Origin of the sequence: Paracoccus sp. SY (assembly GCF_002901215.1) — a bacterium.
Lineage (GTDB): Bacteria > Pseudomonadota > Alphaproteobacteria > Rhodobacterales > Rhodobacteraceae > Paracoccus > Paracoccus acridae.
In genome coordinates, this window is the sequence record NZ_NWMQ01000010.1 from 1 (window position 1) to 55,718 (window position 55,718).

The 55,718-nt window shown below is 65.6% G+C and carries 55 protein-coding genes, 1 tRNA gene and 1 riboswitch (1 of these 57 running past the window's edge); of the genes, 27 read left to right on the forward strand and 29 right to left on the reverse strand.

The genetic code is table 11. The features are described from left to right. Positions 1-138 precede the first annotated feature (138 nt). On the forward strand, positions 139-801 hold the full coding sequence (locus CK944_RS09980; protein WP_229665151.1) for a transposase: 663 nt from the start codon (positions 139-141) through the stop codon (positions 799-801). Here CK944_RS09980 and CK944_RS09985 read toward each other — a convergent pair. The 5 genes from CK944_RS09985 to CK944_RS10005 all read right to left on the reverse strand — a co-directional run bounded on the left by CK944_RS09985 (position 798) and on the right by CK944_RS10005 (position 5,916). Continuing rightward, positions 798-2,075: an ATP-dependent endonuclease gene (locus tag CK944_RS09985; RefSeq protein WP_103172922.1), complete on the reverse strand. Its 1,278-nt coding sequence runs from the start codon at positions 2,073-2,075 to the stop codon at positions 798-800. The two genes, CK944_RS09980 and CK944_RS09985, sit on opposite strands and share 4 nt — an antisense overlap. 126 nt (positions 2,076-2,201) lie before the next feature. Then, positions 2,202-2,477, reverse strand: a complete 276-nt coding sequence (locus CK944_RS09990) for an AAA family ATPase (RefSeq protein ID WP_103172923.1) — start codon at positions 2,475-2,477, stop codon at positions 2,202-2,204. Positions 2,478-2,480: 3 nt separating this feature from the next. Continuing rightward, complete coding sequence (lepA, locus tag CK944_RS09995; RefSeq protein WP_103172924.1) at positions 2,481-4,280, reverse strand: translation elongation factor 4; 1,800 nt, start codon at positions 4,278-4,280, stop codon at positions 2,481-2,483. Positions 4,281-4,331: 51 nt separating this feature from the next. Beyond that, on the reverse strand, positions 4,332-5,213 hold the full coding sequence (locus CK944_RS10000; protein ID WP_103172925.1) for a DMT family transporter: 882 nt from the start codon (positions 5,211-5,213) through the stop codon (positions 4,332-4,334). Next, positions 5,206-5,916, reverse strand: coding sequence for an HAD family hydrolase (locus tag CK944_RS10005; RefSeq protein ID WP_239986031.1), 711 nt, complete (start codon positions 5,914-5,916; stop codon positions 5,206-5,208). Before CK944_RS10005 ends, CK944_RS10000 begins: the two co-directional genes overlap by 8 nt. 77 nt (positions 5,917-5,993) lie before the next feature. Here CK944_RS10005 and CK944_RS10010 point away from each other — a divergent pair, with 77 nt between their 5' ends. The 7 genes from CK944_RS10010 (at position 5,994) to CK944_RS10040 (ending at position 12,041) form a co-directional block, all read left to right on the forward strand. After that, positions 5,994-6,185, forward strand: a complete 192-nt coding sequence (locus CK944_RS10010; protein ID WP_103172926.1) for a heavy-metal-associated domain-containing protein — start codon at positions 5,994-5,996, stop codon at positions 6,183-6,185. Between the two features lie 134 nt (positions 6,186-6,319). Then, positions 6,320-6,622 carry a hypothetical protein gene (locus tag CK944_RS10015; RefSeq protein WP_103172927.1) on the forward strand — a complete coding sequence of 101 codons (303 nt, stop codon included), beginning with the start codon at positions 6,320-6,322 and terminating at the stop codon, positions 6,620-6,622. Positions 6,623-6,628: 6 nt separating this feature from the next. Then, entirely contained in the window at positions 6,629-7,306 is a 678-nt protein-coding gene (locus CK944_RS10020) for an NAD-dependent deacylase (protein WP_103172928.1), read from the forward strand. A 30-nt stretch (positions 7,307-7,336) separates the two neighbouring features. Further along, positions 7,337-7,531, forward strand: a riboswitch (cobalamin riboswitch). A 134-nt stretch (positions 7,532-7,665) separates the two neighbouring features. Then, positions 7,666-9,525 (forward strand): TonB-dependent siderophore receptor, encoded by a 1,860-nt coding sequence (locus CK944_RS10025; protein ID WP_146038637.1) that lies wholly within the window; start codon positions 7,666-7,668, stop codon positions 9,523-9,525. After that, the gene (locus CK944_RS10030; protein ID WP_229665150.1) at positions 9,512-10,321 is read left to right on the forward strand and encodes an ABC transporter substrate-binding protein; all 810 of its coding nucleotides are present in this window, start codon (positions 9,512-9,514) and stop codon (positions 10,319-10,321) included. The genes CK944_RS10025 and CK944_RS10030 overlap by 14 nt, the downstream gene beginning before the upstream one ends. After that, the gene (locus CK944_RS10035) at positions 10,318-11,304 is read left to right on the forward strand and encodes an iron ABC transporter permease (RefSeq protein WP_103172931.1); all 987 of its coding nucleotides are present in this window, start codon (positions 10,318-10,320) and stop codon (positions 11,302-11,304) included. The genes CK944_RS10030 and CK944_RS10035 overlap by 4 nt, the downstream gene beginning before the upstream one ends. Further along, complete coding sequence (locus CK944_RS10040) at positions 11,301-12,041, forward strand: ABC transporter ATP-binding protein (RefSeq protein ID WP_188715310.1); 741 nt, start codon at positions 11,301-11,303, stop codon at positions 12,039-12,041. The genes CK944_RS10035 and CK944_RS10040 overlap by 4 nt, the downstream gene beginning before the upstream one ends. Here the strand turns inward: CK944_RS10040 and parA are convergent. Next, a complete protein-coding gene (parA, locus tag CK944_RS10045; protein WP_103172933.1) occupies positions 12,038-12,673 on the reverse strand; it encodes a ParA family partition ATPase in 636 nt (211 codons plus the stop codon). The two genes, CK944_RS10040 and parA, sit on opposite strands and share 4 nt — an antisense overlap. A gap of 61 nt (positions 12,674-12,734) precedes the next feature. Next, the gene (locus CK944_RS10050; protein WP_103172934.1) at positions 12,735-13,076 is read right to left on the reverse strand and encodes an antibiotic biosynthesis monooxygenase; all 342 of its coding nucleotides are present in this window, start codon (positions 13,074-13,076) and stop codon (positions 12,735-12,737) included. 122 nt (positions 13,077-13,198) lie between these two features. Here CK944_RS10050 and CK944_RS10055 point away from each other — a divergent pair, with 122 nt between their 5' ends. Continuing rightward, a complete protein-coding gene (locus CK944_RS10055; protein WP_103172935.1) occupies positions 13,199-14,239 on the forward strand; it encodes a dipeptidase in 1,041 nt (346 codons plus the stop codon). 76 nt (positions 14,240-14,315) lie between these two features. On the opposite strand, the gene CK944_RS10060 is transcribed toward CK944_RS10055, so the two are convergent. Both CK944_RS10060 and hemA read right to left on the reverse strand, forming a co-directional pair. After that, positions 14,316-15,578 carry a RodZ domain-containing protein gene (locus tag CK944_RS10060; protein ID WP_103172936.1) on the reverse strand — a complete coding sequence of 421 codons (1,263 nt, stop codon included), beginning with the start codon at positions 15,576-15,578 and terminating at the stop codon, positions 14,316-14,318. A 113-nt stretch (positions 15,579-15,691) separates the two neighbouring features. Then, entirely contained in the window at positions 15,692-16,921 is a 1,230-nt protein-coding gene (gene hemA / locus CK944_RS10065) for a 5-aminolevulinate synthase (protein WP_103172937.1), read from the reverse strand. Positions 16,922-17,088: 167 nt separating this feature from the next. Here hemA and CK944_RS10070 point away from each other — a divergent pair, with 167 nt between their 5' ends. After that, positions 17,089-18,474: a M20/M25/M40 family metallo-hydrolase gene (locus CK944_RS10070; protein WP_103172938.1), complete on the forward strand. Its 1,386-nt coding sequence runs from the start codon at positions 17,089-17,091 to the stop codon at positions 18,472-18,474. A 91-nt stretch (positions 18,475-18,565) separates the two neighbouring features. On the opposite strand, the gene CK944_RS10075 is transcribed toward CK944_RS10070, so the two are convergent. Continuing rightward, positions 18,566-19,126 (reverse strand): transglycosylase SLT domain-containing protein, encoded by a 561-nt coding sequence (locus CK944_RS10075; RefSeq protein ID WP_229665149.1) that lies wholly within the window; start codon positions 19,124-19,126, stop codon positions 18,566-18,568. Between CK944_RS10075 and CK944_RS22880 the strand changes: the two genes are divergently transcribed. From CK944_RS22880 to CK944_RS10085, 3 genes are all read left to right on the forward strand, one after another. Then, entirely contained in the window at positions 19,125-19,442 is a 318-nt protein-coding gene (locus CK944_RS22880; RefSeq protein ID WP_188715316.1) for a hypothetical protein, read from the forward strand. The genes CK944_RS10075 and CK944_RS22880 overlap by 2 nt on opposite strands. A gap of 44 nt (positions 19,443-19,486) precedes the next feature. After that, the gene (gatB, locus tag CK944_RS10080) at positions 19,487-21,001 is read left to right on the forward strand and encodes an Asp-tRNA(Asn)/Glu-tRNA(Gln) amidotransferase subunit GatB (RefSeq protein ID WP_103172939.1); all 1,515 of its coding nucleotides are present in this window, start codon (positions 19,487-19,489) and stop codon (positions 20,999-21,001) included. A gap of 84 nt (positions 21,002-21,085) precedes the next feature. Further along, entirely contained in the window at positions 21,086-21,523 is a 438-nt protein-coding gene (locus CK944_RS10085) for a DUF4177 domain-containing protein (RefSeq protein ID WP_103172940.1), read from the forward strand. Here CK944_RS10085 and CK944_RS10090 read toward each other — a convergent pair whose 3' ends face one another. From CK944_RS10090 to CK944_RS10125, 8 genes are all read right to left on the reverse strand, one after another. Next, positions 21,524-22,318: a class II glutamine amidotransferase gene (locus CK944_RS10090; RefSeq protein ID WP_103172941.1), complete on the reverse strand. Its 795-nt coding sequence runs from the start codon at positions 22,316-22,318 to the stop codon at positions 21,524-21,526. It abuts the gene before it with no gap. Positions 22,319-22,382: 64 nt separating this feature from the next. Further along, entirely contained in the window at positions 22,383-22,682 is a 300-nt protein-coding gene (locus CK944_RS10095; RefSeq protein WP_103172942.1) for a DUF1330 domain-containing protein, read from the reverse strand. Then, the gene (gene alaS, locus CK944_RS10100) at positions 22,679-25,336 is read right to left on the reverse strand and encodes an alanine--tRNA ligase (RefSeq protein ID WP_103172943.1); all 2,658 of its coding nucleotides are present in this window, start codon (positions 25,334-25,336) and stop codon (positions 22,679-22,681) included. The genes CK944_RS10095 and alaS overlap by 4 nt, the downstream gene beginning before the upstream one ends. Before the next feature lie 176 nt (positions 25,337-25,512). Then, positions 25,513-26,583: a recombinase RecA gene (gene recA / locus CK944_RS10105; protein ID WP_103172944.1), complete on the reverse strand. Its 1,071-nt coding sequence runs from the start codon at positions 26,581-26,583 to the stop codon at positions 25,513-25,515. A 180-nt stretch (positions 26,584-26,763) separates the two neighbouring features. Next, on the reverse strand, positions 26,764-28,848 hold the full coding sequence (locus tag CK944_RS10110; protein WP_239986032.1) for an ATP-binding protein: 2,085 nt from the start codon (positions 28,846-28,848) through the stop codon (positions 26,764-26,766). A gap of 80 nt (positions 28,849-28,928) precedes the next feature. Then, positions 28,929-30,071 (reverse strand): RsmB/NOP family class I SAM-dependent RNA methyltransferase, encoded by a 1,143-nt coding sequence (locus tag CK944_RS10115; protein ID WP_103172946.1) that lies wholly within the window; start codon positions 30,069-30,071, stop codon positions 28,929-28,931. Beyond that, positions 30,068-31,237 carry a nucleotide sugar dehydrogenase gene (locus tag CK944_RS10120; protein ID WP_103172947.1) on the reverse strand — a complete coding sequence of 390 codons (1,170 nt, stop codon included), beginning with the start codon at positions 31,235-31,237 and terminating at the stop codon, positions 30,068-30,070. Before CK944_RS10120 ends, CK944_RS10115 begins: the two co-directional genes overlap by 4 nt. A gap of 61 nt (positions 31,238-31,298) precedes the next feature. Then, a tRNA-Leu gene (locus CK944_RS10125) sits at positions 31,299-31,385 on the reverse strand. Between the two features lie 102 nt (positions 31,386-31,487). Here CK944_RS10125 and lipB point away from each other — a divergent pair. From lipB to CK944_RS10150, 5 genes are all read left to right on the forward strand, one after another. Continuing rightward, positions 31,488-32,159: a lipoyl(octanoyl) transferase LipB gene (gene lipB, locus CK944_RS10130; protein ID WP_103172948.1), complete on the forward strand. Its 672-nt coding sequence runs from the start codon at positions 31,488-31,490 to the stop codon at positions 32,157-32,159. Between the two features lie 75 nt (positions 32,160-32,234). Continuing rightward, positions 32,235-32,663 (forward strand): cytochrome c family protein, encoded by a 429-nt coding sequence (locus tag CK944_RS10135; RefSeq protein ID WP_103172949.1) that lies wholly within the window; start codon positions 32,235-32,237, stop codon positions 32,661-32,663. Positions 32,664-32,807: 144 nt separating this feature from the next. Further along, positions 32,808-33,245 carry a universal stress protein gene (locus CK944_RS10140; RefSeq protein WP_103172950.1) on the forward strand — a complete coding sequence of 146 codons (438 nt, stop codon included), beginning with the start codon at positions 32,808-32,810 and terminating at the stop codon, positions 33,243-33,245. 141 nt (positions 33,246-33,386) lie between these two features. Beyond that, positions 33,387-35,063, forward strand: a complete 1,677-nt coding sequence (locus CK944_RS10145; protein WP_103172951.1) for a cytochrome c oxidase subunit 1 — start codon at positions 33,387-33,389, stop codon at positions 35,061-35,063. Further along, complete coding sequence (locus CK944_RS10150) at positions 35,063-35,557, forward strand: DUF2244 domain-containing protein (protein ID WP_103172952.1); 495 nt, start codon at positions 35,063-35,065, stop codon at positions 35,555-35,557. The genes CK944_RS10145 and CK944_RS10150 overlap by 1 nt, the downstream gene beginning before the upstream one ends. An 87-nt stretch (positions 35,558-35,644) precedes the next feature. Here the strand turns inward: CK944_RS10150 and CK944_RS10155 are convergent, their stop codons facing one another. Beyond that, positions 35,645-36,106 (reverse strand): GatB/YqeY domain-containing protein, encoded by a 462-nt coding sequence (locus CK944_RS10155; RefSeq protein WP_103172953.1) that lies wholly within the window; start codon positions 36,104-36,106, stop codon positions 35,645-35,647. Between the two features lie 129 nt (positions 36,107-36,235). On the opposite strand from CK944_RS10155, the gene carA reads away from it, so the two are divergent. After that, positions 36,236-37,390, forward strand: coding sequence for a glutamine-hydrolyzing carbamoyl-phosphate synthase small subunit (carA, locus tag CK944_RS10160; protein ID WP_103172954.1), 1,155 nt, complete (start codon positions 36,236-36,238; stop codon positions 37,388-37,390). A gap of 55 nt (positions 37,391-37,445) precedes the next feature. Then, entirely contained in the window at positions 37,446-39,497 is a 2,052-nt protein-coding gene (locus CK944_RS10165; protein WP_103172955.1) for a glycosyltransferase, read from the forward strand. On the opposite strand, the gene CK944_RS10170 is transcribed toward CK944_RS10165, so the two are convergent. Beyond that, positions 39,494-42,298, reverse strand: coding sequence for a glutamine-synthetase adenylyltransferase (locus CK944_RS10170; RefSeq protein ID WP_103172956.1), 2,805 nt, complete (start codon positions 42,296-42,298; stop codon positions 39,494-39,496). The two genes, CK944_RS10165 and CK944_RS10170, sit on opposite strands and share 4 nt — an antisense overlap. 193 nt (positions 42,299-42,491) lie before the next feature. Between CK944_RS10170 and CK944_RS10175 the strand changes: the two genes are divergently transcribed. The 3 genes from CK944_RS10175 to ilvN all read left to right on the forward strand — a co-directional run bounded on the left by CK944_RS10175 (position 42,492) and on the right by ilvN (position 45,852). After that, positions 42,492-43,331 (forward strand): arginyltransferase, encoded by an 840-nt coding sequence (locus CK944_RS10175; protein ID WP_103172957.1) that lies wholly within the window; start codon positions 42,492-42,494, stop codon positions 43,329-43,331. A gap of 139 nt (positions 43,332-43,470) precedes the next feature. Then, on the forward strand, positions 43,471-45,225 hold the full coding sequence (locus tag CK944_RS10180; protein ID WP_370463861.1) for an acetolactate synthase 3 large subunit: 1,755 nt from the start codon (positions 43,471-43,473) through the stop codon (positions 45,223-45,225). 66 nt (positions 45,226-45,291) lie between these two features. Next, on the forward strand, positions 45,292-45,852 hold the full coding sequence (gene ilvN / locus CK944_RS10185) for an acetolactate synthase small subunit (protein ID WP_103172959.1): 561 nt from the start codon (positions 45,292-45,294) through the stop codon (positions 45,850-45,852). Positions 45,853-45,859: 7 nt separating this feature from the next. On the opposite strand, the gene CK944_RS10190 is transcribed toward ilvN, so the two are convergent. Next, positions 45,860-46,210 (reverse strand): hypothetical protein, encoded by a 351-nt coding sequence (locus CK944_RS10190; protein ID WP_103172960.1) that lies wholly within the window; start codon positions 46,208-46,210, stop codon positions 45,860-45,862. 294 nt (positions 46,211-46,504) lie between these two features. Then, complete coding sequence (locus CK944_RS10195; RefSeq protein ID WP_103172961.1) at positions 46,505-47,260, reverse strand: M48 family metallopeptidase; 756 nt, start codon at positions 47,258-47,260, stop codon at positions 46,505-46,507. Positions 47,261-47,414: 154 nt separating this feature from the next. Between CK944_RS10195 and CK944_RS10200 the strand changes: the two genes are divergently transcribed. From CK944_RS10200 to CK944_RS10210, 3 genes are read left to right on the forward strand one after another with little or no spacing between them, the layout of a single operon-like run. Beyond that, complete coding sequence (locus tag CK944_RS10200; protein WP_103172962.1) at positions 47,415-47,654, forward strand: hypothetical protein; 240 nt, start codon at positions 47,415-47,417, stop codon at positions 47,652-47,654. A gap of 50 nt (positions 47,655-47,704) precedes the next feature. Then, positions 47,705-48,277 carry a nitroreductase gene (locus CK944_RS10205; RefSeq protein WP_103172963.1) on the forward strand — a complete coding sequence of 191 codons (573 nt, stop codon included), beginning with the start codon at positions 47,705-47,707 and terminating at the stop codon, positions 48,275-48,277. Then, entirely contained in the window at positions 48,274-48,990 is a 717-nt protein-coding gene (locus tag CK944_RS10210; protein WP_103172964.1) for an EI24 domain-containing protein, read from the forward strand. The genes CK944_RS10205 and CK944_RS10210 overlap by 4 nt, the downstream gene beginning before the upstream one ends. Here the strand turns inward: CK944_RS10210 and CK944_RS10215 are convergent. After that, positions 48,947-49,216: a DUF1467 family protein gene (locus CK944_RS10215; protein ID WP_103172965.1), complete on the reverse strand. Its 270-nt coding sequence runs from the start codon at positions 49,214-49,216 to the stop codon at positions 48,947-48,949. The two genes, CK944_RS10210 and CK944_RS10215, sit on opposite strands and share 44 nt — an antisense overlap. After that, complete coding sequence (gene mce / locus CK944_RS10220) at positions 49,216-49,620, reverse strand: methylmalonyl-CoA epimerase (protein WP_103172966.1); 405 nt, start codon at positions 49,618-49,620, stop codon at positions 49,216-49,218. The genes CK944_RS10215 and mce overlap by 1 nt, the downstream gene beginning before the upstream one ends. 126 nt (positions 49,621-49,746) lie before the next feature. On the opposite strand from mce, the gene CK944_RS10225 reads away from it, so the two are divergent. Beyond that, a complete protein-coding gene (locus CK944_RS10225) occupies positions 49,747-50,481 on the forward strand; it encodes a response regulator (protein WP_370463860.1) in 735 nt (244 codons plus the stop codon). 106 nt (positions 50,482-50,587) lie between these two features. On the opposite strand, the gene CK944_RS10230 is transcribed toward CK944_RS10225, so the two are convergent. The 5 genes from CK944_RS10230 to CK944_RS10250 all read right to left on the reverse strand — a co-directional run. Next, the gene (locus CK944_RS10230) at positions 50,588-51,766 is read right to left on the reverse strand and encodes a DUF1501 domain-containing protein (protein ID WP_103172967.1); all 1,179 of its coding nucleotides are present in this window, start codon (positions 51,764-51,766) and stop codon (positions 50,588-50,590) included. Between the two features lie 4 nt (positions 51,767-51,770). After that, entirely contained in the window at positions 51,771-53,120 is a 1,350-nt protein-coding gene (locus CK944_RS10235) for a DUF1800 family protein (RefSeq protein WP_103172968.1), read from the reverse strand. A 69-nt stretch (positions 53,121-53,189) separates the two neighbouring features. After that, on the reverse strand, positions 53,190-54,965 hold the full coding sequence (gene aspS, locus CK944_RS10240; RefSeq protein ID WP_103172969.1) for an aspartate--tRNA ligase: 1,776 nt from the start codon (positions 54,963-54,965) through the stop codon (positions 53,190-53,192). A 59-nt stretch (positions 54,966-55,024) separates the two neighbouring features. Continuing rightward, positions 55,025-55,687: a type II CAAX prenyl endopeptidase Rce1 family protein gene (locus tag CK944_RS10245; RefSeq protein ID WP_103172970.1), complete on the reverse strand. Its 663-nt coding sequence runs from the start codon at positions 55,685-55,687 to the stop codon at positions 55,025-55,027. Next, on the reverse strand, positions 55,660-55,718 hold the final stretch of the coding sequence (locus CK944_RS10250; protein WP_103172971.1) for a GH25 family lysozyme. It continues 733 nt past the right edge of the window; only the last 59 of its 792 coding nucleotides appear in the window; its start codon lies off the right edge, out of view; it ends in the stop codon at positions 55,660-55,662. The genes CK944_RS10245 and CK944_RS10250 overlap by 28 nt, the downstream gene beginning before the upstream one ends.

Sequence of the window (55,718 nt, forward strand, 5' to 3'; positions counted from 1 at the left end):
TAAGGTTGTTCAGAGCCGACTCGTTAAGCGACAGGATTGCAGGCTAGCACGGCAAGGGCTGCGGGCGATGCCGGAAATGCCTCGGTTTTTATCGGTCGCCGTTAACCGACCGGAAACCGAGGCGCGCGATGATGGCGCATGTCGCGCTATCTCCGCCCCCGCCTGCCCGGCGTCCCGATCTTCTTCACCGTCGCCCTGGCGCAGCGGGGCAGTCGGCTGCTGGTCGATGAGGTTGATCGCCTGCGCGAGGCGGTCAGGGCGACGCAGGCTGAACCGCCATTCGGGATAGAGGCATGGGTCGTGCTGCCGGATCACCTGCATTGCCTCTGGCGCCTGCCCGAGGGGGATTGCGATTATTCGACCCGGTGGCGGTTGATCAAGGCGCGCTTCTCTCGGGGCTTGCCAGCGGGACCGTTACGCGGCAGCCATGTGGCGGGGCAGGAACGCGGCATCTGGCAGCGCCGGTTCTGGGAACATCATATCCGCGATGACGAGGATCATGCGGCGCATCTGCGGTATTGTTGGTTCAATCCGGTGAAACACGGCTATGTGGAACGGCCCGAGGATTGGCCGTATTCGTCATTCCACCGCGACAAGGCCGCCATAAAAGTGGCGTGGGGTGCGTGCTTGCACGCATTGTGTGTCGGTGAAGTGGGAGGGAAGGGTCATAGTATGGGCGAGCAGACCGCCCGGATGATCGTGCAACCCGTAGGGTGCGTGTTCATACGCACGGTTGGCAACGGCGGCGAGGAAGCGGTGCGTGCAAGCACGCACTACGCTTGCTTCCCCACCGCCTACTAGGCAAATGCCCTTCCAATAACCTTGAATACATTTTTAAACGATGAAAGCTCTTTTTCAGTCAGTTCTGATGACTTAAAGGCTTCTAAGTATTTCTTTTTTAACTCAGCAGACGCTTCGTTGCGAACTTTGGAGCTAGCCGACTGAAGTTTCGTAACTAGAGGGATATTACTCCCATAAACATCACCCCGAATCCGATCAGGAAGAAGCCCTTCAATGCACTGCGCACCATCAGCATCCACTCCAATCCAGCAATAATGCGTATTTTGAACCAAGCCGAGCCTTTGAAGGGATTTCTCAGCCTCATCTCTGCAGTCCAAGTCAAAGGTTATAAATATTTTTGCAAACTTTTCAGTCATGAACTTAAGAAGCTGCGTATTTTTTAGGGAATCCTTACCCCCGTAAGATACAACCTCTACATCAGGTGGAATGTGATAAATTTCAGGATATTTTTTCTTTATGAACTCAAAATACTCTTTATCAATAGCCCCTTCAACTAAGACCACGCGGGATTTAGCTGACGAAAAAACCTCGTGCCACGCAGGAAACTCGGCGCTTGCAACTCCAAGAATGCGGCTGAATGGCTGCATCCAATTACTAGCAGATACATCCACCACCTCTGCCGCACGTGCCTTTCCGCGAGTAAGCTTACGCTCAATGAGAATATTTGCCGGCGGATCACTTTGATTCAGCATATATGGACTATGAGTTGTCGCCAATATTTGTATATTGAACTCCCGTGCCAAATCAGAAAGAACACGACCAAATTCAGCTTGCGCAGAAGGATGCAGGAAACTTTCCGGTTCCTCAACAAGAACAAGCGGCGCTGATCTATTCTCTGGGCTGTCTGAATTGCTTAAGCGAACCGCCTCTAGAACGGAAATCATTATCCGCGTTCTATTTTGTGTTCCAGCGCCCCAGTCAGAGAGAGGAACCTCCACGCTCTTGTCAGTCAGTTTAACTGAGATTGGTAAACGAGAGGATGAGCGATCAATTGTTGCGAGCTCTACCTCATATTTATCTTTAAGCTTCCCCAAGAGTTCTGTTAAGTTTTCTTTATGCTTCTTTGCTGCTTGCTTTACTCGTGTCTGCAGAGACTTTTCGGCTTCCTGTATTTTTTTTCGCTCGTCTCCCGAAAGGTGCATGTCAAACATCTCTGAAAGAGTATCGCCAAAATAGTAGTAGGCGCGCCTCTCAGCGTCGGTAGAGTTATGAACAACCAAGTTATGCGAATTTTGCAATTTCTTTAGTATTTCGCTCGCCTCTTGCCCAACCACCGGCTTTCCTTGAACAGTGCACTCAAGACTGGATGTATCTTGGGTAGAAAATTTTTCACGCAGAGATATTTTAACGCTGCTTCCTAAATCAGCAGCCTTAATTATTCTTTCAACAGTAAAATAGACCTATGAGTCCCGATCTTTATCGAGGTCTAGAGTAATAGCTACCTCACAGTGATCTTCTGTCACCCACTGCGTTTTATCCTTTGCCAAGTCTATGCGTGTTGAACGAGGAGAGTAGATATCTCTATCATTTTTCTCCAAAAAATGCCTGATAATCTTAACAATGGCCGTTTTCCCAGCATTGTTTTCGCCAGATATCGTACAATATCCAGAGGAGAATTTTACTGAAAAGTCTTGGAGAGTACGGAAATTTTTTGCCTCTAACGAAACGATTTTCATTCCTTACCCATCCATCTTCAACGCCTGAATAAACGCCGTCTGCGGGATCTCCACTTTCCCGAACTGGCGCATCTTCTTCTTGCCGGCCTTCTGCTTCTCCAGCAGCTTCTTTTTCCGCGTCGCGTCGCCGCCATAGCATTTGGCGGTCACGTCCTTGCGCATCGCCGACAGCGTCTCGCGCGCGATCACGCGGGCGCCGATGGCGGCCTGGATCGGGATCTTGAACATGTGCCGGGGGATCAGTTCCTTGAGCTTTTCCACCATCACGCGGCCACGGGCCTCGGCGCGGTCGCGGTGGACCATGATGGACAGGGCGTCCACGGGCTCGTCGTTGACCAGGATCGACATCTTGACCAGGAAATCCTCGCGGTATTCGCTGATCTGATAGTCGAAGCTGGCATAGCCCTTGGTCACGGATTTCAGGCGGTCGTAGAAGTCGAAGACGACCTCGGCCAGGGGCAGGTCATAGACGACCATGGCACGGTTGCCGGCATAGGTCAGGTCGAGCTGGATGCCGCGGCGGTCCTGGCACAACTTCAGCACGTCGCCCAGGTATTCGTCGGGGACCATGATCGTGGCCTTGATGCGCGGCTCCTCGATATGGTCCACATGGGTCAGGTCGGGCATGTCGGCGGGGTTGTGCAGGTCGCGCACCTCTCCGTCGCGCATGTGCAGCTTGAAGACCACGCTGGGGGCGGTGGTGATCAGGTCCAGGTCGTATTCGCGTTCCAGTCGGTCGCGGATCACCTCGAGGTGCAGCAGGCCCAGGAAGCCGCAGCGGAAGCCGAAGCCGAGGGCGGCCGAGGTCTCCATCTCGTAGCTGAAGGAGGCGTCGTTCAGGGCCAGCTTCTCGATGGCGTCGCGCAGAGCCTCGAAGTCGTTGGCATCCACCGGGAACAGCCCGCAGAAGACCACAGGCTGGGCGGGCTTGAAGCCCGGCAGAGCCTCGGATGCGCCCTTCTTCTCATGGGTGATGGTGTCGCCCACGCGGGTGTCGCGGACCTGCTTGATGGAGGCGGTGAAGACGCCGATCTCGCCCGGACCCAGTTCGGCGATGTCCACCATCTGCGGGGTCAGCACGGCCAGCTTGTCGATGCCATAGACCGCGCCGGTCTGCATCATCTTGACCCGGTCGCCCTTGCGGATCACGCCGTCCATGACGCGGATCATCACGACGACCCCCAGATAGGCGTCATACCACGAATCCACCAGCATGGCTTTCAGCGGCGCGTCGCGGTCGCCCTTGGGGGCGGGCAGGCGCGTCACGATGGCCTCCAGCACGTCGGGGATGCCGAGGCCGGTCTTGGCGCTGATGGGAATGGCGTCCGAGGCGTCGATGCCGATCACCTCCTCGATGTTCTCCTTGACGCGGTCGGGTTCGGCCGCCGGAAGGTCGATCTTGTTCAGGACCGGCACGATCTCGTGGCCCGCGTCGATGGCCTGGTACACGTTGGCCAAGGTCTGCGCCTCGACCCCCTGGGAGGCGTCCACGACCAGCAGCGATCCTTCGACCGCGCGCATGGACCGGCTGACCTCGTAAGCGAAGTCCACATGGCCCGGCGTGTCGATCAGGTTCAGCACATAGGTCTGCCCATCACGCGCCGGATAGCTGATGCGGACGGTGTTGGCCTTGATGGTGATGCCGCGTTCCCGCTCGATATCCATGCTGTCCAGCAGCTGGGCCTTCATGTCGCGTTCGGCGACAGTGCCCGTCAGCTGGATCAGCCGGTCGGCCAGGGTGGATTTGCCGTGGTCGATATGGGCCACGATGGAGAAATTGCGGATCAGGGAAAGCTCGGTCATGGCCGGGCTATACAAGGGCTTTGGCCCTGCGGGAAGGGGATTTTGCAGCCCTTACACTGCGGCAAGACGCGCCCGCCGCAGGCGCGCCTCTCGCCACATGGAATAGATGCCGGCGCCCGCGATCAGGGCGGCCCCCAGCAGCGTCGCCGCATCGGGCCGTTCGCCGAAGATCGCGACCGCCAGCAGCATCGCGAACAGCAGCCGGGAATAGCGGAAGGGCGCGATGGCCGAAATCTCGGCCAGGCGGGTGGCGACGACCATGGTGATATAGCCCAGAAGACCGAAGCACAGGGTCGCCGCCATCAGCGCCCCCTGCCCCGGCGTGGGCAGCACGGCCTGCTGGCCGCCCAGCAGCATCAGCGCCAGGCCCGCCAGACCCATCGAGCCGAAGGCCCCCGCCGACAGCAGGCCCGACCCCACCTCGGGCGGCAGGCGGCGGGTCACAAGGTCGCGCACGGCCAGCGTCATCACGGCGATGATCGCCAGGACGGAACTGAATTCGAAGGCGGCGGTGCCGGGTTTCACGATCAGCAACACGCCCGCAAAGCCCACCGCGATGGACAGCCAGCGGCGCCAGCCGACCTGCTCGCCCAGGAAAAGCGCCGCACCCAGCGTCATCAGCAGGGGCTGCGCCTGCAGGATGGCCGAGGCGATGGACAAATCCCCCGTGGCAAGCGCGGTGACGAAGGTGACGGCGCAGATACCCTCGCACAGGTTGCGCAGGGCGACCTGGGGGCGCAGCAGGTGGCGCAGGCGCAGCCCCTCGGGACCGACGGCGATCCACAGGCCGAAGACGACCATGCCCGCAAAGCCGATCACCGCCAGAAGCTGGCCGGTGGGAATGCGGCCCGACAGGCCTTTCAACAGCGCGTCCTCGGCCGCAAAGGCGGCCATGGCCAGCACCATCAGCAGGGCCGCGCGCAGGTTATGCATGGCCTTCCTCCAGCCGGGCGACCAGGGCGGGAAGCCCGGCGATGGTTTCCAGGCGGTGCGCGCGGGGATGGTCGGGCGCATCCGCATGTTCGACGGCCCAGGTCATCGCGTGCGGGATGAAGACGCCGTGTCCGCCCAGTTCAACGACCGGCAGCACGTCGCTTTTCACCGAATTGCCGACCATCACGAAATCCTCGGGCGCGACACCTGCGCGGAACAGCACGCGGGAATAGGTTTCGGGCGACTTGTCGGCCAGGATCTCGACGGCATCGAAACGTTCAGCAAGGCCCGATGCGGCGATCTTGCGTTCCTGGTCGATCAGATCGCCCTTGGTGATCAGGATCAGCCGGTGCCCGGCCAGGGCGTCCAGCGCCTCGGGAACGCCGGGCAGCAGATCGACGGGATGGGCCAGCATCTCTTGCCCCAGTTCCAGGATGCGACCGATGGCGCGACCGTCGATGCGCCCGTCGGTCAGTTCGATCGCGGTCTGGACCATGGACAGCATGAAGCCCTTGATGCCGAAGCCGTAACGCGCAAGGTTCGCGCGCTCCACGTCCAGCAGGCGGCTGGCGATGTCGGCGCCGTCCGCGTATTCGCCCAGCAGGGCCACGAATTCGCCCTCGGTCACGCGGAAGAAGGTCTCGTTTTCCCACAGGGTGTCGTCGGCATCCAGCCCGATCGCCTCGATCATCGCATTCCCCATGCCTTGCCCTTGCCGCCTTGCAGGATCATGCTGCACCCGACTTGTCAAACCCCCACTCACCCCCAACGAGGACAGCCATGACCTTCACCGTCCCCGACATGACCTGCGGCCATTGCAAGGCCGCCGTCGAGACCGCCATCGCAGATGCAGGCGGCCGCGCCACCGTCGATCTGGCGCAGAAGACGGTCACCGTCGAAGGCCTGGACCCGGACCGCGCAGCCCAAGCGATTCGCGATGCCGGATACGAGGTTTTGCAGGCAACGTCCTGACGGCGCGCAGGAACCCTGCCGCACACCGCCTGATTGAGCGGGCGGCCCGTTCCTGATAACATCACCCCCGGACGGGCATCGCAGACCGGGACAACCGGCCCCCGCCGAACAACATGAAATCGAGGAGACAGTCCATGCTCAACCGCATCGTCATTGCGGCCGCGGCCATCATGATGACCGCCCCCCTGGCCGTGGCAGGCCCCATCGACAGCGCCTGCGTCCGGTCCGAACGCGCCCGCGGCAATGCACCCCTGTGCGGCTGCATCCAGCAGGTCGCCAACCAGACCCTGTCGCGGTCCGACCAGCGCCGCGCTGCGTCCTTTTTCCGCGACCCGCACCAGGCGCAAGAGGTGCGGATGTCGAAAAGCGATGCCGACAACGCCTTCTGGGCACGCTACAAGCGGTTCGCCTCCCAGGCCGAGGCTTACTGCCGGTAGGCCGCCTTGCGCATCACCGTCCTGACCGGCGCGGGCATTTCCGCCGAAAGCGGGCTTGCGACATTCCGCGCCGTCAACGGCTTATGGGAAAACCACCGGATCGAGGATGTGGCGACGCCCGAGGGTTTTGCCGCCGATCCGGCGCTTGTCCATCGCTTCTACAACATGCGCCGCAAGGATGGCTCCGGCGCACGCCCCAATGCCGCGCATCTGGCCCTGGCCGATCTGGCGCGGCGGCATGACGTGACGCTGGTCACGCAGAACGTGGACGACCTGCACGAACGCGCGGGCAGCACCGATGTCATCCACATGCATGGCGCGCTGTCCGGCGCGCTTTGCGCGGCTTGCGGGCATCGCTGGCGCGCGCCGATGGTGATGCAGCCTGAAGACCCCTGCCCCGCCTGCGCCCGTCCGGCGACCCGGCCCGACATCGTCTGGTTTGGGGAAATGCCCTATCACATGGAACGCATCTGGGACGCCCTGGAAGGGTCCGACCTGTTCGCGGCCATCGGCACGTCCGGCAACGTCTATCCGGCGGCGGGATTCGCCCAACACGCCCGCCGCAACGGCGTCGAATGTCTGGAACTGAACCTGGACGCCAGCGCCAATGCCCGCGACTTCCACCGGCGCATCATCGGCCCTGCCAGCCGCACGGTGCCGGACTGGGTGGCATCGCTGGGCTGATTGGCCTTGCCTCATGACAGGTTTGTGAGCTAAAGGCGGCCCTGCCTCGGTTCCGGGTTGATCCCCGGTTAAAAGGGAACGCGGTGCGAATCCGCGACTGCCCCCGCAACTGTCAGCGGAGAGCGAGGCCGGATTGACGCCACTGGTTCCGCCCGCGGGATTGGGAAGGCCCGGCCAAGCGATGACCCGCAAGTCAGGAGACCTGCCGAACGCGATCACCCTGACGGCGCGCGAGGGGCGCGCCGGATACGGAAACTTCCGTCGTGGTGGTGTCGCTGTCCGGTGGGTTCATCCCCCTGGACGAACCGCATCGCGCCCGGGCCGCACGCATCGCCCGGGTTTCTGGAAGGATGTCTTTCGTGACGCCGAAACCCTTTTTCCTGTCCCTGACCGCAGCCCTGGCGCTGACGACCGCCCTGCCCGCCGCCGCCCAGGATGCCGCGGCAAGGCCCTTCGTCCTGGACGACCTGACCCTGACCGCCAATCGCGAACCGACCGAGCTCAGCCGCTCGGGCAGTTCGGTATCCGTGCTGACCAGCAAAGACCTGCAGGACAGGGCCAGCCAGCCCCTGACCCGCAGCCTGACCAAGCTGCCAGGGGTGACGCTGCGCCAGTCGGGGCCGCTGGGCACCCTTGGAGTGGTTCAACTGCGCGGCGCGCCCGCTCAATACCTGCCTGTGGTCATCGACGGGATCGAGGTGTCGGACCCCGCTGCCGACAAGACCTACTATAATCTTGGAGGCCTGGTCAGCGCCGGCATCGACCGTGCCGAACTGCTGCGCGGAGCGCAGTCAGCGCTTTACGGGACTCGTGCCGTGGCAGGCGTCCTGTCCCTGCAATCGCTGCGCCCGACCGAGGATGGCCTGCGCCACCATTTCGGGATCGAGGCAGGCACCTATGACACGCTGACCGCAAGCTATGGCGCGACGCTGCGCCAGGACGACTTGGACCTTGCATTTCACGTCAGCCATATCCGCACCGACGGCTTTTCGGCCAAGGACGAAAACGAGGGCAACTTCGAGGAGGACGGGTTCGAGGCGACGCGCCTGTCCTTCTATTCCGAACACCGGCTGCAGAACGGGGTGACAATCGGCTTCAACGGGTTCTGGGAAGACAGCACCGCGGATTTCGACGATTTCCAAGGTGACGTGCCAGGCACGCCGGGCAACGACTATACCGAAAGCGAAAGCTATGGCCTGCGCGGTTTTGCCCGATTCACCACCGGCGCGGTCGATCATGACCTTTCCCTGACCCGTTATCGCATCCAGCGGAAATCATATCAGGATTTCGCCGCTCCTACCTTTCTGCCGGACGTCGTGGAAACCAGCGAGTTCGTCGGCACCCGCACCAAGCTGTCCTGGCAGGGCGCAACCGATATCGGCCAGGGCGTCCGCGCCGTCTTCGGTGCGGATACCGAGAAAGAGGAAGTCGCGGACAAGGGCAATGCCCGCATCAACGGGGTCTTCGTGGAAACGACCGCTGCCTTGGGGGACCGCTTCGACATCACCACCTCGCTGCGCCGCGACGACCATTCGCGCTTTGGCGGGTTCACTTCGGGGCGGGTCGCAGCCGTTTATCGCGCCGACAATAACCTGCTGTTCCGTGCGGCCCTTGGCAACGGCTTCCGCGCGCCGTCGCTTTACGAACTGTTCAGCGAATTTGGCGATGCTTCGCTTGAACGCGAAGAAAGCCGCACCTACGAGGTCGGGGTCGAAAAGCAATGGGGCGACAGCCATCTGCGGGCCACGGCTTTCTGGCTCAAGGCAGAGAACCTGATCGGGTTCGATCCTGCCGCGACGGCCTGCGGCCAACCCTTCGGCTGCTATGCCCAGGTGCCCGGCACCACCCGCCGCCGGGGGGTGGAAATCGATGGCCGTTATGCCTTCGGGACGGGCCATGCGCTGACCGCCAGCTATACCTTCATCGACAACCAGGCGAATGTCGAATGGGCCAGCGTGCCCGAACGCGTCCTGAACCTGGGGGCAGAGACGAGTTTCGCGACCGGCACCATGGCCGCGATCGAATTGCAGCATGTCGCCGGGCGGGCGGACGATCTGGACGACTTCACCACTGTCGATCTCAGCGTCAGTCATCCGGTCCGCGACAATGCCACCGCCTATCTGCGCCTGGAAAACGTCTTCGACGAGGAATACCAATGGGTGCGGGGCTATGGCACCTCGGGGCGGGCGGTTTATGCGGGGCTTCGTGCGTCGTTCTAGGACCATTCTGGCGGCGGTCCTGATCGCCGCCGCGGCCCTGCCCGCCGCCTCTGGATCGGCGGAGGCGGCCCCGCAGCGCGTGGTGTCGATGAACCTGTGCATCGACCAGTTGGCGATGATGCTGGCCGCGCCGGGGCAACTGGTCTCGGTCAGCAGTCTGGCGCAGAACCGGCGCTTGTCCCCCATGGCCGAACAGGCCGTCGCCCATGTGCCGAATACCGGGCGGGCCGAGGAGATCTATCTGCTGCGTCCCGACCTGGTGATCGCAGGGACCTATACGCCCCAGGCCACGATCGCGATGCTGCACCGCCTGGGATTGCGGGTCGAGATCCTGCCCCCGGCCGAGGATTTCGACGCCATCCGCGCCCAGATCACCCGGCTGGGCGCCCTGCTGGAAAGGCAGGCCGCCGCACGCGATCTGCTGGCCCGCTTTGACGCGGATCTGGCGGCGGCGCGTGCCCCGTCCGGGCGCGGCCGGGCGGCGCTGTATTATGCCAACGGCTTCACCTCGGGACCCGGCACCTTGGCGGGCTCAATCCTTGGCGCGGCGGGATACGACAATATCGCAGCGGATCACGGCATCTCGGCCACGACCCACCTGCCGATGGAATTGCTGGTGATGGCCCGGCCAGACCGGCTGATCACGGGCGCGACATGGCCGGGCCAGTCGCAGGGCGAGGCGATCCTCGACCATCCCGCGCTTGCCGGTATCGCCCCCACCGAAAGACAGGTCACCGATCGCGACTGGGTCTGCGGCACGCCCTTCGTCACGCGTGCCATCCGGTCGCTGAGATGAGGAAATGGTCCGTCACCCTGTCGGTGCTTGTGGGGGCATTGTTCCTGGCATCCCTGCTGACAGGACCGGCTGGCCTGCCCGCGATGGATTCGCTGCGGGCGCTGGCCTTCGGAGGCGACGGACCGATCCCCATCGTGATGCGGGAAATCCGCCTGCCCCGCGCGATCCTGGGACTGGCTATCGGCGCGGGCCTGGGCCTGACGGGGGCCGCGCTTCAAGGCTATCTGCGCAATCCCTTGGCCGAACCGGGACTGATCGGCATCTCGGGCATGGCGGCCCTGGGCGCCGTGATCGCGATCCAGACCGGGCTGTCGCTGGCCGCGATGTCGGCGCTGCCCCTTGCGGCCATGGCGGGGGCGACGGCGGGGGTGGCCCTGCTGGTGGCCCTGGCGGGTCCGCGCGGTGGGTCCGTGACGCTGATCCTGGCGGGGGTCGCGATCTCGGCCCTGGCGGGCGCGGGCACCGCCCTTGTGCTGAACCTGTCGCCCAATCCCTATGCCGCGAACGAGATCGTCTTCTGGCTGATGGGATCGCTTGCCGACAAGTCCATGCTGCATGTCTGGCTGGCGCTGCCGCCCATGGCACTGGGCGCCGGGCTGATCCTGTCGGTCCGCCGCGCGCTTGACGCGCTGACGCTTGGCGAGGCTGCCGCGCAGACCCTGGGCATATCGGGAACCGGGCTGCGCTGGCGCCTGATCGCGGGGACGGCCCTGGTCGTCGGACCGGCGACGGCCGTGGCGGGCGCCATCGGCTTCGTGGGGCTGGTGATCCCCCACATCCTGCGGCCCCTGGTAGGCGCGCGGCCATCCGCCCTGCTGCCCGCTTCGGCCCTGGGCGGGGCGGCGCTGCTGCTGGCGGCCGATGTCGCAGTGCGGCTGATCGTGCCGGATCGCGACCTGAAGCTGGGCGTGCTGACCGCCATCGTCGGCGCACCTCTGTTCCTGCACCTGATCTGGAAGACCCGCAGCGGGGGGCGCGTCTGATGGTCCTGCGGCTTTCCGGCCTTTCCGTCACCCGCCGCCGCCGTCCGGTGCTGCACGGCGTCAACCTGGCCCTTGGCAGCGGAGAGTTCGTGGGCCTGATCGGACCCAACGGCGCGGGCAAGTCATCCCTGATGGAGGCCGCGCTTGGCCTGATCCCCTTCACCGGCACCTCTAGCCTGGCCGCGATGCCAGCCGACCGGCGTGCGCGCCATGCCACCTATCTTCCGCAGTCGCGCGAGATCGCCTGGCCCGTCAGCGTCGAGGATCTGGTGGCCCTGGGACGCATCCCCTGGCCCGGCGGCGGGCGCAGCGGCGAAGACCGTGCCGCCATCGACGCCGCCATCGCCCGCATGGGGTTGGAGGCGTTTCGCAAGCGCACCGCCCTGCGGCTGTCGGGGGGCGAACAGAACCGCGCCCTGATCGCCCGTGCCCTGGCGCAGGACACGCCCATGCTGATCGCGGACGAACCCATCGCGGGCCTTGACCCGGCGCAGCAACTGGCCTGCCTGCGCCTGTTCCGCGACCTGGCGGCGGAAGGGCGGACCGTGCTTGCCTCGATCCACGACCTGGGGCTGGCGGCGCGGTTCTGCACGCGGCTGGTGCTGCTGTCGGGCGGGCATGTGCTGGCGGACGGTCCCGCCGATGCCGTGTTGGGCGACGACCTGTTGCGCCGCGCCTTCGGCATCACCGTGCGCCGGGTCGAGACCCCGGACGGTCCGGCGATCCTGCCGGTCTAGGCCATGGCGGCCAGAACCTCATCCGTCAGGGCCGCGATCTCGTCCCGCGCGGGGCCGCTGGTGGCACGTTCCAGGGCGGCTGTGCCCTGGCCCAGCGTCTCGGCGTAAAGCACCCGATTGGCGACCTGGGTTCCTGCCACATCGGCGCCCAGGTCGGCGGCCTTCTGCGCGACCTCGGCCGACAGCCGCGTGTTGGGACGCACCCGGTTCATCACCACCAGCACCGGCGCCTTTTCGCGCCGCGCCAGATCCAGCACGCCTTCGGTCGCCCAAAGATCGACATGGCTGGTGGCGACCGGCACCAGTACCAGATCGGCCACCCGCAGCGCCGGGCGCAGGTCGCTGTCGATCTTGGGCGGTGTGTCGATGATCACGAAATCGAACCGCTTCTTCAGCTTCTCGGATTCGTAGCTGGCCCCCCAGGCGGACGAGGTGGAGAAATCCATCGCCTCATCCTCGCCCCGCGTCTGCATCCGTTCGATGAACCAGCGGCCCAGGCTGCCCTGCGGGTCGGTGTCGATCAGGGCCACGGAATGGCCCCGCCCATGCAGGCTGACGGCCAGGTTGACGGCCAGCGTCGTCTTGCCCGATCCACCCTTCTGCTGCGCGACCGTGATGATCCTGCCTGCCATCGCCCTCTCCTGCCCTCGGGGTTGACGGAAGGTTAGCGGTCGGGCGCTGCCATTGCACGGGTTATTTCGCAGGCGCAGCATCCGTGTTGAAGACGGCCTGGACTTCGTACATCACCGGCTCGAAGCTCTTGCACATGCCGTTGATGTCGCGGTTCCGGCGCCGCATTTCGTCGCTGCGCAGCATGGCCTGGTAATCCTTGCGATCGCGCCATTGCGAATAGGTCGCGATGCGGGTCTGCGCATCGTTCAGGTGGATCGCCCCCGACACGAAGCCCGGCTGGCGGCGGATCACCTGGTCCCAGGCCTCGGTCAGCAGATCCAGCACGTCATGGGCGCTGCCGGGCGTCACCTCGAAGGTGGTGATGACGGTCTGTCCATCGAAATCGGGGCGGATGTCGGGCATGGCTGGCGTCTCCTGTCGCTTGCAGGGCCAGCCTAAGGCCGAATCGCGCTGCCCGCCAAGCGCCAGCCATTGCCGCCCGCGCAGGGATGTGCATGGTCGGGCCAGGATTGAAGGAGAAGCGGATGATCCCGGTATTCGACGGCCACAACGATTTCCTGCAACGCGTGGTGACAGGGGGCACCGGGGTCTGGCTGGACGGCGATGGCACGGGCCATCTGGACCTGCCGCGGGCGCGCGCAGGCGGGATGATCGGCGGGTTCTTCGCGATCTGGATCCCCTCGCCCCAGGGGCCGAACGACTCCGCCGCCGTGGCGCTGATGGAAAACCCGCCCTTCGCCATGCCGCTGCCGGAACAGATCCCCTTTGCCCAGGCCCTGCCCCATGCCTTTGCCCAGGCCGCGGCGCTGAAGGCGCTGGAACGGACCGGCACGCTGGACATCGTCACCACCGCGCGCGGCATCCGCGAAACCGTCGCTGCGGGCCGCATCGCCGCGATCATGCATATGGAGGGGGCAGAGGCGATTTCCGACATGGACGCCCTTCACCTGTGGCACGCGGCGGGCCTGCGGTCCCTGGGGCCGGTCTGGTCCCGGCCGACCGCCTATGGCCACGGCGTGCCTTTCGCCTTTCCCTCCTCGCCCGACACCGGGGACGGGCTGACGGATGCGGGCAAGACCTTGGTCCGCGAATGCAACAGCCTGCGGATCATGCTGGATCTGTCGCACCTGAACGAGGCGGGCTTCAACGATGTCGCCGCCCTGTCCGACGCGCCGCTGGTCGCCAGCCACAGCTGCGTCCACAGCGTCAGCGAAAGCAGCCGCAACCTGACCGACCGGCAGTTGCAGGTGATCGCCGACAGCCGCGGCTTGGTCGGGCTGAACTTCGCCTCCAGCTTCCTGCGGGAAGACGGGCGGCGCCTGCCGCTGGAGGGCTTCGACACGATGTTGCGCCACCTGGACCGGATGCTGGCGATGCTGGGCGAGGATGGGGTAGCCCTGGGGTCCGATTTCGACGGCGCCCTGATGCCGCGCGACCTGCCCGATGCCGCCGCCCTTCCCGCCCTTCTGGCCCAAATGGAAGCGCATGGCTATGGCGAGGCCTTGATCCGCAAGATCGCCAGCGAAAACTGGATCAACCTGCTGGAACGCACCTGGGGGGAATAACCCCCTTCATTCATTCTGGGCGAAATATCCTGCAGGGGGTCCGGGGGACGCAAAGTCCCCCGGCTGTCGCGGGACGCTATTCCGTTGTCGTCTGCGCATCCGTGACGGGCGTTGCCTGCGCCACGGCGATCAGCTGCGCCAGTTCGGGATCGGCATTCAGATCGGCAAGGGCAAAGCTGCCCGTCACCTCCTCGGGCGACAGCTTGATGTTCTTGACCACCTGCGGGCCGGGCGCCGCCGGACCAAAGGTCTGGCCGTTGACTGCGAAATAGACGGCCCCGGAATTCCCCGTGCGCAGCAAGGGCGGCTCCTCCAGGGCGGGCAGCGTGAAGCGTTCGCCCGCATCCATGATCTTTTCCAGCAGAACCGTCCCGTCGGCCGACGTCACGCGCACCCAGGCAGGCCGCGCCGCTAGCAGTTCCAGCGCGGGGGCATCGGGCGCGACGGTGATCGCGGCCGCCGCCTCCTCGGGCATGGCCGGGCCGAATTCGACCGCCCCGGCCTCGGCCAGGGCGCGCTGGATGGCGGTCGCGGTCTCGGGAACGGCCTGCGCCTCGCCCGTCGGGGCAGGGACCGACGTCAGGCCAGGGTCGATGGCCGCGATGGGACCGTCGCGCGCGGTCAGGACCGGCGCTTCCAGGATCTGCGGGCGATAAAGCCTGTCCAGCCCTTCGGGCTGCGGCAAAGCCTGCGCCAGATCGGTGGTGTCGGACAGATCCAGGGCGGGTTCGGCCATGCCGGCACCCTCGACCGGATCAAGCGCGGTCACGACGCCCGGCGCATTCTCGCCCGGGGTCAGGGTCACGCGCTGGACCTCTTGCAGGACGGCCCAGCCGCCATAGCCCAGTCCACAGACAAGCGCGATTAGCACCAGCACTGCGCCGACCGCGCGCGGCTCGATGTCGGACCAGAAGCTTTCCTGCTGGGGAATGAACAGCGCCTTGGGATTGGCCAGGGCCTCGACCGGATCCGAGGGCCGCTTCAGCGGCTTGGGGCCCGCCGCCGCCTGGGCCATGCCATGCGTGGGCTGGAAGCCGGATTCCAGGCAGAACCGCCGAAAGGTCCAGTCGGGATCCATCCCCAGATAACGGGCATAGGACCGGACATAGCCCGACACGAAGCTGGGCGCGTCAAAGGCGGTGATGTCGCAATTCTCGATCGCGGCAACGTAAGAGGCACGGATGCGCAGTTCGCGCTGCACATCCAGAAGCGACTTGCCCAAAGTCGCCCGTTCGCCCCGCATGATATCGCCAAGACGCGTATCATCGTCGAGGAAATGATGCACTTCCTCCACCTGCGAAATCTCCTCTGCCGGGTTCTCAGCCCGCAGCCTGCTCATTTTCTGTCTGCCTCATTGCCCGATTAAGGAACACCGCCACGAATCAAACGGTTCCTCGTTTTTCTTATATCGAGCTTATCACGCAGGCGAGAGCAGTTCACTCGTGGAATGCGTTACGCGCTCATTTCCTGTCGGTTGAGCGCGCAATGAGACCACAACCTGTCCATGGCCTTGACCAGATGGTCGATCTGGCGCGGCGCATGAACCGGCGAGGGGGTGAAACGCAGCCGTTCGGTACCGCGCGGAACGGTGGGGAAGTTGATCGGCTGGACATAGATGCCATAGTCGCGCAGCAGCATGTCCGACAGCATCTTGCAATGGACCGGATGGCCGACATGGACCGGAACGATGTGGCTGCCGTGGTCGATGATGGGCATTCCCAGCGACTTCAGCCGCATCTTCAGGATCCGCGCGTGCAACTGCTGCGCATCGCGCAGGTGCTGGCCCTCGGCGCCCTTCAGGAACCGGATCGAGGCCGCGGCACCCGCCGCCACAGCAGGCGGCAAGGACGTGGTGAAGATGAAGCCCGGCGCATAGGACCGGATCGCGTCCACCATCTTGGCGCTTGCCGCGATATAGCCGCCGAAGACCCCGAAGGCCTTGCCCAGCGTGCCGTTGAAGATGTCGATGCGGTCCATCAGCCCGTCGCGTTCGGCCACGCCGCCGCCGCGGGGGCCATACATGCCGACCGCATGCACCTCGTCCAGATAGGTCAGGGCGTTGAATTCGTCCGCCAGATCGCAGATCGCCGCGATGGGACCAAAGTCGCCGTCCATCGAATAGATGGATTCGAACGCGATCAGCTTGGGCAGGGTCGGATCGTCGGCTTCCAGTAACTGCCGCAGATGCGCAAGGTCGTTGTGGCGGAAGATGCGCTTGGCGCCGTCGAACCGCTTGATCCCCTCGATCATGGACGCGTGGTTCAGTTCGTCCGAATAGATGATCAGGCCGGGGAACAGCTTGCGCAGCGTGGAAAGCGTCGCGTCGTTGGCGATATAGGCGCTGGAAAAGACCAGGGCGGCTTCCTTGCCGTGCAGGTCGGCCAACTCGGCCTCGAGCCGCTTGTGATAGATGGTCGTGCCCGAGATGTTGCGCGTGCCGCCCGAACCGGCGCCGACGGCGTCCAAGGCCTCGTGCATCGCCGCCAGCACCACCGGATGCTGGCCCATGCCCAGGTAATCGTTGCCGCACCAGACGGTGATGTCCTGCTTTTCGCCATCGGGGCGCGTCCAGACGGCTTGGGGAAACTGGCCCTTCACCCGCTCGATGTCGATGAAGGTCCGGTAACGGCCTTCCTCGTGCAGCCGACCGATAGCCTGGTCCAGGGCGGCATCATAATTCATTGCGGGCGTTCCCTTGCATAGCTGGCTGGGGGCAATCATTGTCAGATCGCGCGCGGTCTGACGTTGATACATGTCAAATGACGCGAATGACAGGTTAAAATTGTCGCACGTGGACCAAAGGACCATTGTGAATACTTAGAAAACGACTCGGAAAGACAAAGGACGACATGGCACAGGATACCAGATTGGACGCGGTCTTGCACCGGCTGGATGAAGGATTGGATGCGGCCCTGGACCGGCTGGCGGCCTTTCTGCGCATTCCCTCGATCTCGACCGATCCGGCCCATGCGGGCGATGTGCGGGCCGCCGCCGCGTGGTTGCGGGACGAACTGGCCGGGATCGGGTTCCAGGCCGAAATCCGTGACACGCCGGGGCATCCCATGGTGATCGCCCGGTCGCAGCCGGGCGGCGCGCGGCCATTGCTGTTCTATGGCCATTACGACGTGCAGCCGGTCGATCCCCTGTCGCTGTGGGACCACCCGCCCTTCGACCCGGTGATCGAGGACACGCCTGCGGGCCGCGTGATCCGCGCACGGGGTGCGTCGGACGACAAGGGCCAACTGATGACCTTCGTCGAAGCCTTCCGCGCCTGGCGCGAGGTCCATGGCGAATTGCCCAGCGACCTGATCCTGCTGCTGGAGGGAGAGGAGGAATCCGGCTCGCCATCCCTGCGGCCCTTCCTGCACGAGAATGCCGATGAGCTGCGCGCCTCGCTGGCGCTGATCTGCGATACGGAACTGTTCGGCGGAACGCGCCCGGCCATCGTCACGCAGTTGCGCGGACTGGTGGGCGAGGAAGTCGTGATTCGCGGCGCCGACCGCGACTTGCATTCGGGCCTGTTCGGCGGACTTGCGGCGAACCCCATCATGGTGCTGGCCCAGGCGCTTGCGGCGCTGAAGGACGGGGATGGCCGCGTCACCCTGCCCGGCTTCTACGACGGCGCAGATGACCTGACCCCCGAGTTGCGCCGCGACTGGGAGTCGCTTGGCTTCGACGCGGGCGCGATGCTGGGCCGCGTGGGCCTGTCCCATCCCATCGGCGAGGCGGGCCGGATGCCGGTCGAGATGGCCTGGAACCGCCCCACGGCGGAAATCAACGGCATCACCGGCGGCTATACCGGCGAAGGCTTCAAGACCGTGCTTCCGGCCGAGGCGCGGGCCAAGGTCAGCTTCCGCCTGACCGGCCGCCAGGATCCCGCCCGCATCCGCGCGGCCTTCCGCGACCATGTCCGCAGCTTCCTGCCCGCCGATTGCACGGTCGAGTTCCACGAACACGGCGGCAGCCCGGCCAGCGTCATGGATACCTCGGATCCGGCTTTCGCGGCGGCACGGGCGGCCTTGGGCGATGAATGGGGGCAAGAGGCCGCCTTTATCGGCAGCGGCGGATCCATTCCCATCGCGGGGGATTTCAAGACCATCCTGGGCATGGATTCCATGCTGATCGGCTTTGCCCGCGACGACGACCGCATCCATTCCCCGAACGAGAAATACGACATCCGCAGCTTCGCCAAGGGCGCCCGGTCCTGGGCACGCATCCTGGCCGCGCTTCGCTAGACACGGCAAAGGGCGGGGAAATCCCCGCCCTCATCTTCTGTGCCCAAATATCCTGGGGTGAGGCTCGGAACGAGCCGAGGGGCGAAGCCCCTTACGCCTTCGGCCGGCAATAGCTCTGGCTGCTGGTCCAGGCCGCGATGTCGGCGCGCTTGGACGCGTTGCGCAGGGGCGCCCAGTCCCGCGCGATGCCGCGCCAGCCGTTGCCGTCATGGGCGACCGCGTTGTCCCGCGCGACCTGGCGCGACATGATCTTGACCGCGCAGGACATGTTGTCGCCGCCGTTCTTGATGTTGCCGTCGCAGCCATAATTGCGCCAGGTCGCGGGCGCGATCTGCATCAGGCCCAGCCATTTCCCGCCGCCGCCGCTGGCCTGCGGGTTGTAGGTACTTTCATGCTTGGCCACCGCCGACAGCAGGCCCGCCCAGAAAGCCTTGCGACCCGTGGTGTTCAGTTGTTCATAGTTCGGGCAGAAGCTGTCGATGTCGCCCGGCACGCGCGACAGGATCGTGACCCCTTCGCGGTCCAGGGCCGCCAGCGTCGCCTGCGTCCACTGCTCGGACCCGGTTGCCTGACCCCACCGCATCGGCGGCTTGACGGCAAGCTGCATCTGCTGCGCTTCTGCCTCGGCCTTGGATTGGGACTGCGGGGTCATGGTCGACTGGCACGCAGCCAGGAAAGCCAGGGCGGCGAGTGGAAGGAGCGCAGCGCGCATCAGGGCCTCGGGGGTTGTTTCGTTGAACAACCCCATATCCCGGTTGGAAAATCTGGCAAGACGGCAGCAAAATCATCGGCGGCAACACGCCAAGCTGCAGAATTCCGATGATCGGAAATCCGCCGACGGTCTGTTTTCAAAGCCGTTTGTTAACCATTTACGTCATTTTCGCGGCCGGATCGGCAACTTGTCGCTGACGATCACGACAGGATTTTTGGCGTTGCCGCCCCGTGACATCACCCGCGTGCTGACCTAAAAGGCTGCATCTGAAATACGCGCCAGACCTATCCGAGGTTCCCGATGCTTGACCATCTTTCCTTCACCGCACCCCAGCCCAAGACCATCGCGGGGGCAAAGGGCGACTGGGAACTGGTCATCGGGCTCGAGGTTCATGCCCAGGTCGCGTCCAAGGCCAAGCTGTTCTCGGGCGCCTCGACCGCCTTCGGTTCGGAACCCAACAGCAACGTGGCCTTCGTCGATGCGGCAATGCCCGGCATGCTGCCGGTCATCAACGAATTCTGCGTGGCCCAGGCGGTGCGGACCGGCCTTGGCCTGAGGGCCGCGATCAACCTGCGTTCGGCCTTCGACCGCAAGAACTATTTCTACCCGGACCTGCCGCAGGGCTATCAGATCAGCCAGCTTTACCACCCCATCGTGGGCGAGGGAGAGGTGATCGTGGACATGGGCCCCGGCATCGCGCGCCGTGTCCGCATCGAGCGCATCCACCTGGAACAGGACGCGGGCAAGTCGATCCACGACATGGATCCGAACATGTCCTTCGTGGATCTCAACCGCACCGGCGTGGCCCTGATGGAGATCGTCAGCCGTCCCGACATCCGGGGACCCGAGGAAGCGGCCGCCTATGTCGCCAAGCTGCGCCAGATCATGCGTTACCTGGGCACCTGCGACGGCAACATGCAGAACGGCAACCTGCGCGCCGACGTGAACGTCAGCGTCTGCCCGCCCGGCGCCTATGAACGCTATCAGGAAACCCAGGACTTCAGTCACCTGGGCACCCGCTGCGAGATCAAGAACATGAACTCGCTGCGCTTCATCCAGCAGGCCATCGAATACGAGGCCCGCCGCCAGATCGCCATCATCGAGGACGGCGGCACGGTCGTGCAGGAAACCCGCCTTTACGACCCCGACAAGGGCGAAACCCGGTCGATGCGGTCCAAGGAGGAAGCGCATGACTATCGCTATTTCCCCGATCCCGACCTGCTGCCCCTGGACATCGAACAGGCCTGGGTGGACGACATCGCCGCCGCCATGCCCGAACTGCCGGACGAAAAGAAGGCGCGCTTCGTCAAGGAACTGGGCTTGTCGGAATATGACGCGGGCGTGCTGACCGCCGAGGTCGAGAATGCCGACTTCTTCGAGGCGGTCGCCAAGGGCCGCGACGGCAAGCAGGCCGCGAACTGGGTCATCAACGAATTGTTCGGCCGCCTGAACAAGGAAGGGCTGACCATCGACACCTCGCCCGTGTCGGCCGACCAGCTTGGCGGCGTGATCGACCTGATCGCCAGGGGCGACATCTCGGGCAAGATCGCCAAGGACCTGTTCGAGATCCTGTGGACCGAAGGCGGCGACCCGGCCCAGATCGTCGAGGCACGCGGGATGCGCCAGGTGACCGACCTGGGCGCCATCGAAAAGGCCGTGGACGAGATCATCGCGGCGAACCCAGCCCAGGTCGAAAAGGCCCGCGCCAATCCCAAGCTGGCAGGCTGGTTCGTGGGCCAGGTGCTGAAGGCCACCGGCGGCAAGGCCAATCCTGCGGCGGTGAACGATCTGGTCGCGCAGAAGCTGGGGATGTGACCGGCGCGGTTCCGACGATTGGAACCGCAACCCCTGCATCAGGTTATCGCGGGATGCAGGCCGCGCACGATAGGGAGCATCGCCTTGAGCCAGTTCGAATACAGCGTCATTCCGGCCCCCCTGCGCGGAGAAAAGGCCAAGGACGCCAAGACCCCCTCGGACCGATATTCGGTCGCCCTGACGACCGAGTTGAACCGGATGGCGAAGGACGGCTGGGAATATGTCCGCGCCGACGTGCTGCCGTCCGAGGAACGCAGCGGCCTGACCGGGCGCAGCACCGTGTATCACAACCTGCTGGTCTTCCGCCGGGCGGTGGCCAGCATCGCGTCCGGGCCTGCGACACGCCAGCCGCAGCCGGAATATCCGGCCGCCGCCTCGCCCATGCGCGCGCCCGAACCCGTGCCCGCCCTGCCCCAGGCCGCGTCCCCCGCGACCAGCGACCATTCCGCAGGCGCGACGCCCGAACCGGTTGCCGGAGAGGCAACGCCCCCCGCCCCCCGCACGGCCCCTTCGCAAGGCTGATCAGGCGGCCTGGGCCTGCATCTGCGGGACAAAGGGCTGGACCGCCACGCTGTCCTGGTCGAAGACGCAGAAGCTGCCGGGCGGGATCTCGATCCAGTCGCTTTCCTCGGTTTCCAGCGGCTCGGACACGACGGCGCGGCCGCCCCGGGTCTGCGACCAGCGGTGGTAAAGGCTGGGTGCCTGATCGTCGCTGGCATAGCGTAGCGCGTAAAGCCGTCGCCCATCCGAGAATGCGCAGGCCGCGCGGACAAAGGGCGCGCAGCCCCGCCGCATCGACAGATCGGTCAGCCGCGCCATGGCGCGTTCCATCGCACCCTTGGGATCATGGTCCAGACCTTCGCCCAAGGCGATCAGGAACAGCGCCTCGCTGTCGGTGGCGCCCTTTCGGTGCGGATAAAGGTCATCGGGGATCATCACGTCGGCATCGCGGCGGAAGGCGTCATAGCCGCCGAACTGGCCGTTATGCATGAAGGACCACCGGCCCGACACGAAGGGATGGCAGTTGTTGCGGCTGGTCGCCGTTCCGGTGGAGGCGCGGACATGGGCCATGAACAGTCCGGACCGGACCTGCGCCACAAGGCTGTGCAGGTTCGGATCCGACCAGGCGGGCATCACGTCGCGGTAAAGCCCAGGCTCGGGCCGTTCGCCATACCAGGCCAGCCCGAAGCCGTCGGCATTGACAGGCGTCAGGCATCGCCGCGCGCCCTGGCTTTGCCGGATCAGCGAATGATCCGGGCGGCTGACGATGTCTTCAAGAAAGATCGGTTGGCCCACATAGGCGGCCCAACGGCACATGACCCTGCCCCTTCGCGTTTCTGTTCTTGGCACAGAGATACCACGAAAGGATGATATGCCTAGCCTATTTCGCGGGCGGCGGCGTTTCCTCGACGATCACAAGGTCGCGTTCGGACGCGCCCTTCGCATGGGCAAGCGCCGCCTGGTATTCGCTGCTGTTATAGCAAGCAACGGCGGCGTCAAAGCTGGGAAAGCGGGCGACCACGTTGCGCGGACGCTCGTTCCCCTCCATCTGCTGGTAACGCCCGCCGCGGGCCAGGAAAACCCCGCCATGCGCGGCGATGGCCGGACCCGCCGCCTGCGCGTATTTCGCATAGGCGTCGGCATCCGTGACGGTCACATGGGCGATCCAAAGGGCAGTCATGCCGTTTCCTCCAGCAGTTTCTCGACCTGGGCGATGGCATCGTCGGCCGCCGCGAGGCTGGGCGCGCCGCCCTGCGCGCGGTCGGGCCGCCCGCCGCCGCCCTTGCCCCCCAGCGCGGCGGTGGCAGTCTGCACTAGCGTCACGGCGCTGATCCGGTCCACCAGATCCGGCGTCACGCCCGCCGCGACCGTGGCCTTGCCTTCGGCTTCCGCCAGGACCAGCACCGCGCCGCTGCCAAGCTGCGACTTCATCTCATCGACCAGGGCGCCCAGTTCCTTGCCGCCAACGCCCTCGACCCGGCGGCCGATGAACTTGACGCCGCCGATGTCCTTGGCCGCCTGACCCGCGCCGCCGCCCATGGCAAGCTGGCGCTTGAGTTGCGCGACCTCGTTGGCAAGCGCCTTGCGCTCGTCGGCCAGCGACTTGACGCGGTTGACCACGTCGCCCGCTTGCGCCTTGAGGATGCCCGCGATCTCGGACAGTTGCCGGTCGGAATCGCGCAGATGCGACAAGGCGGCCTGCCCGGTCAGCGCCTCGATCCGGCGGACGCCCGCACTGGAGGCGCTGTCGCCCAACAGCGCGAAGGCGCCGATGTCGCCCGTGCGCACCACATGCGTGCCGCCGCAAAGTTCCAGCGAATAGGTCTGGCCATCCGCGCCCTTGCCACTGTCGGCAAGCTGGCCCATCGACACGACGCGCACCTCCTCGCCGTATTTCTCGCCGAACAGGGCCTGCGCGCCCAGGGCGCGGGCATCGTCGGGGGTCATGATGCGGGTTTCGACCGGGCTGTTCTGGCGGATGAACTCGTTCACCTCGGCCTCGATCCGCGACAGTTCGTCGGGGGAAACGGCACTGTTGTGGCTGAAGTCGAACCGCAACCGGTCCGGCGCGTTCAGGCTACCCCGCTGCGCGACATGGTCGCCAAGCGCGCGGCGCAGCGCCTCGTGCAGAAGATGCGTGGCCGAATGGTTGGCCCGGATCGCGCCGCGACGGTCGTGATCGACCGACAGCGTGGCGCCCTGGCCGCGGCTGATGCTGCCCATCGTCACCTCGGCCATGTGCAGGAAGACGCCCGCGACCTTCTTCGTGTCCGTCACGCGGGCCGCGCCCGTTTCCGTCTTGATCAGCCCGGTATCGCCGACCTGGCCGCCGCTTTCGGCATAGAAGGGCGACTGGTTCACGACGATGGACACGGATTGCCCTTCGGTCGCCTCGCCCACGTCCGCGCCATCGGCCACGACCGCAAGGATCTGGCCCTCGGCTTCCTCGGTGTCATAGCCCAGGAATTCGGTCGCGCCGTGCTTTTCGGCCAGTTCGAACCAGATCGCGGCGTCCGTCGCCTCGCCCGATCCCGCCCAGGCGGCCCGCGCCTTGGCCTTCTGTTCGGCCATGGCGGCATCGAAGCCTGCCGTATCGACCGCCCGGCCCTGCTCGCGCAGCGCGTCCTGGGTCAGGTCCAGCGGGAAGCCATAGGTGTCGTAAAGCTTGAAGGCAGCCTCTCCGGGCAGGTTCGCGCCCTCGGGCAGTCGGGCCAGTTCGTCGTCCAGCAGCCGCAGCCCACGATCCAGCGTCTGGCGGAAGCGGGTTTCCTCGGACCGCAGGGTTTCCTCGATCAGGGCCTGCGCGCGGGTCAGTTCGGGATAGGCCGCGCCCATCTGGCGAACCAGGGCCGGCACCAGCTTGTGCATGACCGGATCCTGCGCGCCCAGCATGTGCGCATGGCGCATCGCGCGGCGCATGATCCGGCGCAGCACATAGCCGCGCCCTTCATTGCTGGGCATCACCCCGTCCGCGATCAGGAAGCTGGTGGAGCGCAGATGGTCCGCGATCACCCGGTGATGGACCTTGCCCGGCCCGTCGGGATCGTTGCTGGTGGCATGGGCCGATGCCTCGATCAACGAGCGCATCAGGTCGGTGTCATAGTTGTCGTGCTTGCCCTGCAAAAGCGCGCCGATCCGTTCCAGCCCCATGCCGGTGTCGATCGACTGCATGTCCAGCGCGCGCATCGAGCCGTCCTCGAACTGCTCGTTCTGCATGAAGACCAGGTTCCAGATCTCGATGAAGCGGTCGCCGTCCTCATCCGCCGAGCCCGGAGGGCCGCCCCAGATATGGTCGCCGTGGTCGAAGAAGATCTCGGTGCAGGGACCGCAGGGGCCGGTCGGGCCCATCCGCCAGAAGTTGTCGTCAGTGGGGATGCGAATGATCCGGTCATCCGTCAGGCCCGCGACCTTCTTCCAGATGTTCGCGGCCTCGTCGTCGGTGTGATAGACGGTGACCAGCAGCTTGTCCTTGGGGATGCCGAAATCCTTGGTCAGCAGTTCCCATGCAAAGGGAATGGCCTGTTCCTTGAAATAATCGCCGAAGCTGAAATTGCCCAGCATCTCGAAGAAGGTGTGGTGGCGCGCGGTATAGCCCACATTGTCCAGGTCGTTGTGCTTGCCGCCCGCGCGGACGCATTTCTGCGCCGTGGTCGCGCGCTTGTAGTCGCGCGTCTCGACCCCGGTGAACAGGTTCTTGAACTGCACCATGCCCGAGTTGGTGAACATCAGCGTCGGGTCGTTGCGCGGCACCAGGGGCGAGCTTTCGACGACCCGGTGGCCGTTGCGCTCGAAAAAGCTCAGGAAGGTAGAGCGGATGTCGTTCAGTGTGGGCATGGTGGGCCTTCGCAATCTGATGGCGCGATCGGACACGCCGGGCTGGCGAATGGTCTATAACCGGCCGTCCGTCCTGTCCAGCAATCGCCGCAGAGTCTTACGTCCCGCAAGATCTGCGGACAAAGAAAAACGCGCGGACAAAGCTGCCCGCGCGTCGGATCTCCAGGGCCTGCCGATCACTCCTCGGTCAGGCTGTCGTCCTCTCCGCCCTCGACGGCGAATTCCAGGCCATGGCTGGCGCGGATCTTGTCCTCGATCGCGTTGGCCTTTTCGGGGTTGTCGCGCAGGAACTGCTTGGCGTTCTCGCGGCCCTGGCCGATGCGTTCGTCGCCATAGGAATACCAGGCGCCCGATTTCTCCACCACGCCGGCCTTCACGCCCAGGTCGATCAACTCGCCGACCTTGCTGATGCCCTCGCCATACATGATGTCGAACTCGACCTGCCGGAACGGCGGCGCGACCTTGTTCTTGACGACCTTCACGCGGGTGGTGTTGCCGATCACCTCGTCGCGGTCCTTGACGGCGCCGGTGCGGCGGATGTCGAGGCGGACCGAGGCATAGAACTTGAGCGCGTTGCCGCCGGTGGTGGTTTCCGGGTTGCCGAACATCACGCCGATCTTCATGCGGATCTGGTTGATGAAGATCACCATGCAGTTCGAACGCCCGATGCTGGCGGTCAGCTTGCGCATGGCCTGGCTCATCAGGCGGGCCTGGCTGCCCATCTGCATGTCGCCCATGTCGCCCTCGATCTCGGACTTTGGCGTCAGCGCCGCGACCGAGTCGACCACGACAAGGCTGACCGCGCCGGACCGCACCAGCGTGTCCACGATCTCCAGCGCCTGTTCGCCCGTGTCGGGCTGGGAAATCAGCAGCTCGTCCAGGTTCACGCCCAGCTTCTTGGCGTATTGCGGATCCAGCGCGTGTTCCGCGTCCACGAAGGCGCAGACGCCGCCCTTCTTCTGTTCTTCCGCGACCACATGCAGCGTCAGCGTGGTCTTGCCCGAGCTTTCCGGCCCGAAAATCTCGATGATGCGGCCCTTGGGCAGACCGCCGATTCCCAGCGCGATGTCCAGGCCCAGCGACCCGGTCGAGGTCGCCTCGATTTCCGCCACCGGGCTGTCCTTGCCCAGCTTCATGATCGAGCCCTTGCCGAATTGGCGCTCGATCTGCGCCAGGGCGCTGTCGAGCGCCTTCTGCTTGTCCGCGCTGCGCTTGTCGTTCATGTCGAAGATGCTCGCCTGTGCCATATGGTCCTTACCGTTATTTCACAGCCCGGCCGGCGCGGCAATCTGCCGGCCTTGAGGGGGTTCATGTTCACTTCTTGTTCTTGTGGATAAATGCGCGTTCGGCACGCCTTTTTCAAGGACTATCCTGCCTGGATTCGCATTTCCTTAACCAATCTGGACGATGAATGATTAACAAACCGTTCATGCATCCAGGCGGCGCGGCAGGGACTGCAACTGGCTGGCGACGGTCTGGACAAGTTCGTTCAAGGTGAAGGGCTTGGACAGGAAGGCGGCGTTGGGGATCGGGTCATGGCCTTCGCCGAAGATGTCCTCGGTATAGCCCGACATGAAGATCACCTTGGTCCCCGGCCGGTCCTGCAGGGCGGTGCGAACCCAGCTTGGCCCGTCCATGCCCGGCATGACCACATCGGTGACGAAGATATCCACCCGCAGCGCGTCGTCCAGCAGGCCCAAGGCCTCCTCGGCACTGGCGGCCTCGTGGACCTCATAGCCCTTCAGGCGCAAGGCGCGCGCGGCAAAGGCGCGGACCGGGGCCTCGTCCTCGACCAGAAGGACGCTTGCGCGTTGCGCGGGCTGGGGGATCGCTGCCGGCGAAGGCACCGGCCGGGCCACCTGCTCGACCCCTGTCTGCGCCGGGAAGTAAAGCGAGAAGCAGGTGCCCTTGCCCACATCGCTGTCGCAGAAGATATAGCCGCCGGTCTGCTTGACGATGCCATAGGCGGTGGACAGGCCCAGGCCGGTGCCCTCGCCCACGCGCTTGGTGGTGAAGAACGGCTCGAAGATCTTGTCGCGCAGCGCCGGGTCGATCCCGCAGCCCTCGTCCGTGACGCTGATGCGCAGGTAGTCGCCCTTGGGCAGCGAAACCTTGTCGCGCGACAGATCGCCGTCGATGGTCAGCACGTCGGTCCTGATCTGGATGTTGCCGCCCGCAGGCATGGCGTCGCGGGCGTTCACGACAAGGTTCATGATCACCTGTTCCAACTGCCGCTTGTCGGCGCGAATCGCGCGTTGGGCCGAATCATGGGTGATGGTCAGCGTCACCTTTTCGCCGACCAGCCGGTTGAGCAGATGCGTCAGGTCCGCTAGCACGTCGCGCGGGTCCAGCGTTTCCAGCTTGAGCTGCTGGCGGCGCGAAAAGGCCAGAAGCTGCCCGACCAGGGCCGCGGCGCGGTTGGCGTTCTGGCCGATCTGGTCCAGGTCGGCATAATCGGGGTCGCCCTTGTCGTGGCGCAGCATCAGCAGGTCGCAATGGCCCCGGATGGCGGTCAGAAGATTGTTGAAATCATGCGCGACCCCGCCCGCCAGCTGGCCGATGGCCTGCATCTTCTGGCTTTGGACGAACTGCGCCTCAAGGGTCTTCAGGGCGCTTGCATCATGCAGGACCGCGATCAGGCCGGACTGTTCGACCGGATCGAGGGCCAGCGTGACCTGGAAATGCTGCTCCTTGGCGGCGTCATCCGGGGCGCGCAGGCGCAGCACCTCGGACCGGGCGTCGTTCCGACGGGCGGCATGGGTTTCGGCGATCCATTCTCCCGCCGGGCGGCCGGGTCCGTCCAGAAGGCTGCCGATATGGACCGGCTCGACCCCTTGGGGCAGGCTGCTTCCCAGCAGGCGGCGGGCCGCCGCATTCGCCCGACGGATATAGCCGATGGGGGCGATGCGCAGCAGGGCCACGGGAATCGCCTCGAAATCGTCGGGGGCCTCGGCGTCCTCCTCGATCGCGGGGGCGGGGGGCTGCGCCCCGCGCTTGTGATAGGACCAGATTTGCAGGGGCGCGTCCTCGGCCCGGCTGAGCGTCAGCGTATCCCCCGAGGCAAGCGCCAGATCGGCGCAGCCGGCATAGCCCGCGCGACGGACCAGGCCCTTCAGATCGTCGTCCGCATCGGCCCGAAGCTGCGCGATCAGCCGCAGGATGTTCTGCCCCGCGATGTCGCCGAAACCCTGGCGCGAGGTGTCGTTCTGCATCATCACCAGCCCGTCGGAATCGCAGATCCAGACGGGATCGGCGGTATCGCCCACCTCGTGCCGGATGGCCGCCAGGGCACGCCGCGCCGCCAGCCGGTCCAGCACATAGCCCAGCGAGATCACGCCCCCCAGGATATACCAGGCCACCGCGATGGTGCCGATGACAAGCGCCAGCAGGCCATAGCCGCTTTGCGGAAGGGCCAGCGCCGCGACGGCGGCGATGACCACCGGCAGCATCAGGAACGGAAGCGCCACCGCGGCATTGCGCGACACGGCGGTCTGCGTGTCCCCCAGGTTCATCCGTCTAGCCCCCTTCCAAGCCTTCCAGACGCTCGATACCGCCAAACCGCTTAACAAGGCGTTAATGGCGCCTCGCTTCCTCATCCACGCACCATCAGCGCCAGGAAAAAGCCGTCGCCGGCATCAAGCGGGGTCCACAGATGCCGCGCCACCTGTCGGAAGTCCGGGTTGCCGCGCAGGAAGCGGTCGATCTGCGCGCCGTTTTCAGGATCAAGCAGCGAACAGGTCATATAGGCCAGATGTCCGCCCGATCCGACCAGCGCCGCGGCCTTGCGCAGGATCCGCGCCTGCAAGACGGTCAGGTCGTCCAGGCCAGACCGGGTCAGTCGCCATTTCGAATCGGGCGTGCGCCGCCATGTCCCGGATCCCGAACAGGGAACGTCCGCCATCACCAGATCGAAGCTGCCGGTCGGGCGCTCGGCGATTCGCACTCTGGCCCCTGCCCGGTCCGCGCGCTTCGGCAGATCGCGCATCCGGGCGGGGTCGGCATCATGGGCGAGCAGCGTCAGATCCGGCGCCCGCCCCGCGATGGCCAGCGTCTTGCCTCCACCACCTGCGCAGTAGTCCAGGACCCGCATCCCCGACGCCACAGGCAGGGATGCGCAGGCCAGTTGCGGGGACAGATCCTGAAGTTCGACCAGGCCTTCCCGATAGGCGCGGCTTTGCGACAGGCGGCGTTCATTCGCCGTCACCCGCAGCGCGGTGCCAAGCCGAGGATCGGGCTCTGCCGTGATGTCGTCCTGCCCCAGCGCCGCGACCGCCTGATCCGCATCGGCCCTGATCGGATTGACCCGCAGCCAGACCGGCGCCCGCTGCCGCATCAGCCGGGCCACGTTGTCGGCCCGATCCCGCAAAGAGGCATCCCAGAGCGGGCGAAGCCAGTCCGGGATATCCAGCGTCTCCTGGACCTCGACCGGGCTATCCTGTGGCCCCAAGGGGGCGGGCGCATGGCCCTGGCCGGTAAAGTACTCCGCCGGGTCCCGGCCCGTGGCGCGCAGCCCGCCGATCATCAGCCCCCTGCCCGTCAGCCCGCCGCCCAGGGCCGCGTGGCTGTCGCGGCAGCGCAGCGCGTCGAAGACCAGGTCGCGCACCGCCGCCCGGTCGCCCGACCCCGCGAACCGGCTGGCCCGCGACCACCGCAGCAGCGCCTGTTCGGCCGGCTGTCCCGCAAGGATATGGTCCAGAACCTCGATCGCGGCGGAAATGCGGGCGGCTGGGGTCATATGTCGCGCTGCAGCAGGTCGCGCGTGAACAGCTTGTCGGCCACATCGGCCAGGTCGTCGTGGCGGCGGTTGGCGATGATCAGGTCGGATTTCGCCTTGAACGCCTCCAGGTCGCGCTCGACCGGCGAATGGAAGAAGTGATCGGCCTGCAGCACCGGCTCATAGACGATGCAGGCGATACCCTTGGCCTTGATCCGCTTCATGATTCCCTGGACGGCGCTGTCGCGGAAATTGTCGGAGCCTTCCTTCATCACCAGCCGATAGATGCCCACGGTGCGCGGATTGCGGGCGATGATCTGGTCGGCGATGAAATCCTTGCGGGTACGGTTGGCCTCGACGATGGCGGTGATCAGGTTCTGCGGCACGGCCGAATAATTCGCCAGCAATTGCTTGGTATCCTTGGGCAGGCAATAGCCGCCGTAACCGAAGGACGGGTTGTTGTAGTAATCGCCCACCCGCGGATCCAGGCCCACGCCCCGGATGATGGCATGGGAATCCAGACCATTGGTCAGGGCATAGCTGTCCAGTTCGTTGAAATAGGCCACGCGCATCGCCAGGAACGTGTTGGCGAACAGCTTGATCGCCTCGGCCTCGGTCGAGTTGGTGAGCAGGAGCGGCACGTCCCGGTCGATCGCCCCCTGCGCCAGAAGCGCCGCGAAGCGCCGGCCAGCCTCGCCCGTGTCGCCCACCACGATCCGGCTGGGATGGAGGTTGTCGTGAAGCGCCAGCCCCTCGCGCAGGAACTCGGGCGAGAAGATGATGCCGTCGAACCCCGTCGCGGCCCGCATCCTTTGCGTGAAGCCCACGGGCACGGTGGATTTGACGATGACCGGGGCGGTGGGGGCGTGCTGCCGGGCCAGGGCGATCACCGCCTCGACCGACGAGGTGTCGAAGCCGTTCGTCCGGGGGTCATAGTTCGTGGGCGTCGCCACGATCACGAAATCGGCGCCCGGCAGGGCCTGCCGGGGATCGGCGGTGGCCGTCAGGTCAAGCTCGCGCTCGGCCAGGAAGCGGGTGATGTCGGCATCCTCGATGGGGCTTTGGCGGGCGTTGACGGCGGCGACGCGCCCTGCGTCGATGTCCAGGGCCACGACACTGGAATGCTGGGCCAGCAGGACCGCATTCGACAAACCGACATAACCAAGACCCACCACGGCAATCTTCATCGCATCCCTCATCGCAACGGGCTAACGCCCTGTTTTTCTACGGATGGATGTAAGGGAAAGATGGTGCGGTCGAGAAGACTCGAACTTCCACTCCGGTTAAGGAACAGCGACCTCAACGCTGCGCGTCTACCAATTCCGCCACGACCGCATCCGGGCAGTTCGCGGGTCATAGCCGAGGCGATGCGGATTGAAAAGGGGGATTCTTACGCCCGCGCTTGACGCCGTGCGTGGGCCGGGCCAGACCGGGCCTATGGTGGAATGGATCACGGCAGACGGCTTGACGGATTACGACGACGCAGTCGCCTTCATGGAGGCGCGGGTCGCGGCGATCCATGCGGGACAGGCGGACGAACTGGTCTGGCTGGTCGAACATCCGCCGCTTTATACCGCCGGGACCAGCGCGCGGCAGACCGACCTTTTGGAGGCGCGCTTCCCGGTCCATGCGACCGGGCGGGGCGGGCAATACACCTATCACGGGCCGGGGCAGCGCATCGTCTATGTGATGCTGGACCTAAACCGGCGCGGCCGCGACGTGCGGGCCTTCGTGGCCCGGCTTGAAGCCTGGGTGATCGCCGCGCTGGCGGATTTCGGGGTGACGGGCGCGATCCGCGAAGGGCGCGTGGGCGTCTGGGTGGCCCGGCCCGACAAGGCGCCCCTGCCCGATGGCGGCATCCGCGACGACAAGATCGCGGCCATTGGGGTCAAGCTGCGCCGCTGGGTCAGCTTTCACGGCATCGCTATTAATGTCGAACCCGACCTGTCGCATTATTCCGGCATCGTCCCTTGCGGAATCAGCGGACACGGCGTGACCAGCCTGGTCGATCTGGGCCTGCCGGTGGGCATGGCGGATCTGGATCTGGCCTTGCGCCGGACCTTCGATGCGGTCTTCGGCCAGGATATTTCCCCGGATGCGACCTTCTGACGGCTGGCAAATGAACCGATCGGGCTTAAGAAGGTTGGTTGGGACTTCCAATTTCTTTGGAATAGCGAGGAAAGAATGAGATTTGCGATCATCGGCGCCCTGATGGGTGCGACCCTAGCCATGCCCGCACTGGCACAGGATGCCGGCGATGCCACGGTCGGCGAAAAGGAATTCCGCAAGTGCAAGGCCTGCCACATGATCCAGTCCCCCGAGGGCGAGGACATCGTGAAGGGCGGCGCGACCGGACCGAATCTTTATGGCGTCGTGGGCCGTCCCGCCGCGGCCCAGGAAGGCTACAAGTACTCCGAGGCGCTGATCGCGCTGAAGGACGCGGGCGAGGTCTGGACGGTCGAGGATCTGGCCGCCTATATCACCGACCCGAACAAGTTCGTGCAGGAAAAGACCGGCGACAGCTCGGCCCGCACCAAGATGACCTTCAAGCTGAACAAGAACCAGGCCGACATCGCGGCCTATCTGGCAAGCGCGTCGCCTGCGACACAGTGACGCAACCGCCTGAACCGGCCGGGCCGATCCGTCCCTGGGTCGGCCCGTTTGATTCAGATCATTCTTTCAACGCCTTCTCTGTGGCAGCGTCCGATGCGCAACCCGGTCACGCAGTCGCGTGGTCGCCACCACTGGAGGAGCATCGTGTTCAAGCATATCCTGATCCCGACCGACGGATCCGAACTGGCCACGCTGGCTGTCGACAAGGGCATGGCCCTGGCCGCCAGCATCGGCGCTGCGGTAACGGTGGTCACCGTCACCGAACCCTTCCACGTCTTCAGCCCGGCCTCGGCACAGGTCGAAAGCTCGCGCGCCAGCTATGAGGGGGATGCGCGCGCCTATGCGGAGAAGGTTCTTGCGACAGCGCGCGACAAGGCCGCGGCGGCGGGGGTCAGCGTCGAGACCCATCACAAATGGCACGACAGCCCTTATCAGGCGATCATCGAGACCGCCGTGGACAAGGGCTGCGACCTGATCGCCATGGCATCCCACGGGCGGCGCGGCATGGCGGCCGTGGTGATGGGCAGCCAGGCGACAAAGCTGTTGACGCATTCCAAGATCCCGGTTCTGGTCTATCGCTGAACCGGCCCGGCACCTCTGCGACCAAAAGCTGCCGTCCCGGCGTCCTTAGGGCATTGCCGGGTCGGCACGGCTGGGCTAGAACGACCCCAAGAGAATAGCCGGTCTGCCGGACCGGATCACGATATCTGAGGGAGTTCGGGTATGGCAGACGCAGCCGTTCATGGCCACGACGACCATCACGACACACGCGGGTTCTTCACCCGCTGGTTCATGTCCACCAATCACAAGGACATTGGTATTCTTTACCTGTTCACGTCCGGGATCGTGGGGCTGATCGCGGTCAGCTTCACCGTCTACATGCGGATGGAACTGCAAAACCCCGGCGTGCAGTACATGTGCCTTGAAGGCGCGCGCTTCATCGCCGACGCGACCGCCGAATGCACCCCGAACGGGCATCTGTGGAACGTGATGATCACCTATCACGGCGTCCTGATGATGTTCTTCGTGGTGATTCCGGCGCTGTTCGGCGGCTTCGGCAACTATTTCATGCCGCTGCACATCGGCGCGCCGGACATGAGCTTTCCGCGCCTGAACAACCTGTCCTACTGGATGTATGTGGCGGGCGTCTGCCTGGGCATCGCCTCGCTTCTGGCGCCAGGCGGGTCCGACCAGCTTGGCTCGGGCGTCGGCTGGGTGCTTTACCCGCCGCTGTCCACGACCGAGGCCGGGTATTCGATGGACCTGGCGATCTTCGCGGTCCACGTCTCGGGTGCCTCGTCGATCCTGGGCGCGATCAACATCATCACCACCTTCCTGAACATGCGTGCCCCCGGCATGACGCTGTTCAAGGTGCCGCTGTTCGCCTGGTCGGTCTTCATCACCGCCTGGCTGATCCTGCTGGCCTTGCCGGTGCTGGCCGGCGCCATCACCATGCTGCTGATGGACCGCAACTTCGGCACCAACTTCTTCAACCCGGCCGGCGGCGGCGACCCGGTGCTGTACCAGCACATCCTGTGGTTCTTCGGCCACCCGGAAGTGTACATCATCATCCTGCCGGGCTTCGGCATCATCAGCCACGTCATCGCCACCTTCGCCAAGAAGCCGATCTTCGGCTATCTGCCGATGGTGCTGGCCATGGCCGCGATCGGGGTGCTGGGCTTCGTCGTCTGGGCGCACCACATGTACACGGTCGGCATGTCGCTGACCCAGCAGTCCTACTTCATGCTGGCCACCATGACGATCGCCGTGCCCACGGGCATCAAGGTGTTCTCGTGGATCGCGACGATGTGGGGCGGCTCGATCGAGTTCAAGACCCCGATGCTCTGGGCCTTCGGCTTCCTGTTCCTGTTCACCGTGGGCGGCGTGACGGGCGTCGTGCTGTCCCAGGCGCCGCTGGACCGCGTGTATCACGACACCTATTACGTCGTCGCGCACTTCCACTATGTGATGTCGCTGGGCGCGGTCTTTGCGCTGTTCGCGGGCGTCTATTACTGGATCGGCAAGATGTCGGGCCGCCAGTACCCGGAATGGGCGGGCAAGGTTCACTTCTGGGCGATGTTCATCGGCGCGAATCTGACCTTCTTCCCCCAGCACTTCCTGGGCCGTCAGGGGATGCCGCGCCGCTACATCGACTATCCGGTGGAATACGCTTACTGGAACTACATCAGCTCGCTTGGTGCCTATCTGTCCTTCGCCTCGTTCCTGTTCTTCATCGGCGTCGTGTTCTATACCCTGTTCGCAGGCAAGCGCGTGACCGAGAACAACTACTGGAACGTCCATGCGGACACGCTGGAATGGACCCTGCCCTCGCCCCCGCCGGAGCACACCTTCGAGCAGCTTCCCCGGCGCGAGGATTGGGACCACGCCCATAACCACTGATGCCCTATGAATGGCATGATACGGCCCCGGATCACACCGGGGCCGTTTCGTATCGGCTGAGGGCCTGGCCCTATCAGTCGCTGCCGCGCCGTGGCTTCGTCTGGTTCATCGGCCTGACGGCAGGCTTCATGGCGCTGCCGGTCGTGGCGATGCTGGGAACTTCGGTGCTGTGGGGGCTGCTGCCCTTCGGCCTGATGGCGATCGGCGGCGTCTGGTACGCGATCCAGCACAGCTATCGCCGTGGCGAGATGTCCGAGGAACTGGTCCTTGACCGCCAGGTGGCGCAAGTCACCCGGCACGATCCGGGCGGGGTTTTGCGGGAATGGACCACGAACAGCTATTGGCTGCGGGCCACGCTGCGGCGTGGGCCGGTCGAATCCTATCTGACACTGACCGACGGGCAGCGGGAAATCGAACTGGGCGCGTTCCTGACCCCCGATGAACGCCGCAGCCTTTACGACGACCTGGAAAGGCGGCTGGCCAGCCTGCGTTGATCAGCCGTCCGTGCCGCTTTCTGCTGGGCACTCAGCTTGGCGGGCTTGGGGTTTCCTCCTGCCCGCCGGAACGCCCCGGCGGGGCGTTCAGTTCAGCAGCCGCGCCTTGACCATCGGCCCGACGGCGCCGAAATCCATCTGCCCCGCGTGGCGGTCGCGCAGTTCCGCCATGACCCGGCCCATGTCGCGGATGCCAGTGGCGCCAAGCGCCGCAATGGCCGCGTCGATGGCGGCGTCGGTTTCCGCCCCCGACAACTGGCGGGGCAGGAATTCCTGGATGATGCCGATCTCGGCTTCTTCCTTTTCGGCCAGTTCCAGACGCCCGCCTTCCTCATAGGCCTTGGCCGATTCCTGGCGCTGCTTGACCATCTTGGACAGGATCGCGATCAGGTCCGCCTCGCTCAGCGTGCCGTCGCCGTCGCCCACGCGGGCCGCGATCTCTCGGTCCTTGATGGCGGCGCCGATCAGGCGCAGCGTGGACAGGCGCGCGCTGTCCTTGGCCTTCATGGCGTCCTTGGTGGCGGCTTGCAGGGTGGCTCGCAGGTCCATTTGCGTCTCCGGGGCACGAAAGCCTGCGATCTAGGCCAGCGGACCCGCCAAATCAAGACGGGCGTTGTTCTTGACCTTGCGCGCCATGCCCCCTATTCACCGGCAGATTTCAGACAGAGGGTGCCTGCCATGGCCAACAAGCCGACCGCCTGCCTTGCGCTTGCCGACGGGACCGTCTTCTACGGCCAGGGCTTCGGCGCCCCCGGAGAGGTCGTGGCCGAACTGGTCTTCAACACCGCGATGACCGGCTATCAGGAGATCATGACCGATCCGTCCTATGCCAGCCAGATCGTCACCTTCACCTTTCCCCATATCGGCAACACCGGCATCACGCCGGAAGACGACGAGGCCCCCGATCCCGTCGCCAGCGGCATCGTCGTCCGCTGGGACCCGACCGATCCGTCGAACTGGCGCGCGGCGGGCGACCTGCCCGACTGGATGGCCCGGCGCGGCCGCATCGGCATCGGCGGCGTCGATACCCGCCGCCTGACCCGCGCGATCCGCCAGCAGGGCGCGCCGCATGTGGTGCTGGCCCACGACCCCGACGGCAAGTTCGACATCGCCGCCATGGTCGCCAAGGCCCGCAGCTGGACCGGCCTTGTCGGCCTGGATCTGGCCCGCGACGTGACCTGCCGGCAAAGCTATCGCTGGGATCAGGGCGCCTGGGAATGGGGCAAGGGCTTCGGAACCTCGCCTGAACAGAAGCCCTTCAAGGTCGTGGCGCTGGATTACGGCGCAAAGCGCAACATCCTGCGGTCCCTGGTGGCCTTCGGCGCCGACGTCACTGTCCTGCCCGCCACCGCCACCGCCGAGGAGGTTCTGGCGCATGAGCCCGAGGGCGTGTTCCTGTCGAACGGTCCCGGCGATCCGGCGGCGACCGGCGAATACGCTGTTCCGATGATCCAAAGCCTGCTGGACCGCGACATGCCGATCTTCGGCATCTGCCTGGGTCACCAGATGCTGGCGCTCGCGCTTGGGGCGAAGACGGTAAAGATGGGCCATGGCCATCACGGGGCCAACCACCCCGTGCGCGACACCGAAACCGGCAAGGTCGAGATCACCTCGATGAACCACGGCTTCGCGGTGGACAGCCAGACCCTGCCTGCCGGCGTGATCGAGACCCATGTCAGCCTGTTCGACGGCAGCAACTGCGGCATCCGGGTCCAGGACAAGCCGGTCTTCTCGGTGCAATACCACCCCGAAGCCGCGCCGGGTCCTCAGGACAGCCTTTACCTGTTCCAGCGGTTCACGGACGCCATGCGCAACCGTCGGACCGGCGCTTAACGCCTTCTTAACCGCTTTCATGCCACCCATGGGCGATCCGAAAAGGGAATCGCCCATGGTCAGTCCGCAGTCCGTTGCCTTTGTTCCCGCCGATGCGGCTGCGCCGACCATGGCGCCCAGGCATCAGGCGCCCCTGGGCCAACTGCTTCTGGAAGACGGCGCCGTCGATCCCGGCAACCTGCTGAAGGCAAGCGTCATGCGCGGGCGGCAGGACAGCCGCCTGGGCCAGATCCTTCTGTCGCAAGGCTGGGTCACGCCCGAGGCGCTGTTGCGCGCGCTGTGCCGGCAATGGCGCACGACCGCGCTCGACCCCGCCCGGACGCCCGGCGATCCCCGGCTGATCGACGCCTTGGGGACGGAATTCTGTCTGACCAATGCCATCCTGCCCTGGCGTCGCATCGGCGGCGTGACCTGGATCGCCACGGCCCGGCCGGAGGCCTTCGCGGCGCTGATCCCGTCCTTTCCCGAAAGCTTCGGCCAAGTCCGCATGCTTCTGTGCAGCGAGGATCAGATCCAGGCCGCCATCCTGGCCGTCCGCCGCATCGCCATGATCCGCCAGGCCGAGACGCGCGTTCCCGCAGCCGAATCCTGCCGCTCCCGCAACGAGGCGCGCACCGGGCGGATCGCCATGGGGCTGATGGCGGCCCTGGCCCTGGGGCTTTGGCTCGTCCCGGTGTTCGTCCTGTCGGCGCTGACCCTGTGGGCCACCGCATCGCTGGTCGCGCAAAGCGGGTTGAAGCTTGCGGCGCTGATCGCCAGCCGCCGGACCGAGGCCGAGGGCCGCGCCCTGGCCGAAGATGTGGCCCAAGGTCGGCGTGCCAGGACGGAAATGACCGGCCCGCTGCCCGTGATCTCGGTCATGGTGCCGCTGTTTCGCGAAAGCGATGTCGCGGGGAAGCTGGTGGGCCGCCTGTCGCGGCTGGATTATCCGCGCGAACTGACCGACATCCTTCTGGTGATCGAGGCCAGCGACCAGGTGACCCGCAACGCCATCCAGGGCGCCCGTCTGCCCGGCTGGATCCGCGTGGTCGAGGTGCCGAACGGTCCCGTCCAGACCAAGCCACGGGCGCTGAACTATGCGCTGAACTTCTGCCGGGGCGCGATCATCGGCGTCTGGGACGCCGAGGACCGGCCCGATCCCGACCAGTTGCACAAGGTCGCACGCCGCTTCCATTTCGCGCCCGACGACGTGGCCTGCCTGCAGGGCGCGCTTGATTACTACAACCCGCGCACCAATTGGCTGGCGCGCTGCTTCACCATCGAATACGCGGCCTGGTTCCGGGTGATCCTGCCCGGCGTCGCGCGGCTTGGCCTGGTCGTGCCCCTGGGCGGCACGACGCTGTTCTTCCGCCGCGACGCGCTGGAACAGGTGGGCGCCTGGGATGCCTGGAACGTGACCGAGGATGCCGACCTGGGCGTGCGCCTGGCCCGCCGCGGCTGGCGGACCGAGATCATCGACACCACCACGGATGAGGAGGCCAACTGCCGCGCCCTGCCCTGGATCAAGCAGCGGTCCCGCTGGCTCAAGGGTTATGCGATGACCTGGGGCGTACACATGCGCGACCCGCGCGCGCTGTGGCGCGAGCTGGGGCCCTGGCGGTTCCTGGGCTTCCAGATCCAGTTCCTGGGCAGCCTGTCGCAATATCTTCTGGCCCCCATCCTGTGGAGCTTCTGGCTGCTGAGCCTGGGCCTGCCGCATCCCCTGCGCGAACCCATGGCCGGGGTCTGGGGCGGCTATGCGATCCCCGCCCTGTTTGGCACCTTCGTGGCGTCGGAATTGCTGTCCATCGGCGTGGGCATGTGGGCCGTGCGCGCCGACAAGCACCGCCACCTGATGGCTTGGGTGCCCAGCCTGCACCTGTATTTCCCGCTGGGCTGCCTGGCAGGCTGGAAGGCGATCTATGAGGTGGTCGTGAAGCCCTTCTATTGGGACAAGACCGCGCATGGCATCTATGACGCAGCCGATGCGGCGGTCGTGGCGGATGGCACGGTATCGGTGCCCCTGCTGGGCCAGATCGGCGAACGCCGGGATGCCGCCTTGCCGGGGGAACCGGCAGCCGCAGCCGCGCTGGAGGCCCCCGCCCTGCCGATGCGCAAAAGCGCCTAGGCCAAGGGCGCGCCCGAAGCCACCGGAAGGGCCGCGTCGATCAGGGCGGCCGCCTGGGCGCAGGAATGGCGCAGGCGGTCGGCCAGTTCGGGGACCGATCCCGCGCCGGCTTCCCGCAACAGGAATTCCTGCCCGCCCAGGCCTATGTCCTCCATGTCCAGCGGCTTGGCCGTCAGCAACCGCCCCGAGGCGTGAAGACGCCACAGGAACCGCCAGATCGACCCCAGCCGGTCGGCATCCGCAGCCGCGATCAGTCCGGCCCGCCGTCCCGCCCGCAACTGCGCCAGCGTTCCCCGTGCCGGATCCCCCGTGCGCAGCGCCAGGGATTGCGCCAGCAAGTCGATGTCCTGCAGGCGCCCGGGTCCGGTCTTCGCCTCCCACGCGCCATCCATGGGCTTGGCCGCGAAGATCCGTTCGCGCATGTCCGCGAGATCAGGCATGACCCGCGAATCGCTGCCCCGCCGCCGCAGCACCGACAGGCGCAAGGCCTCGACATCATGGTCCAGTTCCTCGGCACCCTTGCCAGCCCAGGCGACGACGCGGGCGCGGGTCAGGGCCAGGTGTTCCCAGGTCCAGGCCTCGGTCATCTGATAGCTTTCGAAGCTCTGGATTGCGGTCGCCACCGGCCCCTGCCGCCCCGAGGGGCGCAGCCGCATGTCCACCTCGTAAAGCCGCCCTTCGGCGGTCGGGGCCGAGGCGGCGGTGATCATGGCCTGCGTCAGCCGCGCGTAATAAGGACGCGCCGCCAAGGGACGCGGCCCCTCCGATGCGTCGGCGCCGTCCGCGTCATAGATCACGATCAGATCCAGGTCGGACCCGGCATTCAACGTCCGTGCGCCCAGCGACCCCATGCCCAGCACCACCGCCCCCCGGCCCGGCGGCGCGCCATGCTTGCGGGCGAAATCGGCGGCGGTGACGGGAAACAGCGCGGCGATGCAGGCATCGGCAATGTCGGCGTATTGGCCCGCCGCCTCGTCCGCGTCGACCAGGCCGCGCAGGTGATGGACGCCCACGCGGAAATGCCATTCATGCGCCCATCGGCGGGCACTGTCCAAGGCCGCCTCGTACCCGCCGCCGGGACCGTTCAGCGCCGCCTGCAGCACACGGTCCAGATCGGCGCGCAACCCCCGGGCGCCGGGCCAGGCCGAAAAGAAGCTGCCGCCCAGCACCGCATCCAGCACCGCCGAATGGCGCGTCAGATAGGCGGCAAGGCCCGGCGCGCTGCCGCAGATATCGACCAGCAGGTCGATCAACTGGGGATTGGCCTCGAACAGGGCAAAGATCTGCACCCCGGCAGGCAGGGCCGACAGGAACCCGTCGAACCGGGACAGCGCCTCGTCGGGATGGCCGGTCCTGGCCATGCGGGAAAGAAGTTCCGGCTCGACCCGCCGGAAGATCTGCTGTGCGCGGGCCGACCGCAGCGCCGGATAGGTTTGCCATCGGTCGATGATCGCCTGCGATTCGGCCGAGATGGACGGACGCTGCACAGTCTCGCCCGGTGCGAAGAAGCTTTCCGTCAGGTCATGCACATGTTCCAGCCGCCCGCGCAGCCGGACGGACCAGGCATCGGCATCCGCCTGTCCCATCATGGCGGCGATCAGGGCGATTCCGGCCCCGTCCTTGGGCAGGGAATGGGTCTGGGCGTCGTTCACCATCTGGATGCGGTGTTCGATGTCGCGATGCTGGCGATAATGATCGGTCAGGTCCCGCGCGACATCCGCCGGGATCCAGCCCTTGTCCGCAAGGGCCGCCAACCCGCCCACCGTGTCGCGGCACCGCAGGTCGGGGTCGCGCCCACCCGCGATCAACTGGCGGGTCTGGGTGAAGAATTCGATCTCGCGGATGCCGCCCCGGCCCAGCTTCATGTTGTGGCCGGGGATCTCCAGCCGTCCGCCCAGGCCCTTGTGGTCGCGGATGCGCAGGCGCATGTCATGCGCGTCCTGGATGGCGGCGAAATCCAGGTGCTTGCGCCAGACGAAGGGGCGCAGTTCGCGCAGGAAGCGTTCGCCCGCCGCGATGTCGCCTGCCGCCGCCCGCGCCTTGATGAAGGCCGCGCGTTCCCAGGTGCGGCCCTCGGCCTCGTAATAGGCAAGCGCCGCGGCGGCCGACATACAGACCGGTGTAACCGCCGCATCGGGCCGCAGCCGCAGGTCGGTGCGGAAGACATAGCCATGTTCGGTCACGTCGGACAGCATCGTCGCCATCTTGCGCGTGGCGCGGATCAGCGCCGCCCGCGCCTCCTGCTGGTCGCCGTCCGCATAGGCCGCATCGTCGAACAGCACGATCAGGTCGATGTCGGAACTGTAGTTCAGTTCGCGCGCCCCGCCCTTGCCCATCGACAGGGCAAAGACGCCGCCGGCGGGGGCGTCCGTTTCGGGCAGCTTGCCCCGGCGCCGTTCCTGGGCGACCTGGGCGCGCAGGGCCAGATCGACGGCCCGGTCGGCCAGATCGGACAAGGCGCCCGTCACCTGTTCCAGCGTCCAGACGCCGCCCAGGTCGGCCAAGGCGGCCAGAAGCGCGACCCGCCGCTTGGCCCGGCGCAGGGCCACCGCCAGATCGTCGGCCGACAGGTCGTCGAAGCCCGCCGTTTCGCGTGCGACCACATCGTCGTGATCCAGGGCGGCGGGCAGCCAGTCGGCCTCTTTCTGCAAAAGCCCCGCCAGATAGGGGCTGCACCCGGCGGCACCGCCGATCAGCGCGGTCAGGGCGGGGTCCAGCGCGGGAAGCCGGGCAAGGACATGCCGGGCACGGTCGGGATCGGCGACAAGGGGATGACGGGTGATGCGGGCGGCGAAATCCATGGGCGGCAGACTAGCCAAAGACCCTGCCCCGTCAACGCCGGCCGATGGATCACTTCAAGGTTTAACCCTTTCCCGGCTTGGCGGGTGATGCAATCGTTGTTAGGCTTTCGCGCAAATCAACTGTTGGGCATACGGATCCTTTTTGGCGCATGATCAGTTCTGCAACGACAATCCGCCATAAGGGCCTGCGCTGATGCGTCATACCCTGCCCCATGCGCCGCAATTCTATGTGACGGCACCGCAGCCTTGCCCCTATCTGCATGGCCGTGCCGAACGCAAGCTGTTCACTGCGCTGCATGGCGACAATGCGTCCGACCTGAACAACGCCCTGTCCCGCCAGGGCTTCCGCCGGTCGCAGAACGTGCTGTATCGGCCCAGCTGCGAAAGCTGCGTGGCCTGCATGTCGGCGCGCATCCGGGTGGCGGATTTCCAGCCGTCGCGCACGCAGCGCCGGCTGATGCGGCGCAATGCCGGGCTGCGCCGGCTGGCGACAAGCGCCTGGGCCACGGAAGAACAGTTCGAGCTGTTCCGCCGTTACCTGGACAGCCGCCACGCCGATGGTGGCATGGCCGACATGGACATCTTCGAATTCGCCGCCATGATCGAGGAAACGCCGGTCAAGACGCGGGTGATCGAATACCGCTGCAGCGGCGACCAGCCGGAACGGCTGGCGCCCGGCGACGACTTCCTGGCCGCCGTCTGCCTGACCGACGTCCTGGATGATGGCCTCAGCCTGGTCTACAGCTTCTATCATCCCGTCCTGCAACCGGCGAGCCTGGGGACATACCTGATCCTGGATCACATCGAGATCGCGCGGGCGGCGAAGCTGCCCTATATCTATCTGGGCTATTGGGTGCCGGGCAGCCGCAAGATGGACTACAAGGCCAAGTTCTCGGCCTTGGAGATCTACAAGGGCGGGGTCTGGCAGAACATCGGCAATCCCGAGGATCATTCGAACGAGGCCCACCCCTTGTCCGTCGATCCCATTGTGGAACAGGTCGCCCGGATCGCGCTGCCGCAATTTGATCGCTGATCCGCGAAAGAAAATTACAAATTTAGTGTGAACCGCGCCATTTTATCCGCGCCACCCCATTGACCCTGATCGCCTGCCTCCATAGTTTGCGCCGACTCGCGGGCGGGTTTGGCCGCGTGTGAACAGGATGGAGGAAGGCATGTCCCGAACGATGACGGGTGCAAGAATGGTTGTCGAGGCGCTGCGCGATCAGGGCGTCGACACGGTATTCGGCTATCCGGGCGGGGCGGTGCTACCCATCTATGACGAACTGTTCCAGCAGAACGACATCACCCATGTCCTGGTCCGCCACGAACAGGGCGCGGTCCACATGGCCGAAGGCTATGCCCGGTCCACGGGCAAGCCGGGGGTCGTGCTGGTCACCTCGGGACCGGGCGCCACGAATGCCGTCACCGGGCTGACCGACGCGCTGCTGGATTCGATCCCGCTGGTCGTGCTGTCGGGCCAGGTTCCCACCTTCATGATCGGCACCGACGGCTTCCAGGAGGCCGATACGGTCGGCATTACGCGGCCCTGCACAAAGCACAACTGGCTGGTCAAGGACACGGAAAAGCTGGCCGAGACGATCCACAAGGCCTTCCAGGTCGCGACCTCGGGTCGCCCCGGTCCGGTTCTGGTCGATATCCCCAAGGACGTGCAATTCGCCAGCGGCACCTATGTCGCGCCGAAGCAGGTCGAGCCGGGCCGTTACCAGCCGGTGCGCAAGGGCGACATCCAGGCCATTACCCGGCTGGTCGAACTGATGGAAGGCGCGGAACGCCCGATCCTTTACACCGGCGGCGGCGTCATCAATTCCGGTCCCGGCGCCAGCCAGTTGCTGCGCGAACTGGCGGATGCCACGGGCTTTCCGGTCACCTCGACCCTGATGGGGCTTGGCGCCTATCCGGCGTCGGGCAAGAACTGGCTGGGAATGCTGGGGATGCACGGGCTGTACGAGGCCAATTTGGCGATGCATGGCTGCGACCTGATGATCAACATCGGCGCGCGTTTCGACGACCGCATCACCGGACGCATCGCCGATTTCAGCCCCCATTCGATCAAGGCCCATATCGACATCGACCCTTCCAGCATCAACAAGGTGGTGCGGGTGGACATCCCCATCGTCGGCGATGTGGGCCACGTTCTGGAAGATCTGCTGAAGGTCTGGAAATCGCGCGGCCGCAAGGTCAACAGCGCGGCCCTGCGCGACTGGTGGCAGACGATCGAGGGCTGGAAGGCCAAGAACTGCCTGTCCTATCGGAACAGCGACACGCTGATCAAGCCGCAATACGCGCTTGAACGGCTGGAGGCGCTGACCAAGGGCCGCGACCGATACATCACGACCGAGGTCGGCCAGCACCAGATGTGGGCCGCGCAATACCTGCATTTCGAGGGGCCGAATCGCTGGATGACCTCGGGCGGGCTGGGGACGATGGGCTATGGCCTTCCGGCCAGCATCGGCGTGCAGATGGCCCACCCGGATGCCCTGGTCATCAACGTCGCGGGCGATGCAAGCTGGCTGATGAACATGCAGGAAATGGGCACCGCCGTTCAGTTCCGCCTGCCGGTCAAGCAGTTCATCCTGAACAATGAACGCCTTGGCATGGTCCGCCAGTGGCAGCAATTGCTGCATGGCGAACGCTACAGCCAAAGCTGGTCGGACAGCCTGCCGGACTTCGTCAAGCTGGCCGAGGCTTTCGGCTGCAAGGGCGCCGTGGTCAAGGATCCCAAGGATCTGGACGACGCGATCCAGCAGATGCTGGATTACGACGGCCCGTTCATCCTGGATGTCCTGGTCGAGAAGCACGAGAACTGCTTCCCCATGATCCCGTCCGGCAAGCCGCATAACGAGATGCTTCTGGGTGAGGCCGCGACCTTTGGCGTCATCGAATCGGAAGGCGCGGTTCTGGTCTGACCCATGCGTGGGGGCGGTGCCCCCACACCCCCCGGATATTTCTGCACAGAAGATGAAGGCAGAGCCATGAACGCTTTGAACATCCAGAAGGGCGCGTCGAGCCATTCGGCCTATGACCTGCGCGACCCGAATTCCCAGGTCGAGGAAAGCCATACCCTGGCCGTCCTGGTCGAGAACGAGCCAGGCGTGCTGGCCCGCGTGATCGGGCTGTTTTCCGGGCGCGGCTACAACATCGACAGCCTGACAGTGGCCGAGGTGGACCACACCGGACATCGGTCGCGCATCACGCTGGTGACGCGCGGCACGCCTGCGGTGATCGCCCAGGTCAAGGCGCAGTTGGGCCGGATCGTGCCGGTGCACGAGGTTCACGACCTGACGGTCGAAGGTCCGGCGGTGGAACGGGAACTGGGATTGTTCAAGGTGCGCGGCCAGGGCGAGAAGCGGGTCGAGGCGCTGCGCATCGCGGAAATCTTCCGCGCCAATGTCGTCGATTCGACGCTGGAAAGCTTTGTCTTCGAACTGGTCGGAACGCCGACCAAGCTGGATGCATTCGCGGACCTGATGCGGCCGCTTGGGCTTGTCGATCTGGCGCGCACCGGGGTCGCCGCCCTGTCGCGCGGGGTCTGAGGTCAGGTCAGCGGGCGGCTGCGACCCGAAGCTCTGGCTCGGGGATCAGCCGCTCTCTCGGCTCGGACGCCGGGGAAACGGATACGACGCGCAGATGCGATTCGGCCGGGGTGGCCGTGGCCCGCAGCATCCCGGGCAGATGCGCGAATTCCTGTTCGGAAAGCAGATCGACCTTGCGGGCGTTGCGCAGCGCGCCGACGATCTCGCTTTCCAGTTCGACCAGATCGCCGGGCTGCGGCCACCGGGCGGCATGGACAAGGTTTTCACGGCCCTGCAGATAAGCAAGGGAAGCATGATCCTCGCACCAGATCACTGCCTTCTCGCGTTCTGCGCTACTCCATACGACTACACCGATCATTCCGACACTCCAAACGCGAGTCAGTGGACAGCGCGTCAACCCGAACCAGTGATTGCACTTTATGTGCATGGTAATAACTACAAAAGCAGAAATCCGCCGGGCGCTTACCTTTTTTTGACGAATTCCCGGCAAGTTTTCGCCTTCAAGGTTGTTCGCGTGATATTTATGCAATAACGCGCTGATATTTGGCCTTGTTTTTTGCCCAATTTCTTTATGGCCAGCATGCATATCATGCAAAATTTAAATATCGGCCGTATTTCCGTGACCTTTTTGCCACTGCTGTCACAGTTTACGTCAACGTATCCGGCCACTTTGCACATCCGCAACCGCTTGGCGCACCTGGGCCAGGCGGGCGGCCCGTGACGGATGGGTGCCCAGGACGTGATCGCCCGGATCCGGAATGCGCTCGAAGAAACGCGAGCCGTTGATGGGATCAAACCCTGCATTCAGGGTCATGATCGCACCCAGATAGTCGGCTTGCAGTTCCCAGTCGCGGGAATAGTAACGCGACCCGACCGATGCCCCGATTCGCTGCGCCGCCTCGATGGCATCGGGATTGTTGCCATAGACCGAGGCGATGCTGCCGAGAATCACCGCCCCCGCCGCAGCCGCGCCCGCCTTGCGGTCCAGGTGGTTGAGGACGTGATGGGCGGCCTCATGCCCCACGACGAATGCGATCTCGTCGCCGTTACGGGTCTGGGCGATCAGTGACAGGGTAAAGCCGATGATCGGACGGCCGGTGGCGTCGATGGTCTGGAAGGCGTTGGCTTCCTGGCCCGGCCGGTCGTCCACCACGAACTGGAAGTCGCAATTGATGGGCTGCGTGCGCCTTTGCAGGCATTCGCGTTCCACCGCCGGCTCCATCCGGCGCATCACCGACACGAACATGCGGGCCGCGGATTGCGGCGTTCCGTCATTGGTCAGGACCGGCGCGGGCTGGGCCGCGCCGTAAGGCCCGGTAGCAGGCGTCGGCACCTGATCCACCGGCACCGGGGCGCAGGCCGCGATTCCCAGAACCCCCGCACACAGAGCCGCCGTGACCTGCTTCATTCTCCGCCCCTTGCCCGATGCCGCGCCTTGCCTTGGCGCGATCGTTACGCTTCGCTGGCCTGATCCTAGCGGGTCGCGAAAACCCGTGCAAACCCTGCCCGCTTGTCCAGGGCCGCACATCACGCGAATGTCGGCTTGAAACAAGGAGACGACGATGTTCACCATCGAGCATGATTTCGACGCAACCGTCATCACCCTGATCGACGAGGTCGATCCCGATACCGGCCCCTTGAACGAGGATGTGGTGATCCTGTCCTTCGACGACCGCGTCGTCCTGGAACAGATCGGCCCGGACGAGGAGGTGGTGCGCATCACCCTGTCGATGCATCAACTGACCGAATTGCGGCTGGCGCTGAACCTGCCCGAAGGCAACTATCGAATCGAACGGGGCTAGCTTGCGCCATCCGCCGCTTTGCGAAAGAACGGCCGGAAAAGGAGACTGACATGTCCTATCGCAACGATGCCGCGGTGGATTTCCTGGCGACCCGCCGGTCGCACCCACCCAAGATGCTGCGCGCCCCAGGCCCCGACCGGCCCGAGATCCTGCGCCTTCTGACGCTGGCCGCCCGCACGCCCGATCACGGCAAGCTGGAACCATGGCGCTTCGTTGTGCTGGAACGCGCGGCCCTGGACCGGCTGGCGCCGATCCTTCGAGATCGGGTGCTGGCCACGGGCCAGGATCAGGCGGTGGCGGACAAGGCCGCCTCGGCTTTCGATTCGCCGGTCATCGTGGCGGTGGTTTCGACGCCGGTGGCGAGCGAGAAGGTGCCCGGATGGGAGCAGTTCCTGTCGGCGGGCGCGGTCTGCCTGGGGCTTGTCAATGCGGCGCTCGCCTCGGGCTGGGGGGCAGCCTGGCTGACGGGTCCGGCGGTCCTGGACGAAACCTTCGGGCGCAGCCACCTGGGCCTGTCCGAGGATGAGCGCATCGTGGGCCTGGTGCATCTGGGCAGCCGGGGCGAGACCCCGCCCGAACGGCCCCGCCCCGATGTCGCGGCCAAGACGACCTGGCTCGAATGACGGTCTTTCGGGCGCTGATCCTGGCTTGGCTGGATCTGCTGCGGCCCCGCATCCTGCGGCTGGCGCTGATGGGGATCGCGCTGACGATTCTGTTGTTCGTGGCGCTGCAGTCGGCTGTCTTCTGGGCGCTTCGCAGCTTCGTGCCGGGCAACCTGACCCTGCCCTGGATCGGGTCATGGGATGTCGGGTCCGCCCTGTCCTGGGGGTCGCTGGCGCTGTTCCCCTTGATGGGGTTCTTCCTGATGGCCCCGGTCGCGGCGGGCTTTGCGGGCCTGTTTGCAGAACGCGTGGCCGAGGTGGTCGAGGAGATGCATTATCCCACCCGCCAGGGGGCGGGACTGGATTTCATGGACGGGCTGCTGGAATCAATCGCGGTCGTGCTGGCCGTGCTGGGGGTGGCGATCCTGTCGCTGTTCCTGACGCCCTTCCTGGGTCCGCTGGCGCCCTTACTGCTGTTTGGCGCAAATGGCTGGCTGCTGGGGCGGGAATTCTTCCAGATGGCGGCGCGCCGTCACCTGGACGAACCGCAGGCCACGGCCCTGCGCAAGGCCAATGCGGGCCGCGTGACGCTTGCCGGGGTGCTGGTCGCGGTGGCCCTGGCGATCCCGTTCGTGAACATCGCGGTGCCGCTGCTGGCGGCAGCGGCCTTCACGCATCTGTTCCACCTGATCAGCGGAACATCCGGTCAAGGTTCGCGATATCCCCGCGGGTGATGAAGCCCCCCAGGATGACAAAGGCGATCGCGGCCCAGATCACCGCAGAAATGGCCGTGGTCCAGATCAGCTTGCGCTTCAGGCGCAGGTCGGCCGGGGCGCCCGCGGGGGTGCCTGGCACGACTTCTCCGGCGTCCTGCTGGCTTTGCTGACCGACCAGGATCACGATGAACAGGGTCAGGAACCACAGGACGGCGTAAAGGACGATTCCCCCGGTGAGGTTCATCAGACTTGCTCCAGTTCGATCAGGCAGCCGTTGAAATCCTTGGGATGCAGGAACAGGACCGGCTTGCCATGGGCGCCGATCTTGGGCTCGCCGTTGCCAAGGACACGCGCGCCTTCGGCCTTCAGCCGGTCGCGGGCGGCCAGGATGTCATCCACCTCGAAGCACATGTGATGGATGCCCCCCGACGGGTTCTTGTCCAAAAACCCCTTGATCGGGCTGTCGTCGCCCAAGGGATACAGCAGTTCCACCTTGGTGTTGGGCAGTTCGATGAACACCACCGTCACCCCGTGGTCGGGTTCGTCCTGGGGCGCGCCGACCTTGGCCCCCAGCGTGTCGGCATACTGGGCCGAGGCCGCGGCCAGGTCGGGCACCGCGATGGCGACGTGGTTCAGGCGTCCGATCATGACTTCCTCCTGTTTTGGGTGGTTCTAGGGGTTTCGCGACCGGGGTGAAAGGAAAACCCTGCGGCCGTTAACCGCTTCTTAGCGAATCGGCGGCTAACTGGGGCAAGCACAACAGGAAAAACCGGCATGCAGAACGACATCGCCCCCGCCTCGGTCGAGGCATTGCCCATGTGGCGTCTTTCGATGCCCAACCGCCCGCTGGCCGGGCTGACCGTTCTTGTGGTCGAGGATTCGCGCTTCGCAAGCGAGGCTGTGCGCCTTTTGTGCCTGCGATCGGGCGCGCGGATCCGGCGGGCCGATTGCCTGCGGTCCGCCGCCCGGCATCTGCAGACCTATCGCCCCGCGGTGGTGATCGTCGATCTGGGCCTTCCCGATGGCGACGGCGCGGACCTGATCCGGCAGGTGGCCAGCACCGAACCCAGGGTGCCGGTGCTTCTGGGCATTTCGGGCGACCCCGATCTGGCCGATGCGGCCCTGGCGGCGGGCGCGGACGGCTTCCTGCCCAAGCCCATCGAAAGCCTGGCCGTCTTTCAGCAGACCATCCTGGCGGCCATGCCCGCTGAAATGCGCGGCCACGGCCTGCGACTTCTGCCGGACGAGGTGATCCAGCCCGACCCCTCTGGCCTGCGGGACGACCTGGCCCATGTGGCCGAGATCCTGGCCACTGCGCAGGATACGGCAGCGGTCGATTACATCGCCCATTTCCTTGCGGGCATTGCACGGTCGGCGCATGACCCCGTGCTCGAGGCTGCGGCCACGGCCCTGGCGCGCGACCATGATGCGGGACATGCACTGGCCAGCGATCTGGCGCGGATCAGCGGACTGGTGCAGGAACGCCTGGCCCAGGTCGCCAGCATGTGACGAAGCGCCGTCGCCTCGGCAGGGGTTCCCATGTCGGGTCGAGCCAGCGCCGGCCAGGCCGGATCCTTGCGGCAAGGCTATGGGTTTACAGCCGTTCCTGCCGCGATCATTCCAGGATGCGGGGATTTTCACCCATGTCGAGACCGGGAAAGACGCTGCGTTCCAGAACATCCCGCGGAATGTCGAACAGATCGCGCATCGCCCAGGCGGCATGGGCGCGGATATCGCGCAAGGGCATCAGGTCGCGCCCCGCATAAAGATCGCCTTCCGCCAGCCCCGGCCAGCCGCCGATCGCCCGGCCGCCGCGGATGTTCCCCCCCGCCACCAGCATCGCCCCGCCGGTGCCGTGATCGGTCCCCCCAGTGCCGTTTTCCCGCACGGTGCGGCCAAATTCCGTCATGGCCAGCACGGTCGTCCGTGACCAGTTCGCCCCAAGATCGGCACGCAGGGTCAGGATCGCGGTGCCAAGCCGCTGCAAGGCGCGGTCGATGACCGGTCCCTGTCGCGCATGACTGTCCCAGCCCGAAATCGAAAAGCTGGCGATCCGCGTTTCCCTGTTCAGGCGATCCGCCGTGAACCGCGCCAGCGCCTGGGCATCGCGGGCCGGCCCCTCGGCGGGTTCGATGCGGGCCAGGTCATCGTTGATGATCTCGATCGCCTGTTCGCCGGCCGGTCGGAACAAGGGGTCGTCGTGCCAGACATGGGCCAGCAACCGCTGGCCCTGCGCGCTCAGCTTGAAGCGGGTCTGGGGCGACCAGCTTTTCGCCGGGGCCGCGCCGTCCAGGATCCGCATGTCCTCAAGGCCCACGGAATAGGCGGTTTCCGATTGCACGCCCGGCATGGTCTGCAACAACCGGTTCAGCCAGCCGTCGCGCTGGCTTCTGGTCTCGACATCGGTGCCGGTCCCCGCCTCCAGCATGTCCTGGCCGTCGAAGTGGCTGCGCTTGTCGCGATAGGGCGTGGACACCGCAGGCGCGAAGGCCAGTTCCCCCGCACGCCACAGCGGCATCAAGGGCGCCAGGGACGGATGCAGCGCGAAAAACCCGTCCAGATCCTGCGCCCCCTTGTCGGGCCCCGCCGACAGCGTCTTGCGCAATTGGCGCAGCTCCGGGTCGCCATAAGGCTGGAACACGTCCAGGCCGTCCATGGCCCCGCGCAGGATGATGACGACCAGCCGGTTCTCGCCCGGCGCGGCGGCGAAGGTCATCGACGACAGCATGGGATGCGCGGCGGCCGAACAGCCGATCAGCGCCGTGGATTTCAGAAACAGGCGTCGTGACAGCATCGCGTCATCTCCGGTTGAAATCGGGCGAGGCGAGGATCAGGGCCAATCCCTCGGCCGGGCTTTCCGCGCGCGGCACCGCCCAGCGAAGCGCGTCCGACGCGGTATCCCCAAGCGCCGCCTGCAGGAAGTCGCGCGGATCGGGAAGGTCCGGGCGCAGCTTCGGCAACAGGCGCATGGCCCAGTCGATCCGCCCCGCCAGCCCCTGCGCCGTGGCCCAGGCCAAGGCATCCTCGGGCCAGCCGTCCGGCCCGCGCGGTGCGCCCCATCGTTGTCCCATGATGAACATGCCCGACAGCAACCGGTTCTGAAGCGCCTGCTGGTCCAGCGCGATGACATCCTGGTGCCGAAAGCCGCAGCCCCGCAGCGCCGCCACGACAAAGTCGAAGGGCTGGCGAACCTTCTGGCGAAAGCAGTCGCGCAGCTCCGGCGCCTCGGCCAGGGTCAGGTAAAGCGTGGGCAGATCGCCCTTCGTGCTGCGGAACACCTGCGCCAGCCGCCTGACAAGGCTGTCGGGCGGATTGTCGGACACGAAATGGACGGCAAGCTTGCGCGCGATATGGCGGGCGGTGGCGTCGTGTCTTGCCAGATCCTCGATCACCTGCCGGATGGCGCCCTGCCCCTCGCCCCGCACATAGGTCTTTCCAAGCACCTGAAAGGGGCCGGGTTCTGCCCAGTTCCCGTTGAAGGTGCTGGCCTGGTCGATAGTGGGCCTGAAGGTCAGCCCCGTCAGAAGCAGGGCAAGCTGGCGCACGTCGCGTTGGTGATAGCCCGCCCCGGCACCCAGGCTGTGAAGCTCGATCATCTCTCGCGCAAGGTTTTCGTTGACACCGCGCCCGCGCTTGCCAGCCTGCGAATTGGGCCCGGCCGAGAGGGTCTGGTCCAGATACATGATCATCCGGGGGTGGGTTTCGGCGGTGAACATCATGTCCGCGAACCCGGACATCAGATGCGGCCGGATCGCCTCGTCCACGAAGGCCGCGGCGGCCGGGGCGTCGAACAGGTTGGCGTTCGATACGGTAAAGTGATCCGCCCAGAACTGCACCAGCCTTTCGCCAAAACCCGCCACATCGCCGACGGCGCGGGCGATCCTGACCTGGGGCGCGCGCAGGCCGAGGATGCGAACCTCGTCGCGCAGGGACTTCAGTTGCGCCTCCTTGTCGGGGGCGTCCGATTGGTTCAGCTCCGCCAGGCGGATACGATAGGGCAGATGATCCCGCGCCAGCGAAAAGGCGTCGCGGTCGGGCGCGGCAGAGGCCACCGCCTCGACCAGGGCCGCGGCATCGGCCGGCGGACGGGTCAGCGGCGACAGTCCATAGCCCAGCCGGATCGCGGCAAGTTCGGGATATGCCGGCATTCGCGCCCCCTTGCAGAACGGGGGCGATCCCCCGCCCCGAACCTAGGGGCGGGTGTCGGCATTGTCAGATCACTCTTTCGGCAGGACGCGCAGGCGCAGGTCGCGCAACTGTTCGTTGGTGGGTTCCGAAGGGGCGCCCATCATCAGGTCCTCGGCCCGCTGGTTCATCGGGAACATGATGACCTGGCGGATGTTCACCTCGTCGGCCAGCAGCATCACGATCCGGTCGATGCCGGCCGCGCAGCCCCCGTGCGGCGGCGCGCCATAGCGGAAGGCCTTGACCATGCCGCCGAAGCGCTTTTCGACCTCGGATGCCGGATAGCCCGCCAGTTCGAAGGCCTTGAACATGATCTCGGGCTTGTGGTTGCGGATCGCGCCGGAAATCAGTTCATAGCCGTTGCACGCCAGGTCGTACTGATAGCCCTTCACTTGCAACGGATCGCCGTTCAGCGCGTCCAGCCCACCCTGCGGCATCGAGAACGGGTTGTGGCTGAAGTCGATCCTGCCGTCGTCGGTCTTCTCGTACATCGGGAAATCGACGATCCAGGCGAACTTGAACTGGTTTTCCTGGGTCAGGCCAAGCTCGCGCCCGATCTCGTTGCGGGCGCGGCCCGCGACGGCTTCGAACTGTTCGGGCTTGCCGCCCAGGAAGAAGACGGCGTCGCCCTCGTTCAGGCGAAGCTGCTGCCGGATCGCCTCGGTCGGCTCGGCGCCAAGCGCCTTGGCGATGGGACCTGCGGCCTCGGTCGAGCCGTCCTCGGCCTTCCGCCAGAAGATATAGCCCATGCCCGGCAACCCCTCGCGCTGCGCGAAGGCGTTCATGCGGTCGGCGAACTTGCGGCTGCCGCCGGTGGGCGCGGGGATGGCGCGGACCTCGGTCCCTTCCTGTTCAAGCAGCTTGGCGAAGATGCCGAAGCCGGAACCGCGGAAATGGTCGGAAACCACCTGCATCTCGATCGGGTTGCGCAGGTCGGGCTTGTCGCTGCCGTATTTCAGCAGGGCCTCGGCATAAGGAATGCGCGGCCAGTTGGCATCGACGGGGCGGCCGCCCCCGAATTCTTCGAACAGGCCCTGGATCACGGGCTGGATCGCGGCAAAGACATCCTCCTGGTCCACGAAGGACATCTCGAGGTCAAGCTGGTAGAAGTCGGTCGGGCTGCGGTCGGCGCGCGGATCCTCGTCGCGGAAGCAGGGGGCGATCTGGAAATACTTGTCGAAGCCCGCGACCATGATCAGCTGCTTGAACTGCTGGGGGGCCTGCGGCAGGGCATAGAACTTGCCCGGATGCAGGCGCGAGGGCACCAGGAAGTCGCGCGCCCCTTCGGGCGAGGATGCCGTGATGATCGGGGTCTGGAATTCCGTGAAGCCCTGGTCCCACATGCGGTTGCGGATCGACCGGATCACCTGCGACCGCAGCATGATGTTGTTGTGCAGCGACTCGCGCCGCAGGTCCAGGAAGCGGTATGCCAGCCGCGTTTCCTCGGGGTATTCCTGGTCGCCGAAGACCGGCAGCGGCAGTTCGTCCGAAGGGCCCAGAACCTCAAGCTCGGTCGCATAGACCTCGATCTCGCCGGTGGGCAGCTTGGGGTTGACCAGGGACGCGTCGCGCAGCTTCACGCGGCCGTCGATGCGGATCACGGTTTCGGCGCGCAGCTTGTCCATCGCAGCGAAGGCCGGGCTGTCGCTGTCGGCCAGCACCTGGGTCATCCCGTAATGGTCGCGCAGATCGACGAACAGCACGCCCCCGTGGTCGCGGACCCGATGGACCCAGCCTGACAGGCGGACGGTTTCCCCTGCATGGGCGGCGGTCAGATCGCCGCAGGTATGGCTGCGATAGGCGTGCATGGTCGTTCCCCGAATAATCCGCCCTGCATCAAGCGTGGCGGGGGCGGGAAGTCAACCGGTCAGAACGGCCGCACCACGTTGCCGCTGTAGAAATAGACGCCCATGCCCACCGCGAACAGGATGTTGCCCGCGACCGCGTGCAGCACCCAGGCCGAGGGGAAGCCGTGGCGCAGATAGGCACGGGCGAAGAACCAGCCGCCCAAGAAGGTCAGGATCGCCACGATCCAGGACCAGTACATCAGATGGGCAAAGGAAAAGACCGCGGCGTTCAGCGCGATGGCCGCCCGCCCCTGGGGAAGGATGGCGGCGTAGCGATGGAAGAACAGCGGGCGGAAGATCAGTTCCTGCGGCAGCGCCGACAGAAACGGATAGAACAGCCAGATCGCCGCCAGACGCTCGGGCCAGGCGCGGGCCATCGCGAACAACGCGCCGGGTCGGGTCTGCCACAGGATCAGCGCGCCCGCGGCCAGCGTGATCAGCGCGATGCCCAAGATTTCGGCCCAGGGAAGGCGGCGCCAGCCACGCACCAGGGACCGCCATCTGAAGCTTCCGGTCAGCCACAACAGGCCCATGCCGACCATGCTGAACACCGCAAGCGCGCGGAACAGCAGATGGGGTGGCATGAACAGCGCAATGGCCAGCGGCGCCCCGATATAGAGCGCCGCGAACTCGACCCACAGCCGCGCGCGCGGCCTTACCGCGTCAGGCGCGTCTGCAACCATCGCACCCAATCCGCGCGGCTGCCCGCAAAGG

What these genes read in the sequence shown, in the direction of transcription:
- CK944_RS09980 (WP_229665151.1), top strand. Translation starts at nt 139, where the DNA reads ATGTCGCGCTATCTCCGCCCCCGCCTGCCCGGCGTCCCGATCTTCTTC.
- CK944_RS09990 (WP_103172923.1), bottom strand. Translation starts at nt 2,477, where the DNA reads ATGAAAATCGTTTCGTTAGAGGCAAAAAATTTCCGTACTCTCCAAGAC.
- lepA (WP_103172924.1), bottom strand. Translation starts at nt 4,280, where the DNA reads ATGACCGAGCTTTCCCTGATCCGCAATTTCTCCATCGTGGCCCATATC.
- CK944_RS10000 (WP_103172925.1), bottom strand. Translation starts at nt 5,213, where the DNA reads ATGCATAACCTGCGCGCGGCCCTGCTGATGGTGCTGGCCATGGCCGCC.
- CK944_RS10005 (WP_239986031.1), bottom strand. Translation starts at nt 5,916, where the DNA reads ATGGGGAATGCGATGATCGAGGCGATCGGGCTGGATGCCGACGACACC.
- CK944_RS10010 (WP_103172926.1), top strand. Translation starts at nt 5,994, where the DNA reads ATGACCTTCACCGTCCCCGACATGACCTGCGGCCATTGCAAGGCCGCC.
- CK944_RS10015 (WP_103172927.1), top strand. Translation starts at nt 6,320, where the DNA reads ATGCTCAACCGCATCGTCATTGCGGCCGCGGCCATCATGATGACCGCC.
- CK944_RS10035 (WP_103172931.1), top strand. Translation starts at nt 10,318, where the DNA reads ATGAGGAAATGGTCCGTCACCCTGTCGGTGCTTGTGGGGGCATTGTTC.
- parA (WP_103172933.1), bottom strand. Translation starts at nt 12,673, where the DNA reads ATGGCAGGCAGGATCATCACGGTCGCGCAGCAGAAGGGTGGATCGGGC.
- CK944_RS10050 (WP_103172934.1), bottom strand. Translation starts at nt 13,076, where the DNA reads ATGCCCGACATCCGCCCCGATTTCGATGGACAGACCGTCATCACCACC.
- CK944_RS10055 (WP_103172935.1), top strand. Translation starts at nt 13,199, where the DNA reads ATGATCCCGGTATTCGACGGCCACAACGATTTCCTGCAACGCGTGGTG.
- CK944_RS10060 (WP_103172936.1), bottom strand. Translation starts at nt 15,578, where the DNA reads ATGAGCAGGCTGCGGGCTGAGAACCCGGCAGAGGAGATTTCGCAGGTG.
- hemA (WP_103172937.1), bottom strand. Translation starts at nt 16,921, where the DNA reads ATGAATTATGATGCCGCCCTGGACCAGGCTATCGGTCGGCTGCACGAG.
- CK944_RS10070 (WP_103172938.1), top strand. Translation starts at nt 17,089, where the DNA reads ATGGCACAGGATACCAGATTGGACGCGGTCTTGCACCGGCTGGATGAA.
- CK944_RS22880 (WP_188715316.1), top strand. Translation starts at nt 19,125, where the DNA reads ATGGTCGACTGGCACGCAGCCAGGAAAGCCAGGGCGGCGAGTGGAAGG.
- CK944_RS10075 (WP_229665149.1), bottom strand. Translation starts at nt 19,126, where the DNA reads ATGACCCCGCAGTCCCAATCCAAGGCCGAGGCAGAAGCGCAGCAGATG.
- gatB (WP_103172939.1), top strand. Translation starts at nt 19,487, where the DNA reads ATGCTTGACCATCTTTCCTTCACCGCACCCCAGCCCAAGACCATCGCG.
- CK944_RS10090 (WP_103172941.1), bottom strand. Translation starts at nt 22,318, where the DNA reads ATGTGCCGTTGGGCCGCCTATGTGGGCCAACCGATCTTTCTTGAAGAC.
- CK944_RS10095 (WP_103172942.1), bottom strand. Translation starts at nt 22,682, where the DNA reads ATGACTGCCCTTTGGATCGCCCATGTGACCGTCACGGATGCCGACGCC.
- alaS (WP_103172943.1), bottom strand. Translation starts at nt 25,336, where the DNA reads ATGCCCACACTGAACGACATCCGCTCTACCTTCCTGAGCTTTTTCGAG.
- recA (WP_103172944.1), bottom strand. Translation starts at nt 26,583, where the DNA reads ATGGCACAGGCGAGCATCTTCGACATGAACGACAAGCGCAGCGCGGAC.
- CK944_RS10110 (WP_239986032.1), bottom strand. Translation starts at nt 28,848, where the DNA reads ATGAACCTGGGGGACACGCAGACCGCCGTGTCGCGCAATGCCGCGGTG.
- CK944_RS10115 (WP_103172946.1), bottom strand. Translation starts at nt 30,071, where the DNA reads ATGACCCCAGCCGCCCGCATTTCCGCCGCGATCGAGGTTCTGGACCAT.
- CK944_RS10120 (WP_103172947.1), bottom strand. Translation starts at nt 31,237, where the DNA reads ATGAAGATTGCCGTGGTGGGTCTTGGTTATGTCGGTTTGTCGAATGCG.
- lipB (WP_103172948.1), top strand. Translation starts at nt 31,488, where the DNA reads ATGGTGGAATGGATCACGGCAGACGGCTTGACGGATTACGACGACGCA.
- CK944_RS10135 (WP_103172949.1), top strand. Translation starts at nt 32,235, where the DNA reads ATGAGATTTGCGATCATCGGCGCCCTGATGGGTGCGACCCTAGCCATG.
- CK944_RS10145 (WP_103172951.1), top strand. Translation starts at nt 33,387, where the DNA reads ATGGCAGACGCAGCCGTTCATGGCCACGACGACCATCACGACACACGC.
- CK944_RS10150 (WP_103172952.1), top strand. Translation starts at nt 35,063, where the DNA reads ATGCCCTATGAATGGCATGATACGGCCCCGGATCACACCGGGGCCGTT.
- CK944_RS10155 (WP_103172953.1), bottom strand. Translation starts at nt 36,106, where the DNA reads ATGGACCTGCGAGCCACCCTGCAAGCCGCCACCAAGGACGCCATGAAG.
- carA (WP_103172954.1), top strand. Translation starts at nt 36,236, where the DNA reads ATGGCCAACAAGCCGACCGCCTGCCTTGCGCTTGCCGACGGGACCGTC.
- CK944_RS10165 (WP_103172955.1), top strand. Translation starts at nt 37,446, where the DNA reads ATGGTCAGTCCGCAGTCCGTTGCCTTTGTTCCCGCCGATGCGGCTGCG.
- CK944_RS10170 (WP_103172956.1), bottom strand. Translation starts at nt 42,298, where the DNA reads ATGGATTTCGCCGCCCGCATCACCCGTCATCCCCTTGTCGCCGATCCC.
- CK944_RS10175 (WP_103172957.1), top strand. Translation starts at nt 42,492, where the DNA reads ATGCGTCATACCCTGCCCCATGCGCCGCAATTCTATGTGACGGCACCG.
- CK944_RS10180 (WP_370463861.1), top strand. Translation starts at nt 43,471, where the DNA reads ATGTCCCGAACGATGACGGGTGCAAGAATGGTTGTCGAGGCGCTGCGC.
- ilvN (WP_103172959.1), top strand. Translation starts at nt 45,292, where the DNA reads ATGAACGCTTTGAACATCCAGAAGGGCGCGTCGAGCCATTCGGCCTAT.
- CK944_RS10190 (WP_103172960.1), bottom strand. Translation starts at nt 46,210, where the DNA reads ATGATCGGTGTAGTCGTATGGAGTAGCGCAGAACGCGAGAAGGCAGTG.
- CK944_RS10195 (WP_103172961.1), bottom strand. Translation starts at nt 47,260, where the DNA reads ATGAAGCAGGTCACGGCGGCTCTGTGTGCGGGGGTTCTGGGAATCGCG.
- CK944_RS10200 (WP_103172962.1), top strand. Translation starts at nt 47,415, where the DNA reads ATGTTCACCATCGAGCATGATTTCGACGCAACCGTCATCACCCTGATC.
- CK944_RS10205 (WP_103172963.1), top strand. Translation starts at nt 47,705, where the DNA reads ATGTCCTATCGCAACGATGCCGCGGTGGATTTCCTGGCGACCCGCCGG.
- CK944_RS10210 (WP_103172964.1), top strand. Translation starts at nt 48,274, where the DNA reads ATGACGGTCTTTCGGGCGCTGATCCTGGCTTGGCTGGATCTGCTGCGG.
- CK944_RS10215 (WP_103172965.1), bottom strand. Translation starts at nt 49,216, where the DNA reads ATGAACCTCACCGGGGGAATCGTCCTTTACGCCGTCCTGTGGTTCCTG.
- mce (WP_103172966.1), bottom strand. Translation starts at nt 49,620, where the DNA reads ATGATCGGACGCCTGAACCACGTCGCCATCGCGGTGCCCGACCTGGCC.
- CK944_RS10225 (WP_370463860.1), top strand. Translation starts at nt 49,747, where the DNA reads ATGCAGAACGACATCGCCCCCGCCTCGGTCGAGGCATTGCCCATGTGG.
- CK944_RS10230 (WP_103172967.1), bottom strand. Translation starts at nt 51,766, where the DNA reads ATGCTGTCACGACGCCTGTTTCTGAAATCCACGGCGCTGATCGGCTGT.
- CK944_RS10235 (WP_103172968.1), bottom strand. Translation starts at nt 53,120, where the DNA reads ATGCCGGCATATCCCGAACTTGCCGCGATCCGGCTGGGCTATGGACTG.
- aspS (WP_103172969.1), bottom strand. Translation starts at nt 54,965, where the DNA reads ATGCACGCCTATCGCAGCCATACCTGCGGCGATCTGACCGCCGCCCAT.
- CK944_RS10245 (WP_103172970.1), bottom strand. Translation starts at nt 55,687, where the DNA reads ATGGTTGCAGACGCGCCTGACGCGGTAAGGCCGCGCGCGCGGCTGTGG.